Annotated in this window: 34 protein-coding genes, 3 riboswitches and 1 other annotated feature; of the genes, 10 read left to right on the top strand and 24 right to left on the bottom strand. The window is 30.3% G+C overall.

Annotation, left to right across the window (positions count from 1 at the left end; all coding sequences use genetic code 11):
- Positions 1–76: 76 nt before the first annotated feature.
- The 7 genes from FYJ83_RS19695 to yaaA form a co-directional block, all read right to left on the bottom strand.
- Complete coding sequence (locus tag FYJ83_RS19695; protein WP_195838003.1) at positions 77–1,642, bottom strand: antirestriction protein ArdA; 1,566 nt, start codon at positions 1,640–1,642, stop codon at positions 77–79.
- A 17-nt stretch (positions 1,643–1,659) separates the two neighbouring features.
- Positions 1,660–2,349: a hypothetical protein gene (locus tag FYJ83_RS13270; protein WP_154441226.1), complete on the bottom strand. Its 690-nt coding sequence runs from the start codon at positions 2,347–2,349 to the stop codon at positions 1,660–1,662.
- Between the two features lie 273 nt (positions 2,350–2,622).
- Positions 2,623–3,918: a B12-binding domain-containing radical SAM protein gene (locus FYJ83_RS13265; RefSeq protein WP_216585330.1), complete on the bottom strand. Its 1,296-nt coding sequence runs from the start codon at positions 3,916–3,918 to the stop codon at positions 2,623–2,625.
- 43 nt (positions 3,919–3,961) lie between these two features.
- Positions 3,962–4,219 carry a hypothetical protein gene (locus tag FYJ83_RS20000; protein ID WP_216585331.1) on the bottom strand — a complete coding sequence of 86 codons (258 nt, stop codon included), beginning with the start codon at positions 4,217–4,219 and terminating at the stop codon, positions 3,962–3,964.
- 553 nt (positions 4,220–4,772) lie between these two features.
- Complete coding sequence (rlmD, locus tag FYJ83_RS13255) at positions 4,773–6,143, bottom strand: 23S rRNA (uracil(1939)-C(5))-methyltransferase RlmD (protein WP_154441222.1); 1,371 nt, start codon at positions 6,141–6,143, stop codon at positions 4,773–4,775.
- 43 nt (positions 6,144–6,186) lie between these two features.
- The gene (locus FYJ83_RS13250) at positions 6,187–7,953 is read right to left on the bottom strand and encodes a WG repeat-containing protein (protein ID WP_154441220.1); all 1,767 of its coding nucleotides are present in this window, start codon (positions 7,951–7,953) and stop codon (positions 6,187–6,189) included.
- 143 nt (positions 7,954–8,096) lie between these two features.
- Positions 8,097–8,852, bottom strand: a complete 756-nt coding sequence (gene yaaA, locus FYJ83_RS13245) for a peroxide stress protein YaaA (protein ID WP_154441218.1) — start codon at positions 8,850–8,852, stop codon at positions 8,097–8,099.
- A gap of 148 nt (positions 8,853–9,000) precedes the next feature.
- On the opposite strand from yaaA, the gene FYJ83_RS13240 reads away from it, so the two are divergent.
- From FYJ83_RS13240 to FYJ83_RS13220, 5 genes are all read left to right on the top strand, one after another.
- Positions 9,001–10,386, top strand: coding sequence for an IS1182 family transposase (locus tag FYJ83_RS13240; RefSeq protein ID WP_154441216.1), 1,386 nt, complete (start codon positions 9,001–9,003; stop codon positions 10,384–10,386).
- Between the two features lie 306 nt (positions 10,387–10,692).
- Positions 10,693–11,379 carry a response regulator transcription factor gene (locus tag FYJ83_RS13235; RefSeq protein ID WP_154441214.1) on the top strand — a complete coding sequence of 229 codons (687 nt, stop codon included), beginning with the start codon at positions 10,693–10,695 and terminating at the stop codon, positions 11,377–11,379.
- Positions 11,369–12,385: a sensor histidine kinase gene (locus FYJ83_RS13230; RefSeq protein WP_154441212.1), complete on the top strand. Its 1,017-nt coding sequence runs from the start codon at positions 11,369–11,371 to the stop codon at positions 12,383–12,385. The genes FYJ83_RS13235 and FYJ83_RS13230 overlap by 11 nt, the downstream gene beginning before the upstream one ends.
- A gap of 129 nt (positions 12,386–12,514) precedes the next feature.
- Positions 12,515–13,183 carry an ABC transporter ATP-binding protein gene (locus tag FYJ83_RS13225; protein ID WP_154441210.1) on the top strand — a complete coding sequence of 223 codons (669 nt, stop codon included), beginning with the start codon at positions 12,515–12,517 and terminating at the stop codon, positions 13,181–13,183.
- A gap of 11 nt (positions 13,184–13,194) precedes the next feature.
- A complete protein-coding gene (locus FYJ83_RS13220) occupies positions 13,195–15,591 on the top strand; it encodes an ABC transporter permease (RefSeq protein ID WP_154441208.1) in 2,397 nt (798 codons plus the stop codon).
- 42 nt (positions 15,592–15,633) lie between these two features.
- Here FYJ83_RS13220 and FYJ83_RS13215 read toward each other — a convergent pair whose 3' ends face one another.
- From FYJ83_RS13215 to metG, 4 genes are all read right to left on the bottom strand, one after another.
- On the bottom strand, positions 15,634–17,961 hold the full coding sequence (locus tag FYJ83_RS13215; protein WP_154441206.1) for an ATP-dependent DNA helicase: 2,328 nt from the start codon (positions 17,959–17,961) through the stop codon (positions 15,634–15,636).
- A gap of 77 nt (positions 17,962–18,038) precedes the next feature.
- Complete coding sequence (locus FYJ83_RS13210; RefSeq protein ID WP_216585332.1) at positions 18,039–20,516, bottom strand: ABC transporter substrate-binding protein; 2,478 nt, start codon at positions 20,514–20,516, stop codon at positions 18,039–18,041.
- A 130-nt stretch (positions 20,517–20,646) separates the two neighbouring features.
- Positions 20,647–20,874 carry a hypothetical protein gene (locus FYJ83_RS13205; protein ID WP_154441204.1) on the bottom strand — a complete coding sequence of 76 codons (228 nt, stop codon included), beginning with the start codon at positions 20,872–20,874 and terminating at the stop codon, positions 20,647–20,649.
- Between the two features lie 144 nt (positions 20,875–21,018).
- Positions 21,019–22,638: a methionine--tRNA ligase gene (gene metG / locus FYJ83_RS13200; RefSeq protein ID WP_154441202.1), complete on the bottom strand. Its 1,620-nt coding sequence runs from the start codon at positions 22,636–22,638 to the stop codon at positions 21,019–21,021.
- 58 nt (positions 22,639–22,696) lie between these two features.
- Positions 22,697–22,953, bottom strand: a binding site (T-box leader).
- Between the two features lie 131 nt (positions 22,954–23,084).
- A riboswitch (THF riboswitch) is annotated at positions 23,085–23,177 on the top strand.
- Positions 23,178–23,226: 49 nt separating this feature from the next.
- Here metG and FYJ83_RS13195 point away from each other — a divergent pair.
- Positions 23,227–23,748, top strand: a complete 522-nt coding sequence (locus FYJ83_RS13195; protein WP_154441200.1) for a folate family ECF transporter S component — start codon at positions 23,227–23,229, stop codon at positions 23,746–23,748.
- 314 nt (positions 23,749–24,062) lie between these two features.
- Here FYJ83_RS13195 and tnpC read toward each other — a convergent pair whose 3' ends face one another.
- The 11 genes from tnpC to thiD all read right to left on the bottom strand — a co-directional run bounded on the left by tnpC (position 24,063) and on the right by thiD (position 35,048).
- On the bottom strand, positions 24,063–25,649 hold the full coding sequence (gene tnpC / locus FYJ83_RS13190; protein ID WP_154441198.1) for an IS66 family transposase: 1,587 nt from the start codon (positions 25,647–25,649) through the stop codon (positions 24,063–24,065).
- Positions 25,650–25,714: 65 nt separating this feature from the next.
- The gene (gene tnpB / locus FYJ83_RS13185) at positions 25,715–26,071 is read right to left on the bottom strand and encodes an IS66 family insertion sequence element accessory protein TnpB (protein ID WP_154441196.1); all 357 of its coding nucleotides are present in this window, start codon (positions 26,069–26,071) and stop codon (positions 25,715–25,717) included.
- Positions 26,068–26,388 (bottom strand): IS66 family insertion sequence element accessory protein TnpA, encoded by a 321-nt coding sequence (gene tnpA / locus FYJ83_RS13180; RefSeq protein WP_154441194.1) that lies wholly within the window; start codon positions 26,386–26,388, stop codon positions 26,068–26,070. The genes tnpB and tnpA overlap by 4 nt, the downstream gene beginning before the upstream one ends.
- Positions 26,389–26,472: 84 nt before the next feature.
- Positions 26,473–28,470: a hypothetical protein gene (locus FYJ83_RS13175; protein ID WP_154441192.1), complete on the bottom strand. Its 1,998-nt coding sequence runs from the start codon at positions 28,468–28,470 to the stop codon at positions 26,473–26,475.
- A 476-nt stretch (positions 28,471–28,946) separates the two neighbouring features.
- Complete coding sequence (locus FYJ83_RS13170) at positions 28,947–29,969, bottom strand: phage tail family protein (RefSeq protein WP_154441190.1); 1,023 nt, start codon at positions 29,967–29,969, stop codon at positions 28,947–28,949.
- 21 nt (positions 29,970–29,990) lie between these two features.
- Complete coding sequence (locus FYJ83_RS13165; RefSeq protein ID WP_154441188.1) at positions 29,991–30,674, bottom strand: early set domain-containing protein; 684 nt, start codon at positions 30,672–30,674, stop codon at positions 29,991–29,993.
- Positions 30,675–30,892: 218 nt separating this feature from the next.
- Positions 30,893–31,489, bottom strand: coding sequence for a HutD family protein (locus FYJ83_RS13160; protein WP_195838002.1), 597 nt, complete (start codon positions 31,487–31,489; stop codon positions 30,893–30,895).
- A gap of 232 nt (positions 31,490–31,721) precedes the next feature.
- Positions 31,722–32,540, bottom strand: coding sequence for a MerR family transcriptional regulator (locus FYJ83_RS13155; RefSeq protein ID WP_154441184.1), 819 nt, complete (start codon positions 32,538–32,540; stop codon positions 31,722–31,724).
- Between the two features lie 147 nt (positions 32,541–32,687).
- The gene (thiE, locus tag FYJ83_RS13150) at positions 32,688–33,323 is read right to left on the bottom strand and encodes a thiamine phosphate synthase (RefSeq protein ID WP_154441182.1); all 636 of its coding nucleotides are present in this window, start codon (positions 33,321–33,323) and stop codon (positions 32,688–32,690) included.
- Complete coding sequence (gene thiM, locus FYJ83_RS13145) at positions 33,307–34,131, bottom strand: hydroxyethylthiazole kinase (RefSeq protein WP_154441180.1); 825 nt, start codon at positions 34,129–34,131, stop codon at positions 33,307–33,309. The genes thiE and thiM overlap by 17 nt, the downstream gene beginning before the upstream one ends.
- 95 nt (positions 34,132–34,226) lie before the next feature.
- On the bottom strand, positions 34,227–35,048 hold the full coding sequence (gene thiD, locus FYJ83_RS13140; RefSeq protein WP_154441178.1) for a bifunctional hydroxymethylpyrimidine kinase/phosphomethylpyrimidine kinase: 822 nt from the start codon (positions 35,046–35,048) through the stop codon (positions 34,227–34,229).
- A 79-nt stretch (positions 35,049–35,127) separates the two neighbouring features.
- A riboswitch (TPP riboswitch) is annotated at positions 35,128–35,226 on the bottom strand.
- An 86-nt stretch (positions 35,227–35,312) separates the two neighbouring features.
- Positions 35,313–35,411, bottom strand: a riboswitch (TPP riboswitch).
- A gap of 231 nt (positions 35,412–35,642) precedes the next feature.
- Between thiD and FYJ83_RS13135 the strand changes: the two genes are divergently transcribed.
- Positions 35,643–36,221, top strand: a complete 579-nt coding sequence (locus FYJ83_RS13135; protein WP_229768588.1) for a sigma-70 family RNA polymerase sigma factor — start codon at positions 35,643–35,645, stop codon at positions 36,219–36,221.
- Positions 36,214–37,140, top strand: a complete 927-nt coding sequence (locus FYJ83_RS13130; RefSeq protein WP_154441174.1) for a DUF4179 domain-containing protein — start codon at positions 36,214–36,216, stop codon at positions 37,138–37,140. The genes FYJ83_RS13135 and FYJ83_RS13130 overlap by 8 nt, the downstream gene beginning before the upstream one ends.
- A gap of 85 nt (positions 37,141–37,225) precedes the next feature.
- Here FYJ83_RS13130 and FYJ83_RS13125 read toward each other — a convergent pair whose 3' ends face one another.
- Positions 37,226–38,578, bottom strand: a complete 1,353-nt coding sequence (locus FYJ83_RS13125) for an aminotransferase-like domain-containing protein (RefSeq protein WP_154441172.1) — start codon at positions 38,576–38,578, stop codon at positions 37,226–37,228.
- A 117-nt stretch (positions 38,579–38,695) separates the two neighbouring features.
- Between FYJ83_RS13125 and FYJ83_RS13120 the strand changes: the two genes are divergently transcribed.
- On the top strand, positions 38,696–39,922 hold the full coding sequence (locus tag FYJ83_RS13120; RefSeq protein ID WP_216585334.1) for an aminotransferase class III-fold pyridoxal phosphate-dependent enzyme: 1,227 nt from the start codon (positions 38,696–38,698) through the stop codon (positions 39,920–39,922).
- Positions 39,923–39,971: 49 nt separating this feature from the next.
- The gene (locus FYJ83_RS13115; RefSeq protein WP_154441170.1) at positions 39,972–40,229 is read left to right on the top strand and encodes a GNAT family N-acetyltransferase; all 258 of its coding nucleotides are present in this window, start codon (positions 39,972–39,974) and stop codon (positions 40,227–40,229) included.
- An 85-nt stretch (positions 40,230–40,314) separates the two neighbouring features.
- Here FYJ83_RS13115 and FYJ83_RS20465 read toward each other — a convergent pair whose 3' ends face one another.
- Positions 40,315–41,079, bottom strand: a complete 765-nt coding sequence (locus FYJ83_RS20465; protein ID WP_216585335.1) for a M15 family metallopeptidase — start codon at positions 41,077–41,079, stop codon at positions 40,315–40,317.
- Positions 41,080–41,350: the final 271 nt, after the last annotated feature.

The raw sequence follows: 41,350 nt of genomic DNA, 5'->3' as shown, positions 1-41,350 counted from the left end.
GCCCTAATTATATTTTAAAGGAAATGGATAGATTTATAAAAATAATATGTACCTATATTTTATGGAATGTACGTATTTACACCATTTCTATATAACTTCGTCCCATATTATTTTTGGGCACATAGCCGTCTGCAGCCTGTCCAATCACATTTTCTTTTATTTTCCCAAGCTCTTTATAGGTTAAATCATCATTTAATGTTAGTATTGCTACACCCATTAGTTCATCATCTACCATTTCAACAGAAAATTCATATTTAGCTACCTTCCCATTTACACTGTCATGTTCATCATAGTAACGCATAAGGCCTCTTTCTTTTTCTTCTGGAAGAGTATCTCTTTCTATGGCTTCAAGGATTTCATCAATATAATCAACTATTTCATAGTTTCCTAATTCCATTGGTTCATTTAAGGTTTCTCTATCGCCATAATCATTTTTAATATCATAGGTTGTAACAGTTAAAGGCATATATAACTTCAATGTCTTTAATTCTTTATCTTCAGGAATCATTATGCCTAGATTTTCGAATAATAAATTGGCAAGCTTTTGATTATATCCATGATAAATAATGTATCCCTTATTTGAAAATGCGCCATCTTCCTGTGCCATTTTTTCTCTGCCATATCTTTTAAAATCAATGTATTCTTCAAGATTTGGATCATATTCAAAACGTCCTGATTCACATATCATATATCTCCCATAGCTTTCTATATCTTTAATGCCATCAAAGAGTTCAAATTCATACATGGATTCTGCAAGTGCAAAGACTTCATCAATAGTTCGAGGCTTAATATGATCCATAAGTTTTTCAAAATATCTTGTATCTTGACTTCCCATCTCACTATAATGCTTTGATAGTTTATTTAAGGCATCTACCTTAATTACTGATGTTGTACTTGAAGAAACAATATTTAATATGTTGTCGGGAAAACTATGGCTATCAACTGCCACCTCACAATCATGGAGATAAGGTGTTTCTAATCTCATCAGTGCCTTTTCAACTTCAACATCTGAACAAGGAAGATAGATATATTCATTCTCTCCCTTTGCAGTCATCTGTACTGCTACTATTGTTTCTTTCCATATATATGGAGGGAACTGCTTTCCGTTATATACTTGTTCAGGTACATTGTTATTTTTATATAGGACTCCATATGGTGTGATTATAGGATTGGGGTTGTTTTTTATTACATCCATTGCATATGATTCACCATCAAGTTCATCTAATTCTTTTGTCGATACTGCCTGCCTCTCAGTTAGATATAGATCTTTTCCCACCTTTTCCAGATTATTAAAGTCAGATACAAGACTATAGCAATGCATATTAAAACTTAGATTTATTAACTCTGCCATTGTCTTAGGATTTTCTGCAAAGGATGCAGCATAAAATCTTTCTATCTCCTTTTTACTAAACCCATCTAGTCTTTTCATCAAATAGTTTAGTTCATCTATATTACAGTTTTTATCATGCAGTATGTTTAGAAAGTTTCTATCCATGCTACTTTCAATATAACAATTTGATTCTGTAGTCATTTCTATTCCTAGTTCACTGCATATCTTATCTAAGTTTTCTTCTTCAATGGGAAACCATATGGATCTAGTCTTTTCATTTTCTCCGTTAGATTTTTTAATTGTTATGTTCAAGTCTTATCCCCTCCATTCTACTTTGTAATTAAAAACATATCTGTACCATATCTTGTAATTAGTGATGCATTAATAATAGTCTTAAAGGTCTTATCATCAATTAAATCTACATCAGCTATTTCATTAATCTCAATACTTTCTTTTCCTGTCCATATGGTCTTAGCCATTTGATATATGGCATAGCCTTCTGTACTTATTTGCTTAAGGCTACACTTATTAAAATCAAATCCATTTGGTTTTACTGTATGCTCTAATAGATTCCATAGAGTCTCATCAGAAGTAAAAAGAAATATGACGGCAATATATCTTGGAGATATATCATAGATATCAAGATCTTGTTCGTAAATCACACGATAGAATCTTTCTTTATGATTGGAATTTAAAAATACTTCTCCTTTAAAGCTATCAGTAAGATGTTTCAGCCTATTTTTAAATGAAAAATTTCTTATCTTTTTAAAGCATTCATTTATTAAACCTTTGTACCTGACCTTGTCCACATCGGATAAGAAACTAGAATGAATATTTTTACAGTCATTGCATCTATTACTTACATTAATCAAGCTGGAATTACAATCCTTAACACCTCCTTCACAATTGAAATAATTATTAATTACTATGCCACCTCTCCTTGGCTGAAAATTTGGCACCATAACCATCAGCTGTTCTATCCCCTCTAATGAAGTGCCATACATAAATAATTTTGACATTGTTCTCAATCCTCTCTGTTTTGTTTTTAGGCATAAAAAAAGGCGAAGTTTATTTAGTCTTTACTTGACTAAAACTTCGCCCTTTACCCTTTATTTAGTTTTTATTTAAAATAAATGCATTAAATTTTATATGAATTTCAATGCATTTATGGTTTAATTAATTATATTTTTTCTTACTTGTTAGATGAACTATATATATAATGTGTCTTAACGGCAGATTCCAATACGTTGACTTAAATCCCCACTTTTCTCATTGTTCTATTTCATTAAACTTTATATAGATAGTTTATATCCTAGATTCATTGCAAGGTTATATAATATATTTGCTTTAGATACCCTCAACCGTCTCCAAATAGATTTTATAGAATAGAATTGCTTTCTAAACCAAATATATCCTTCATAAAGTTCATCCTCTGTCATATTCTTAGGCTTAAATGCTACCCTTGTCTTTCCATTATAATATGTCCAGTCTGTGGTATTCAATCTCCCCTCATTTTTCATCTGCTCATATATGGGAGTTCTAGGCAATGGAGTTAATATACTAACTGTAGCTCCATCTATCCCTAATTCATTACATGCAATTAGGGTTTCTTTAAATATATCTTTTGTATCTGTATCAAGACCAAATATTATACCTGCTTGTATTGATATTCCATTATGATGTATTAGATTTATAATTTTCTTATATTTATCTACATTATTAATTCCCTTGTTTACACTATTAAGACCTTCTTGTGAAAAAGACTCTAATCCAACAAAAAAATATATGCATCCTGCCTCTTTAGCAATTTTTAAGAGTTCCTCGTCTTGACAGCGTTCCAATGTAACCTGTGCTGCCCATTTCTTTTTTAACTTTCTAAGTTCAATCATTAATTTCTTTGCATATTCTATATCTCCAAAAAAATTATCATCCCAAAAGACAAAATATTTACTTCTGATATTTTTAATATCTTCTATAACTTCTTCTATGGGGCGAGTCCTAAATGAGTCACAATATATCTGCTTTAGATTACAATAACTACACTTATACGGACAACCTCTTGTAGCAATAACTGCTCCTTTTGTTAAAAATCTTTTTTTAACAAGATTTCTTTTCGGAATAGGTAAGCCACGTAATGATGGTATATCATCACACATGTATTTCTCCTTAGCACAGTCATTATAGAAATCTTCAAGGAACTTAGGCCACGTCTCCTCTGCTTCTCCAACTATAATATAATCACAATAACTCATTGCCTCCTCAGGCAATAGGGTTACATGAGGTCCTCCCATTACCACTTTTGAGCCTTGTTGTTTAAAGTTTTCAGCAATTTTATAGCAGTGAACTGCATTGGGAGTATTAACAGTTATTGCAACTAAATCAAAGTGATTGTCATAGGGAATCCTTTGATTGTATTCATCAATTAAAACAATATCATATTTTGATTCATCAATAAAACCTGCTAAGTATGGCATTGTAATTTGAATAAAGTTGTTGAATTGTTTTTTTCTAAAAGAATTAATTTCCTTGTTTTCTGCTGTAATCATTAAAATCTTTTTTCTTTTTTTGACTCTATCTTGTTTTATCAACTTCTCATTCCTCCCTCTCCTAAGGAGTCTTTGCAATATTATACTATTTTCCATCACGACCAAAATCTCTGCTTAGACATGATTTTTTTAATCTTTTTGTTCTTAATAAATACTTGACATCAGAAAGATTATCATAAGAAAGTTGAAGATGGAAATAGTTAATATATTCAAGTACTGCAAATATATAAATAAATCCAGCAATCCCTAGACTAACTAAAGGTAATGATGGATACCATATGAAAAAATCAAAAGCAAAAGCAAAAATTGAAATAATTATCAGTATAATATTTAATTTTTTCAAGCTTTTATACCTCTTAATAGTTTCTATAGAAGTTTTTATTGTATTCTCTACTTTTAATCTCTTCCATTTTGTATACCAATATATACTTCCCTGCACTAGTAGAAATTCCAAAAGAAAAAAAGAAAGCCAAAAAAAGCTTAGCGAATACAATCGTAATTGGGGATAGACTTTATTAAGGAAAAAAAATACGACAATAAACATTACTACTGACATCAATTCGCCAGTATATAAATATGAAAATCGCTTTAATAATCTTTTTCTCAAATATCCATCTCCTCTCATTAAATTAAGTTAGTGAGAAAGTACCATTCATAAAATAGTTTAAGATATAGATTTTCGTTTACGTTACAATAATCTACTTATGTTCATCTATAGTATATAAATCATCCATCCATTTATCAACCTAAAATTCCCATTTTCTATCTTCATCACTCATATTACCCTATGTCATCTATAAAACACCCTATTTTAAAGGGTCGAAAATCGGTGTTTTTTAACCGATTTTTGACCCAATTTTCGTCCTCGAACCACTATATGTTGTGGTCAACCTCTGTTATTTCCCCTCCGAACCACAATGCGTCATCAGAATTATACTCTCAACGTGAGGAGTCCTTGGAAACTGGTCCATACATTTTGCTTTCTCTACCTTGTATCCCCTCTCAATAAACACCTTTAAATCCCTTACTAAAGTAACCGGATTGCAGCTTACATATACAAATACCTCTGGGTTAAAATCTATGATTTTATTTATAGCCTTCGGATGAATTCCGTCTCTTGGTGGATCTATGACTATTAGATCTGGTTTTTCCTTTAGTTCATCTACAGCCTTTAATACATCACCAGCTATAAACTCTACATTATCTAAATTATTTAGTTTAGCATTTTCACGAGCCTTTTCTACTGCTTCTTCTACTATTTCAATACCTATTACTTTTTTAGCAACAGGTGCCATTATTTGAGCAATAGTTCCTGTACCTGAATACAGGTCAAAAACCACCTTATCATCTATATCTCCTGCAAATTCTCTTACCATAGAATACAGCCTCTCAGCACCAAATGTATTGGTTTGAAAGAAGGAAAATGGAGATATTTGAAATCTCAATCCTAAGATTTCTTCTATAATATAATCTCTACCATATAATACTTCCAGTTTATCTGCCTTCACTACATCTGACAATCCATCATTTATAGTATGAATTATTCCAGTTATTTTTCCTATGGTGGAAATCTCATTTAATTTATTTATAAAGTCTTCTTTATTTAGCTCCTCTTGACTAGATGTTACTAGATTTACAAGTATTTCACCAGTTGATAAAGCTTTTCTAACTACCAAATGTCTTAGAAATCCTGAATGTAATCTTTTGTTATAGTAGCTTGTATTTAATTCTCCAAAATAATTAAGAACAGTAGTAAGTATATTAGTAAAATCTTTATCTACTATATTGCAATTTTCAACATTTACCACTTCATAAAATCTACCTTTACGATGAAGACCCAACGCCAATGGTCCATCCTTTTCTTCATCTCCAAAGGTATACTCCATTTTATTTCTATATCCATTAACTTCTGGACTTTTTTCTATGCCTAGAAAGTTTATATCTAGTTCTTCCTGTTCAAATAAGGCTTTTATTTGCTTTTCCTTTAGCTCTAATTCATTTTCATATGATAAGGATTGATAAGTGCATCCTCCACAAATTCCAAAATGTGGACATCCTTCTTCTGTTTCTATGGGAGACTTTTCCACTATATTAACTATTTTTGCCTCTATATAGCCTTTTCTTTTTCTACTTACTCTAGCCTCTACTTTCTGCCCCTCTATTCCACCTTTAAACTTAATATTATGACCTTCAAATTCTCCTCTTCCCTTATTAGGAAAGCCTACTTCTTTTATTTCAAATTCAATTAATTCTTTTTTCTTTACCATTTTTCAACCTCCAAAAATAAAACAGGAGAAAATCCCCTGTTTTCTAAAATCCTTTACTTACCATTAAAGCCCACCAAAACTCTTTACCCATGTCCAATACATCCTCTATATCTTTTTGAGGTATACTAATGGTTTCAATATCAGTCAATGGATTAGCAGATTTAAACACAATATTCAATTGATCCATAGTTGGGATAAAACTTTGTTCTTCATCTACTCCAGTAAAGTTTTCAATACCATAAATAGTACTCCCATCCATAATGCTATTTACCAATTTACCTGCTATATTTTCAGATACAATCTTCTTATAATCAGAATCATCTTTAAATAAATCTCCTAAATTAAAGAACTTTCCATTTTGTAAACTAATATTATATACTTCTCCATTTCCAACAACTTCAGTTTCACCATTATCGGAATACTGATAATATTTACTGATAGTCAATAAATCATTTATTCTATTTACATCATAAGTTACTTCATAAAACGCATGTCCTTCATTGTTCATAAATCTATTATATAGTTCTTTGTTTATTTTTTCTTCTACTTCTTTATTTTTCATCCCTTCAACATATGGATAACGTATATTTATGCCTTCTTCCACATATGTCTTTTCTTTTAAATTTACATCTTCACTAAGGACATAATCACTGTTTTCTTCCCAAATGATTTCTCCCTTTGAATTATAGTAGCTTAATTTATTAAGGGACACTTTTCTAAGAACATTACCATCAAAACTTAATTCACCTTTTCCCTTTAATACTGGTAATTCTACTTTATCACCATTAAAATTTAATATATATGTTTCTTTGCCATCAAATACTGAAATGAAATTATTTTTTATATTAATATTATTTAAATTAGAATATGTGAAGTCTGTAAGTAATTCACCCTTATTATTTGAAATTGCATATTTAATCTCTTTACCATCCATTTCCTTTTCAACACCATAATATCCATTTCCAAAACCCACTATATTCCTGTATTCAGGTTCTAATAAATATTTACCTTCTCTATCTATTAACCCATACAAGTAATTATCATCTTCTCCTACTGCTACTACTGCATTTCCATTTTCAAATATATTTCCTTTATTAAACTTTGGTTCTATTAAAGTATTGTCTTCATTATCTATATAACCAAATAAACCATTTTCATCTTTTACAAGATAAATATTGTCATCTACAGATGGAACTACTAAAGGATATTCTAATTCTTTAATTATATTTCCCTTTTTATCTATAATCTTATATTTATCTTTTCCCTCTAATACTAAAGCTTTTCCATTGTGGAAATCATAAACTCTACTATAAGCAGGTTCTATTATTTCCATTCCAGACTTATTTACATATCCCATCAACACTTCGCCACCATCTGTGATTTTACCTACTCCAAATAAGTCATCACTATAACTGCCTACATAAATATATTCTCCTGAAAAATATTCCTTACCTTTGGAATCAAAAATATAAATTAATTCTCCATCATATCCTAGAAAATATCCTCCATCTAAATCTATTATTTGCTGATATTGAGGCGCTATTATTTCTTCACCTTTAGAGTTAATCAGTCCTACTCCACCATTTTTATAAACTTCTGCAACTCCATTTTTAGAGAAATCTAATACTCTTTGATATTGAGGTTCTATAATAAATTTACCAGATTTATTGATATATCCCCAAGTTTTAGTATTTTTCTCTGTTTTAAATGCGGGATAGAGCTTTACTACTTCCTCATTCCCTTTGTTTACACAACCAACTAAATTAAATAAAATCAATAAACTTAAAGCTATTATTCCTACTTTTTTCATGGCACACCTCTCTTATGTTAATAAAACAATTATACAGAAATCATGGAATATTTACAAGAGCCATGGGCTGATGTTATTACTTCTAAATCTAATAAAATCCAAAATTCCTAATTCAATATATATTTTATACTATATATTATGGTTTATCTTTCACTGTTATTTTTAATAAAAACATATGTATTCTCATTAGATAGTTTATGGTTAAAAATATAGCCTAGTCTATCAAATCTTTTTATGTCCTTCATATCCTTAATTCGTTTTTCTGTCATGAATCGTACCATCTCCCCCCTTGCCATTTTTGCAAAAGTTCCCTTTTCAACTACCTTTCCATTAATTAATTCTCCAAATACGCAGGTAATAAATTTTACATTTTCATCTAAGTAGTTGGAAATACATTTACTGTACTCCTTTGATGCTAAATTTACAATATATTGACTTTCTGAAAAAAGATTTTTAGCCAGCTTATGACCCCAAAATTCATATAGTGAATTAAAATGCCAGTCTATAGGCTTAGCCTGCATTTCTAGTCTATATGGTACAACACCATCAAAGGGACGTAATATTCCATAAAATCCTGATAAAATTCGTAAATGCTCATCAATATATTCTAACTCCTCTTCTTCAAATACTCCAGGAGCCATATACTGGTACTGAATTCCTTCATATGATAGAATTGCAGGTGTGAGATTTCTATATAAATCCATGTTTCTAATACGATTGTAATTAAGCTCTGCAATTTTATCACTGCATTTCCATATGGATTTCACTTCTTTATAGTCTAATTCTCGTAAATATGTAAGCAGGATTTCTGCATCCTTTATAAATTCTGGTATATGGCGATGACCTAAGTCATCGGAATCTACTTTCATCTTTTTTGCAGGTGAAATAATAATTCTCATAGTTTCTTCCTTTCCATGCTATTTTTACTTTTTTATTAGATGCTTTGCATCTGAGTTCATCGAAAAAGTAAAATATTTTTAAGAAAATCCTAAATTCAAAAAGGATTTTCTTTTTTTATGTCGTATATAGTATATGAGGTGATATATTATGATGACAAGAGGCAAAAGAAAGAATCAACAATTTGAATTGGAATTAGTAATGTTAGAACAGTTAGTAAAACCAGATCATGACTTAAGAAAAATAGATAAACACATTAACTTTGACTTTATCTATGACTTAGTTGAGCCATATTATGCAGAAGATAGAGGTAGACCATCAATTGACCCTGTAGTATTGTTTAAAATGTCACTTATTCAAGCACTTGATGGCATCCGTTCCGAAGAAAAACTAGTAGATGCAATACATCATAATATGGCTTACCGTTGGTTCTTAGGATATGGATTAACTGAATCCATACCAGACCATTCAACCATAAGCCATAATAGAGCAGTAAGATTCAAAGATTCAACAATATACGAAGATATATTTAACGAAATAGTACTAATGGCTATAGACCACGGATTTGTAGAGGGAAAAATTGTATATACCGATTCGACACATGTAAAGGCTAATGCTAGTAACTCAAAGTTTGAAAATGTAACAGAAGAACGTGTAATAGAAGAAGATGAGTCGTTACTAATGTTAATAAACGATAAGCGAATTAGTAAAGATCAGAAAGCCTTAAAGCCAGCAGATTCTAAAATAGAAGTTCATTCAAGAAAAGTAAGTAAGACCGATCCTGATAGTGGATATATGCATCGAGACAGAAAACCAATAGGATTTTATCATTTGGTTCATGGCACAGTTGATAGCTCAAATAATATACTACTAAGTGCACACGTAACACCAGGCAATGTTCATGATAGCACAGTATATATAGATAACCTAGAGGACATGTTTAAAAAACTAAATTTAGCTCCAAAGTATGCAGGTGCAGATGCAGGATATTTTAATCTAGATATAATAGAAGAACTAAGTACTAAAGGAATAACACCAGTAATTGGACCAAGAAAATATGCAGGAAAAAAAGGTAAAAAATCAAAGTATTGGTTTGAATACTACCCAGAAGAAGATATATATCGTTGCTTTGAAGGAGAAGAATTAAAATATAAAACTACAACACGACAAGGTTATGTGGAGTATGAAAGTGATAAAAACATTTGTAATAAATGTCCTAAACGCGATAAATGTTTATACGAAAGTAATACCACAGGAGAAATTTCCTCAGAGCAAACAAGGATAATTAGACGACATATCAAAGAACATTATGCCGATGAAGTTCGCTCTTTCATGAAGACAGAAAAGGGCAAAAGTCTTTATCAACGAAGGAAAGAAACCGTTGAAAGGGCATTTGCAGATTTAAAAGAATTGATGGGTATGAGATATGCACATTATCGTGGCTCACATGCAGTAAAAGCTCAAGTCCTAGTGACAGGGGCTGCTTATAATGTCAAAAAGATTGCAAGACTGCTGGACAAGCAGGAAAAGGAATAGTGATAATACCAGAAAAGCCATTAAATATAGGGTAACTTCAATTAAAATTTAATAAATTTAATTATATAAGGAGAAAAAAGCCTAATTTCTTACTTTTCTTAAGAAATTAAGGCTTTTTTCGATAGTCTCAGATGCTTTGCATCTATATTTATTATACCTCTATTTCAATAATAAAATCTACAACTAAACCTCTCCCTCAATTTCAAAAATCATTACTGTATAACCCTAGTTTTTATTTCAGTTATTTAATGTATAATATATAATATACTTAAAATAGCTCTACATTAAATAGGAGTGAAAATAATAATGAAAAGAATATTATTAGTAGAAGATGATAAGCTGCTAAATCAAACTTTAGCCTACCATTTAACAGTAGAGGGATATGAGGTTACTTCTTCTTATGATATAAAATCTGCAGAAAACCATATTTCAAAAGCTGATTTCCACTTAATTATATTAGATGTAAACCTTCCTGATGGTAGCGGTTTTGAACTAAGCAGAATGTGTATAAGTAAGACAACTACACCTGTTATATTTCTAACGGCCAATGATATGGAAAGTGATATGCTAAAGGGATATGAGCTAGGAGCAAAGGATTATATTACAAAACCCTTTCATGTTAGTGTTTTTCTAAAGAAAATAAGAGTTTTATTAAATATCAATTGTAAAAAGAATACAGAGTGTATTTATGATGATGGAAATTTATTGTTAAGCTTCACAAAGCGAACTGCTAAACTTAGGGAGAAAAATATTGAGTTGACCGCAGCAGAATTTAATCTTCTATATTTGTTTGTTGTCAATTATAAAATGGTTCTTAAAAGAAGCCTTATATTAGAAAAACTTTGGGATAGTAATGAAAAATATGTTGATGAAAATGCCTTAACTATGATGATAAGTCGAATTCGAACAAAGATTGAAACTAAAGATAAAAAATACATTAAAACAATATATGGCATTGGCTACCAATGGATTGGGGATTCCTATGAAGAGTAGAAGCCTTCCAACCATAATTAGTATTATCATAGGAGTTATATATCATATTTTTTTAACTTACTATTTCCCTAATATGGCATTTATATTATTTTCTTTAGTCTCTTATTTAGCAGTTATAGTAATCCTTAATTATAGCAAAGCAAAAGCTATTGAGAAATATCTGGCTTCCCTCAATAATATAAACGATTCATTGACTAATCTAATCAGCAGAGATTATGAAAAGCTAAATAAACTGCAAACCTTAAGAGAGACTTTCAATTCAAAAATCAATAAAAAGATAATACAATTATCAGAAATCTGGCAGGAGGAATCCCTGCGAGGATTAAAAGAAAGGAAAAACTTACAAGGCTTAATTTCTGATGTGTCTCATCAGGTAAAAACTCCCATGACCAATCTAAAAATGCTGCAAGTAACTTTGGAAAATGAAAGAATATCAAAAGAGGAAAAGGAGCAAATATTAAAATCTATGACAGGACAAATTGAAAAAATAGATTTCTTATTAGAATCTATGATTAAATCCTCAAGGCTAGAAATAGGATTAGTTCAATTAAATAAAACCTCCTACTTTTTATTTGATACTATTGCAGAGGCCATTTCCAGTATTACAGTAAAGGCTTCAAAAAAGAATATAGAAATCTTTGTAGATTGTCTAGAGAATTATCAACTAGCACATGATAAAAAATGGACAACAGAATCTCTATTTAACATATTGGAAAATGCAGTCAAATATTCTCCTGAAAACACTAAAATAGAAATTAAGGTTCAATCATGGGAGATATATACCAAAATTGATATTATAGACCAAGGTATAGGTATCTCAGAAGAGTTGTTCGGAAAAATATTTCAAAGGTTTTTTAGAGGAGATAATAATTATATTGAAGAAGGGGTTGGAATTGGACTATATTTATCACGGGAAATTATTGAGAGGCAAGGTGGTTATATAAAAGTAGCTTCCTCTGTTGGAGAGGGCTCTACTTTTTCTATTTTCTTACCAAATGAACTATAGAAATTATATTCAATATCAATTCTAACAAAAATGTTAGCATTGATATTGTTTTTTTAGATAAAAATATTTCCTGTTAGATTTCTGTTAGATTTCTTTGATAAAATCAGCTTAAGAAAAGGAGGCATAAATATGAGTATATTAGAAGCTATAGACTTAAAAAAATACTATGGGGAAGAATCCAGTCTTGTAAAAGCCCTGGATGGAGTAAGTCTGAAAGTAGAAAAGGGAGAATTTCTATCTATTATCGGAACATCAGGGTCAGGAAAATCTACTTTGCTAAATATGTTGGGAGGCTTAGATACTCCTACATCGGGGAAAGTTATTGTGGCTCAAAATGATATTTCTACTCTTTCAGATGAAGAATTAACTATTTTTAGAAGAAGAAATGTGGGATTTGTTTTTCAAAATTATAATCTAGTACCTATGTTAAATCTCTATGAGAATATTGTTCTTCCATTGGAATTAGATGGGGAAACAATTGATAAAGATTATATAGAGGAAATCATTGAGCTATTACATTTAGGAGAAAAAAAGCGAAGACTTCCTAATTATTTATCAGGTGGAGAACAACAGAGAGGAGCAATAGCAAGAGCCTTAGCAACAAAACCCTCTATTATTTTGGCAGATGAGCCTACTGGCAATTTGGATAGTAAAACAAGTTCCGAAGTTTTAGGACTATTAAAAAAGACAGGTGAACTATTCAACCAAACTATTGTAATAATTACCCATAATAATGAAATTGCTCAATTAGCTGATCGTATTATTAGAATTGAAGACGGAAAAATCTTTAATAGATAGGAGGTAAAATAATGATAGCAAATAATAATCGGGCAGTCATAGGAAAATTGGCTAATAGAAATATCAAATTTAATGGAACAAGAAATGTTTTTATTCTGATAACTATTATTCTATCTGTTTCATTATTAGGAGTTATGTCTCTTACTCAATCGGCAAGAGAACAAAATATCAGAAAACAACTAAATATGGTACAGCATGTTATGTATGAATATGTTAATGAGGAACAGATTGAAAAATTAAAAGCCTTTGATGAAATAGATTTTTTGACTCCAGCAAAATTTGGTAAGAGCTTTAAAATACAAGATAAAATGATTCATCCAATTTATTTTGAAAAAGATACAAAGAGTATAAAAACACCAGCAATAATACATGGAAATTATCCTAAAAAACTAAATGAAATCGCAGTGTATAAACCTATGTTAAATTTATTTCACAATGCAAAAAATATTGGAGATACTATACGAATAAAATTTTTAGATGGACGAGAAGAAGAATTTAACATCAGTGGATTTGTGGAAGGAAATGAGAACTCCAATGTCTTTCAAGTATTATTTTCTAAGGAGTATTCTGAAAGTGGAGAACAGTTGAAAGATTTCCCTTACACAGTTCTTTGTAAAATAAAAAATGCAGATAGAATGTCAAAAAATGAGTTTTTAGACACAGTAAGAAGAATTGGACGATATGCAGGGATTGAAAGAAAAAACATCAATCCACATAATGCTTTCGCCAATTCATTATCCCTTTCAAAACAAAATATTTTATTTATTATAGGACTATCTATAGGAATTCTATTCGTTAGTATATTGGTGGTCTATAATGTATTTTATATTTCAGTTTTAGAAAATATTCAAAGATTTGGTCAGCTTAGAACCATAGGAACTTCTAAAAAACAGATTAGAGCAATCGTAAGAAGAGAAGGGAAAATTTTGTTTTCTAAAGGTACTCCAATAGGATTGTTAATATCTTGGATTATTTCATATTTGATTAATCCAGATGGTTGGAGTTGGAGATATACGATTATTCTTAGTTTAATTGTGACAATTGCTGAATATATCACTATTATTATATCTATTAGAAAACCAGCGAAAATAGCTTCTTCTATCTCTCCTGTGGAAGCCTCCAGATTTTCTGGGAATAAACATAATGAAGTAAAAGAAACAAATAATTTACACAGAAAGCTATCTCCATATTCTATGGCGCAAATAAGTCTAAAAAGAAATAAGAATAAATCTTTTCTGACGTTGGTTTCTCTTGGAGTAGGTGGAATATTATTTATTATGAGTTCAACACTAATAGTATCAACTTCCCTAGAAAAATATTCAAGACAAGGATTATATGAATTTGGAGAATATATTATTTCCTTTGATTATAATACAGTACAAACCATAGATAAGGGAGTAACAGGAATTCAATTAGATAATCCGATAAATAAAGAGTTGATACAAAAAATAAATGAACTACCAGAGGTCAATAAAGTCATAGAATTTCATCGAACCTCCGTAAAATTTGACTATAAAGATGTAATTAATGTAGGAGATTACTTCTCAGCATTTTCTAAAGATGATACAGACACAATCAACAAAACATTATCGGAAGGAATATTTGACTACAATGAAATGATAAAAAATGATGAAATCCTTATTGTATTTAATAAAGTTGCACAAGAGATCTATGGTTGGAAATTTGAAATTGGAGATAAAGTTGATTTTAGATATTCTGATGGTAAAAAAGAAGTTGAAAAATCATTTAAGATTGTGGGTTCTATAGAGAAACCTAGTAATATCACATATCACTCTGGTTGGTTTTTGTTGCCAGTGGAAAAACTAGAAGTATTATTCCCAGGTCTCAATACAATTGATACTTTAGTAGTATCTATTAATGATTTTGAAAATGAAGGAGATATAGCGGAAAGCAAAATTTATAATTTAATAGATAGAAATCCTTTACTAGAAATTCATACATTAAAACAAAATCTAATAGAAGATAAGGAAGCCTTTAATTTATTATATAAATCAATCATAGGATTAAGTGGATTTATCATTTTATTTAGTTTAATCAATTTAGTAAATACCATAATCACCAATATAATTTCAAGAAAAAAGGAGTTTGCTATGCTTCAATCTATTGGATTAACAAATAAACAGTTAATAAAAATGATTCAATTTGAAGGGTTAGGTTTATCTTTTGGGAATTCAATAATTACTTTGATATTTGGCAGTTCCCTAGGCTACGGATTGATAAAGGTATTACAGCATGTTGGTGCTACCTATGTTCATTATCATTTTCCCATGTATTACTTTATAGTTTACATTATGATTATTGTTATGGTACCTTTAATTGTTTCCAATATTTTAGTAAAATCATTTCAAAAAGAAAGTCTTGTTTCTAGACTTCGACATGTTGATTAGCAAATATTAATTATATATAAAAGAATTCTAGGAGATTTTCAATTACCAAAATCTCTCTAGAATCCTTTTCATCTCCATATCAGTTCTTATATTTTTAGCTCCTAACCATTCATTGGGAAACAATGCCCTATATTCTCTAGTTCCATATCTATCATCTATAAGTAAAACAGCCCCTCTATCCTCTGGAGATCTGATTACCCTTCCTGCTGATTGTAAGACTTTGTTCATACCAGGGTATACATAGGCATATTCAAATCCTTCATCTAAATTATAAGTGAAATAATCCTTGATTATATTCCTTTCAAAACAAATTTGTGGTAGACCCACACCTACTATTATAGCTCCAATAAGCTTTTCTCCTGTTAAATCTATTCCTTCTGAGAAAATTCCACCCATTACTGCAAAGGCAATAAGCTCATTTCCTTCTTCAAATCTTAATAAGAATTCCTCTCTTTCTATTTCTGACATATTACCATCTTGAATAATTATATTTAAATTTTCATTTCTCTCCATCAAAATCTCATATACATTAGTCATATAAACATATGAAGGAAAGAATACAAAATAATTTCCTTTTTTAGCATAAATGAATGTTTCTATATGCCTTACAATATCTATATAGGTCCTTTCCCTATCTTTATATCTTGTGGAAATACTATTTGCCACCATTAAACATAGATTTTCCCTTGAAAAAGGTGAACTAAGTTTTATATGATAATCGTCTTTCTTTCCGCCTAATAATTCCATATGATAGTCTAATGGAGTTAAAGTCGCTGAAAAGAATATACTGCTTCTTCCCCTCTCTAAAGCTTCTCTTAATAAATAAGAGGAATCAACACAATATAATTTAAATATAATATCTTTATTATATTCTTTTATATAAGTTACATAATGACTATCATATAATTCACTGATTTTCACAAAAGTAGTTAAGTTAAAATAAAGCTCCAATACCTTTTCATATTCACTATGTTTTTTCTCTTCCATAAGCCAAGGTTCAAGAACTGTAATTACTCTTTTTATAGGATAGTATAAGTCAGATATTTCCTCTCTTTGGTAGTATTCTTTATCTATATCTAAATCATCTTTTACTTTGTTTAATATACTATTTATTTTACCTAGAGCTTTATATATAGGTGGATAATTTTCCTTAAAAATATCTCTTATTCCCAGTATACTAGATTTATTTATTTCAGTTGAAAACATTTCTCTTGACCTATCAACTAGATTGTGAGACTCATCTATTAAAAATATATAGTCTTCATTAGGATTTTCAAAAAATCTTTTTAAATATACTTGTGGATTAAAAACATAATTATAATCACATATAATTATATCTGCCCAAAGACTAATATCTAAAGAAAATTCAAAGGGACAAACATTATGCTTCAATCCATAGGAAACTATAGTATCCCTAGTGATTAAATCCTCATTTTCAAATATATCCATTATGGCTTCATTTACCCTATCATAATGTCCCTTTGCAAAACTACAGTCTCTAGGGTTACATTTTACTTCTTCATTTGCACAAATTTTTTCCTTAGCTGTAATTACAATCACTTTTACCCTAAGACCTTTTCTTATGAGAATTTCTGTAGAGGCAATTGGTACTTCTCTAGTTATGGTCTTGGCTGTAAGATAAAAAATTTTAGTTCCAGTACCTTCTCCAATGGCTTTAATGGAAGGAAATAATGTTGACATGGTTTTTCCTATGCCTGTAGGTGCTTGGGCAAATAGTTTTTTCCCTTCTTTTATGGTTTTATATGTGGCAACAGCTAGTTCTCTTTGACCTTTTCTATAGTTTTTAAAGGGAAATGATATTTCTTCTATGGATTTATCTCTAATTCCTCCCCAATAAAATGTAATACTAGCCCACTCTATATATTTATCTGTTAAATATAGAAAAAACTTTTCTAAATCTTCTTTAGTATATTCTCTTTTAAATATTTTCCTTTCCTCTGATTCTATATGAAAATATGTAAGTTGGATGTAAATATTATCTAGATTGTTTTGCAGACAGTATATATATCCATAGCATTTTGCTTGAGCCCAATGAAGTTCATTATAATCTTCTTTTATATCCTCCAAATCCTTAGTTGTACTTTTTATTTCATCTACTATTATTTCGTCTCCTAAGGTTAAAATGCCATCGGCCCTACCTTCTAATTGAATAGTAAAATCATCGTAATAGACATTGTGTTTTAATGTTACTTCCTTTTGGTATTCATAACCATAGGAATTCTGTACCTTTTGATGAGCCTTAGTTCCTTCTACTGCTCTAGACATGGACATAAAGCTAGTGTCTATGTCTCCAGTTCTTAATACAAACTCCACTAAATTTCTAACAGATATTTTAATTAAATTGCTCATACTATTTTCCTCTTATCTTTTTAAAATCATATAATATTTATTATACCAAAAGACACCCATAATAGGGTGCCTTTATATTAATTATTTGATTCCATTAAAATATCTTCATAATTTATTATACCTAAAGGGCTCATTCTAGCTCCAACTATGTCTTTTTTTGAAACTAGAGCTATTTTAGGATGAAAAATAGGTACCCATGGTGAGTCTTCTATAATAGTTTTCTGAATCTCTTTATATACTTCCATTTTCTTATTAGGATTTATTATTTCCTTTGCTTTATCCATTAACTCCATAACTTTAGAGTTATTATATCTTGTGAAGTTTGTCAGATTATTATAGTTAAATGAAGGCTGTAAATAATTGTCTGGATCTCCTGTATCTGCTATCCATCTACCAACAAATATATCACAATTTGAAATGACTTCTCTTGTATAATAGTTCTTAACATCTATTTTCTTCACTTCATAATTAATTCCCAATTCCTCTAAGTCCTTCAAAATATATTGACTCATTCTATAAAATATGGCATCTTCGGGTTCATCTCTTATAATTATTTTTAAAGCTCTACCTAAACTATATAGACCTTCTTTTTTTAATATATCCTTTGCTTTAGAAGAATTATAAGAGATATTAGTTAAACAACTATTATCAACTATTCTTGATGGAATAATCCCCTTTGCCTCTTGTCCTAACTCTCCTAATATATCATCTACTATTTTCTTTTTATTTATTGCCATATTTAATGCTTGTCTAGCTTCTTTACTCTTTGCGAAAGTTGAAGTACTTTCCATATTAAATCCTAAATAGTAAGTTCCTAAAACATCTGCCAAATAAATATTTGCATTTTCCATATTTTTAACTTTATTAAATTCATCCTTGCTATTGGCTGTAATAATATCATATTTTCCATCAACAAATCCTTCTAAATCATTATCATTTCTGTAGTTTATGACTATCTTTTCTTGATAAGGTATACCACCATAGTAATCTTTAAATGCTAGGAGACTACAATATTCATCTGTTACTTCCTCTAGAATATACGGTCCACAGCCTGTTATCTTACCTTGCTCCACATCTTCTTTTGCCAATATACAAGTACTAAACTGACCTAAGTTTAATAAAAATCCACTATATGGATTAATTAACTTAATTGATAGTCTATATCTATCTATTACTTTAACACCTATTACTTCACTGGCCTTACCAGTTGTATATTCTTTTGCACCTTCTATATGTTCTAAAAACCAAGTATTAGGAGAATTAAACCTTGGATTTAACATTCTTTCATAGGAATACTTCACATCATTGGCAGTTATTTCTCTTCCATTATGAAACTTTGTACCTTTCCTTAAAGAGAATGTCCAAGTAACTCCATCATCTTCCACATACCAAGACTTAGCCACTCCTGGAGAGATTTCTCCTGTTGAACCTATATATAGAAGTGCACCATAAATATTAAATAGAACTTGAGCACTTTCTTGGTCATGAGCTAGTTGAGGGTCAAATTCTATTGGTTTAGAATTGATACTAATATTTAACACATTTTCAGCAAGAACATCTGTATCAATTTCTTCCAACAGCTTATTTGATATACTATGCAAATCCTTCGATACTTCGGCTAATATTTTTAAGGAAGTCTTAGTATATTGAGTATTTAAAGATGCAATATCTACTAGAGATGTAACTCTTTTTGAAGTATCAGTCATATCTACAGTACAATCTATTACACTTTCTAAACTGGCAGTTTGTTTCGCTATTGCCTCGTTGATTTCTTCTGTTACCTTTGATGTAGTATTTATGGCATCGATTATCTCGTTAAAAACAATCATTGTATTATTAGCAATCTCTGCTCCTTCTTGAATCCTCAACATACTATCATCCATTGCCTTCATAGTATTTGTGATTTCTCCATTTATCTCTTGTATTGTTTTTGCTATTTGATCAGCAGAATGGGCACTGTTATCTGCAAGTTTTTTTACTTCGTTAGCTACAACAGCAAATCCACGGCCTGCATCTCCTGCTCGTGCAGCCTCTATAGAGGCATTAAGAGCCAATAAATTCGTATTATATGATATATTATTTATTACCTTTAACATTTCATCTATATGTTCTGATTTTTTATTTAAATTATTTACTACTTCTTTAGCATAAATAACGGATTTTTGAATTTCATTCATTGCATTAATAGAATTAGTCACTGCCTCATTTCCAGAGTTAGCAATATCCAATGTAGTTGCAGCAATTTGTCTTGAATTCTCTGTATTAGCAAAAACCTCTTCTGCCAATGCTGAATAAGTTCCCATTTCATTTACAACATTATTTATAGAATCCATTTGGACTTCCACATGGTCTGCTAAATCATATGTAATCTTAATTAAGTTATCTGTAGCAAAGGCTGTTTCATCTATTTTCATTGCTAATCTTTCAACAATATGCTGCTGATTCTTTTTTAAGATTCCTGCATCTTTAGAAAATTCTAATCTTGCCCCTTTATTTTCTTTTTCTACAGGCTCAATATTCCCTTGTTTTTTACCTTTTTTGATGAACTTTAACACTTGTATCCCCCCTGTGGAAAATTTGGATCATTATATATTATATACCAATTATATACCAAAACCCCCTGCTTGTCCTTATTAGTTTTGAAATATTTGAAAAAACCCTTTACCTTAATGCAGATAAAGGGTTTTATAACCATTTTTTATTTATCTTTTTTACATTGTAATCTCTATCACTTACCTTACAATAAGGACATTTTCTCACACCTAATTCCTTATCTTTTATAAATATTACTGGTTTAGAACAATATGGACACCATAATTCCTTAGGTCTTAGTTTTACATCCTTTGGAATATCTGAATCTGGGTTTTTATTGTTTATATTTATAATAGAAAACATATCTCTTTGTTCATTCACTTTATCACCAACTATATAAATTAATAAAAGAACCTATGTTCATTATTGTACTATATATAAATATTATTTACAAGTATATTTATAATTTCCATTCCTACTTTTGTGATATAACAAGCTGTAGATTTATAAAACTATCTTTATTCCCTAAAGTAATTTGCTTAATTCCTCATCTATTATACTTTTATCTAATCTTTCAAATAGAATACCAAATTCTTTTATTCTATTTCCTATTTCTATCTCTATATATTCCCAAGTATTAGAAGTACAATTTAACCAATCCTTAACCTTAACTGATGAAAATGGTAAAAAAGGCTGAAGTAGATTAGCTATATTTACTATGGCTACTAGACAATTGTAAATGGTATCAGTACATTTGATTTTATTTGTATTGATTGTAATCCAAGGAGCTGTATCATCAAAATATTTATTTATACTTCTAGTAAAATCAAATATTTTTTCTACTGATATTTTTAGGTTTCCACCTTCTATAAGAATTCCAATTTCTTTATACAAAGTATCAATATCTTCTTTTATTTTAGAATTTAACTGTCCTTTTGGCACTTCGCTATTAAAGTATTTTTTCAGAAATACCAAAGTTCTATTTACTAAATTTCCATATACTCCTAATAACTCTCCATTATTTTTATTAACAAATTCTCTCCAAGAGAAATCCGTATCCCTTTTTTCTGGACCATTGATTATGAAAAAATACCTCAGTGAATCAATATTATATTTTTCAATAATATCTGGAACCCATACTGCCCAATTATTACTAGTTGATATTTTCTTTCCTTCCAGGGTAACATATTCACTTGAAACTATATTATTAGGAAATTTATCAATATCCACACCTTTTAATAGTGATGGTAAAATTATTGTATGAAATGGTATATTATCTTTTCCGTGAATATAATATGATATAGCTTCATCATCCCAAAACCTTTTCCAGTCTTTAGGATTCTCCAGCCCCCATTTTTTGCTTAAAGTAAAATATCCTAATACTGCATCTACCCATACATAAACTTTTTTGTCCTCATATCCTTTTATTGGTATATCTATACCCCATGATAACTCTCTTGATATGGCTCTGTCTTGCAATCCTTCATTTAAATATCTTTCCGTATTATTTACTGCATTTATTCTCCAATCTTTTCTATTTTTATTTAGAGCATCTCTTATTTCCTTTTCAAAGTTTGATAGTCTAAAAAATAATTGTTTTACATTTTTAACCACTGGTTCACTGCCACAAAGTTTACATTTCCTTTCTTTAAGTTCCAGAGGTTCTAAAATAGTAGAACAAGCATCACATTGATCTCCCCTTGCAAGGTTTTTACATACTGGACATACACCTTCAATAAATCTATCAGCTAAAAACTGATTACACTCCTTACAAAATAGCTGTTCTACTTCTTTTTCATATATTAAATCATTGTCATATAATATTTTGATGATGTTTTGAACCTCTTTCTTATGATATTCATCATCAGTCCTAGAATATATATCATAAGAAAATCCTAATTTCTCAAAACAATATTTGAATTCATTATGATATTTATCTGTGATTTCTCTAGGGGATATATTTTCTCTTTTAGCCCTTATGGATATAGGTGTACCATGACAATCACTTCCCGATACATATAATACCTCCTCACCCTTTGCTCTAAAATATCTTGCTATAACATCTCCTGGCAGCAATGCTGCTATATGTCCTATATGCAGTGAGCCATTAGCATATGGCCATGCTCCTCCGATAAAAATATTCATAAATTTCCCTCCTATTATTTAAAAATAAATAAAAAAACTCTCAAACCTAAGAATCAATCCTAGGAACGAGAGTTTAATTTCGTGTTACCATCCTAATTTACCTATATCTCACGATATAGACCTCATCAAGTACGTCACAAATAATGTGATTATACTTTATCACTATAACGGGTGAACCCGTTGCAGCCTAAATCCTATGATTTCGGTGCACTACTCCAAGGCCATTTTCACTTTAATATTCTTTGCTCCTTCTCACCTAGTAGGAACTCTCTGTAAAAGTATTCTTAAAGCTACTTTCCTTTTCTTTGCATTTCAATTATTATGTGTATTATATTCTATATTATAACTAAAGTAAATAGAATCTATTTATTTTCTAGATTAGTTTCTTTTATATGTATGGAAAATAACTCCAACATATGCTATAATGGAATACGAAAATAATATATGACAGAGTAGATAACAAGCGTTAAGTGTTTGAGAATGGAACGTTGTCTCAAGACGAAAAGCCATGCTTGCGGTTTGTTATTGCGTTCACTGCCATAGGACTTCTTTCTTATGTGCAGGTCATAAAAGAAAGGAGTTTTTTTAATGGTTAAAAAAAGTATATTCACAACAAAGAAAATCGCTTACGCAGCTATTTTTATAGCAATATCTGTAGCGATTAACACCATGAGAATTGGAAGTATCAGCTTCGGAGGATTTCCAATAATATTTTCAGGATATGCTATGGGACCTTTAATGGGTTTTATAGTTGGGGGATTAGCAGATGTAGTAGGATTTTTAATTAGACCATCTGCAACAGCAGGATTTAATCCGCTGTTTACTTTGACATCTGCTTTAACTGGTGCTATCCCAGTAATTATAACAAAATTGCTAGGAGATAAATATCCAAACTACAAATTATGGAAAATTTTTATTGGTATTCTTATTGGACAAACTATAACCTCTGTAGTTATGGTACCTATATTTATCTCATTACTTACTGGTAAAAACACTGTATGGTACTATATTTACAGAGCAGCTGCAAAGCAAATAGTTTCAATCCCTATATATGCCATACTTTTAAAAGCAATAAATGATACAGTAACAAAGCATTTTGATTTTATATAATAATTGAAAATTTGAGATTTCGATTATTATATGTCAGCATATTTAAAAGAGCCCACCTCAACAGTGATGAAACAAATCACTTTTGGGTGGCTCTTTTTTTAGAGAGATTTTTTAATTAACTGCTACTTAACTTTAGCTGATAAAAAAGGTAAAAATGGATTAAGTAAATTACCTATATTTACTATGGCTACTAAGCAATTATAAATGGTAGTAGATCAATCTATTTAATTTCTATCCGTATCCGTCAAATATAGCACACCTATAAATAAAGTCCTATCTATGAGATAATTAGATCATCATAAATAGGACTTGTTCTATTTCTTGGTATTAAATAGTCTCCTACATTCCTCAGGCAATGTTTCTGACCAAGGAAGAAGGTGATCTAGGGCCTCCGGAGCAGTAAGTTTTGTATTCGGAATCTGCTCAAATAAATATTTCAGATAGTAGAATGGATTCAGATTGTTCATTTTAGCTGTTTCTACTATACTATATATCATTGCACTAGCCTTTGCACCATGGGGTGATTTGCAGAAGAGATAGTTTTTTCGGCCTATCACAAATGGCTTTATAGCTCGTTCTGCGCCGTTATTACTTAGTTCACATTGTCCATCTTTTAGTATATTATTGAATAGTTCCCAGTTTGATAAACTATAGTTGATTGCTTGTCCAAGCTTGCTTTTCTTTACAATCTTAGGCTGAACTTCTTGAAGCCATGACAAATAGGCCTCTAATACAGGCTTTAATTCAATATTTCTAATCTTTTGCCGTTCATCAAGGGATAAATCCTTCCACTTTGATTCTAGGTGAAACATTTGTCTGAAATATTTTAATGCTTTATGGGCATTAGTGGATTCAATTTCCGCTTCCTTTGGAAGTATCTTAAGGGCATCCGTATAGTAGCGTCTTGCGTGAGCTAGGCAGCCTACTCTAGTTATGTCCTCCACAGAATTATATCCTGCATAATCATCCGATTGCAAAAAACCATGAAATCCCTCAAGAAATTTCCTTGCATGTTTACCGCTTCTGGAGGGCTGATATTCATACAATGAGATCTTTCTCCCAAAGTTACCACTTTTGTAAAGCCACATGTATGACTTGCTGTCAGTAGGTTTGCCATCTTTGGTTAGAACTCTAAGGGGACTCTCATCAGCCTGTATAAAGGTTTCTTTTAGTAACTCTTTTCTCAATCTTTCAAAGAGTGATTCAAGCCAAAGTTCAGAAGCCTTTATTATCCAGTTGGACATATTCTGTTTTGAGATTTCTATTCCAAAGTCTCTAAATATCTTCTCCTGTCTATCTAAAGGAAGTGCTGCAAAGTATTTTTGGTACATTAAATATGCGATTAAACTTGGCGAAGCAAAACTACCTGATATTACAGGAGCTGGCATAGGCGCTGTAATGATAGGAGTCTTATCAGCTGTTTTCTCACATTGTCTACAGGAATATACTTTTCTAACGTGCTCAACGATACATACCTGAGCAGGTATAACTTTAAGCTCTTTTCTTATTTCAACTGACATTTCATGAATCTTAGAATTACATTCTCCACAAACCTGTTCTTCCTCCGGAATTTGGTATTCTATTCTCTCTATCGGAAGATCTTCAAAGGATGGTTTATTGGTCCCTCTCTTTTTACTTCTTTCATAAGTAATTTTTTCAAGAACCAGTTCTTCTTTCTCAGGTCTCTGAGTAATCTCAGCTTCATTAAAAAATGAGATTTGCTCTTCATCAAAACTATCGCTGGATTTACCATATTTCTTAGCTGAATTCAGCTTAAATTGCTCCTCATACCATTTAATCTTGGCATTTGCTATTTCCAGTTCATGTTGAAGCTTTGCATTCTCATTTTTAAGGTCATCATTATTAAGTTGTAATTCTTTGACTTCAGTTATATTCTTCATACTAGTATTATACTATATCTCGAAGTACAAAAAAAGCTTTATTTGCATGGGAATTGAAGATTTTTCTAGATTAAAATACGTTCATATGAAGGTTTATGAGCATTTTCTTGGTCAATGCTTAACCCATCCAGAAGCCAACGGAATTGCCTTTCACTAATTGAGACAGACCCACCACTTCCTTTTTGTGGCCATTTAAAATTTCCACTTTCAAGTCTTTTGTAATGTATCCAAAAACCATTGTTATCCCAAACTAAGATTTTGATGAGGTTCTGTCTTTTATTGCAAAATCCAAATAAATGAGTTGAGAAAGGATCCATTTGTAGGACATGTTCTACGATGAGAGCAAGTCCATCAATAGATTTCCTAAGATCAGTGGAGCCTAGGGCAAGATGGACTTTCTCAATTGATATCTGTTTTATCATAACTTTTTAAGGGTCTTAATCAGCTTAAGAAGTAGTACCTCATCATAATCATTTGTTATGGCTAACCTTACATCTTTAATCTCAAGTGTCACAGCTGGGGAAGCTTGATCTTCTGCAATTGAAACACAGGCAAATTCAAATGCATCAGATGAATTAACAGGCTTAGTGAATGAGTTATTATCAAGCTTTCTAAGCCAATATCTAAGTGAGCTGACCTTGATATTATTTTTTTCACACCATGTAGTTTGATTAAGGTTGCTGGACTTAAACTCTTCCACACGCTGAGTCCATAGTTCTTTGTTTTCATTTAGCTTCATAAAGAAAAATACACCTCCAGTTAATATCTTGGGTGTATTATCTCATGATCTTAAATTCTATTCTATGTGGGTTATATTTGACGCTTACGATAGAATATTGGAAATAATAGCTGTACCTTTTACAACATTTTCCTTCACTCTAGGAGCCTTTGAAGGATTAGATGGATATTTTTTTCCATCAAATTTCATTCTGGCATAAGAAAATTCTGTCCCTCCACCTGCTACCTGCATTATAATATCATTCCACCCATTTGTTTTATCTTCACTTACTATAATTGGATTTCTTGCTAATGTGAATTTAGATATTATTTCATAGCCTTTTTCCTCAATTATTAAAGCTGTAGAACCACCTGAACCTGATACAGATTGTCCTAATAAGTAAACGAAGATTTCTTTTTTGCCATCTCCATTAATATCAATATAGTTATAAGAATATGCAACCTTTCCATCTTGATTTTTATCATACTTTAAATAATCTATAATAGCTTTTTCTAATTTTTCATTTCTTTGAGTTTCAGAAGATTTATATTTAATAATTGAAAAATCTATTGTATTTGATTTGAATTCTATTATCTCATCTTCATTTATTATTTGATTCATCTTATCTATTAAATCCTCTGTAATTTTATTACCATTTTTAGCTATTTCCTCTGTATAAGTCTTCAATATATCATGTAATACTAAATGCTCATAATTTTCCATTGCCTTATTATAACTTTTAAGGATATCAGAATTCATCTTATGATTTACAAGATCATGGGTGGAGAAAATATATCCTCTTAGATACCATTCATGCATTTGATTTACTTCTGGTAGATATTTAGAATAAGGATACATTAACATAAACTCTTCCATAGCTGCAATTCTTGAAGCCATTTCATCTAATGGTATTTGAACATATTCTTCAGAAAATCCTGGCTTATTCGATTCTGCTGTAAATATCTTTAAATAATCATTTATCTCACTACTTACGGAATCACTAAAATTTAAAAGTTTCTCATAATCTATAATGAAATAGTAACTTCCTTCCGCTGTAGCCACTTTTAATCCCATACTGTTGGCATTTAGAAGTAATTTTTTCAAATCTTTTTCCTTTGGAAAAATAGAAGTATTTTTAATAATATTTACATCATTTAAATCAGTAGCTTTCAATTTATATGTTTTCATGATTCCTTGATTTTCAAACATTTTATATTTTTCCTGATATTTATTGAAGGTAGTATTCATTAAACTAAGTTCTTCATTTAAAGCTGACAAATATGTCCTAACTCCTTCACTATTATCTCTTATAGAAAGTTTATCTTTATTTTCATTTAAATAATCAAATGCTTTTGATAAATTCCCTTTATTTATAAATTCATTATAATTAGATATTATTTTTTTATCTGTTTTTTCTTCTTTATATTCTCCTACTTTCTCACATTTCACAAAATTAACTCCATCTTTTCCATCCCATTTATACCATATATTAATCTTTTCTGAGTTGACAGAACTACTGTCGGCAGATTCAGGATCAATTTCTTGTATGGAAAATTCAAGTATTCCATCTTTATCAATATCTTTTATCTCTCCATTTGGATATACTGATAAAAGATTTGCCTTTTTAGGGCTTATTCTATTAACTAATTTATCATTCTCAAGAGTAAAAAGATAAAATTGTCCTGAATGGGCTCCTACATTGGAATTTATAAAAATCGCATTTTTTCCTGTTTTCCCTTCTCCTATAATTATATTTTCAACTCCATTGTCATAATTCATAGAAACTCTATCTATTTCCTTATACTCACCATCTTTATATTTATATAATACTAATGTACCTTCATCATCCATCTTGCTGAAATCTCTTTGTTCATACACTATAATTTCAGGAATGTTATCTCCATCTAAATTACCGATATTAAAATGTTTACCTATTTTTCTACTATCGTCTTTACTATATTTTGTCAATAAGCTGGTTCCTAACTTATTTGCCAATTCAATATACTTGGAATCTTTCATATAGTCATGATTATTATCATTTTTATTAATAATTGCAGATATTGAGTTTTGTAATCTGTCACTTGCTTTAGTCTGTTCTGCCATAGCTGTAATTCCATTCAAATGTCCCAGTGATACTTGTGGTAGTGGTGCAATAGCTATAGTAAAACCTAATGTAACTGAAGCAATTCTTCTTATTTTCTGTCTCGTTTTTTATTCTCCTTTTTTTATTGAATTAACTTTATTATATAACTAAGGAATTTGGAAGTATTTACAAAAAAATTACATAATAATTACATAATAGAATCAATTTAAACTAATGCTCTTTTTATCTCGCATTTCACTCTTAGAATGATAAATCCTTAACTTCTTGAATACAAAGATTGAGATTTCCAAACTGCTATAATATTTTCTAAAATCGTTTATTTCCTTTTGTATATGATCATGCTCCTCCGACAAAAATATTTATAAACTTCCCTTCTATTATTTAAAAATAAATAAAAACTCTCGAACTAAGAGTTATTCCTAGATCAAGAGTTTGATTTAATTTTACCTTTTATTATTAATATTATAAAAAACTTCTAAATCAACACAGGATTACTAACTAAATCATTATTATCAATTTTAGACTCTCTGTATATTTGTGCAACTTCATCATAGCCCTTGTTAATTATATTTTTTACATTAGATGCAGAACTTTGTACAGTATTTGCTATTTCGCTACTTGCTGATTTTACTTCAGATGCTATAGTTTTTACGGAATCTACAACTTCCTTTGCTACTGATACAATAGCACTCTTAACTATTCTAATTTTAGATTCTGAATTTTTAACAGTCTCTACTATATTACTATAATGCTCTTTTATATTATTGCTGCCTGTTGAAAATGTATTTGGTATTCTCTTTATAGGTTCCTTTATAGAGTTTATACCTGCTTTTATAAGTCCTATGGTTTCTATTCCTTTTTTCAGAATTCCATTATTCGGATTATTTATTGTTCCTTTAATATTGTTTACTGTAATTCCAATATTCCCTACTATACTTGCAACATCCTCACCTATAGAAACCGATGTTTTCAATGATTCCCCAACTATAGAAGTAGCTGAACTTAAGATTTCCTTAGAGGCTTGTTGCAACTCTGAAACTGTCGTTGATACTTCTTTATAAGTATTAGATATCTTTGAGATAGTTTCAGTTTTTTTATCCTCAATTGTTTGTACAACATTCTGTATGCTTTTACCCACTGAATTAAAAGTATCTTTTATAACATTTGAAGCTAAAAACACAGTATTCTTTACACCTTCACCTATGGATACTGCTGTCTTTGTAACATTTTTCACAGTATCCAATGTCATAGAAATAGACTCCGATATTGAATTTAAAAAAGAACCTATGGAACTTTTAGTTGTATTCTTTACATTAGTATCAACCTCTTTAATATTAACAGTATTTTTCATAATTAATTCTCTATATTCATTTTCAACGGTTTTAACACTGCTAGTCATATTTGTTTTGCAATTTTCATTATCATTTTTCTTAGGTTTATATATATTACTGTTATTTACATAGTTTAGGTCATTAATACTATTAATAGATTTTATCATCCTTTTCAACCCCTTTTCTAATCAATATTTTATTTCTCCCTGTGATGAATATGAACTTGATTCTGTAATAGTAAATTGATCCTCTAAAATAAATTCTCCATCTATAAATAATTTCATTGTCCAAACTCCACAAGGATACTGTCGTCCTTTATCCTCTAAATCCATCCAAAACCACATCTTTATTGGCTTGTCCTCTCCCTGTGGTGTAAATAAATTGTTTTCTGTAATTTGAAACAAATCCATTTTAGGGGTATACCATACTGTTGTCACTGTATGTAACCCTGTTACTTTGGTAAATTCAAATCTTGTTATTACTTTCTTATCCAAGAAGATATTGAATCTTTTCTTATTAGCAACAACTTCTTCCTTTGCAACTGAACTTATATTATATTTATCCAAATGCACCGTATATTGAGTATTATTATAAAGTCTTTCTTCTTGATCATTAATAATAATTACTGACCAAAGTTCTTCGTTATCATCAGGCAAATATATATTAGCTGTCGGATCATTAAGCTTCAACTCTCCATTTATAAGAAATTTATATCTATGTTCTCCTGGGGGAAGGTTATGTCCAAAAATCCAAGTATTGCCCTCTTTTATCATTTGTCCTTTTTTAGAATCATAGCCATTAAATTCACCTATAACAGATATAGTATGTATATTTAAGTACTCATTTTCTTCATATTTAAAATTTATTTTCATACTATTCCTCCTTCCACATATCTTATTGAATTCCATAATAAAATAAATTAAGTTATAAAGATTATCGGCAAATATTGGAATTTGTTGAGTTTATTGGTATAAAAATTGTTTAATTTATGTCATACGTTAACTTATCTAATTAAAACTAATACCCTTAACACTTGCCAGCTACGATACTCATTTGCAATGGAATATTAATACTAAATATCAAAAAACTCCTATATATATATCTTTGCTATTAAAATATTAACTGGTTTTTCAGATCTTAGTTTTAGATTTAGAATATTGTTATTAGATCTAACTAGAAGAGTCTGAAATGGGCTAATAGGCTTTGTATCTTCCTTGATATCAACATACACCTCATTATCACAAGCATATATAAAATAAAAGACTTCCTTAAAATCAGATGGAACTTCTTCTACTATTAAACACTCTTTATCTATATAAATACTCTCAAGTTGTCCTTCAACTCCGTCTCTAAGCATCAAATTAAAATCCCTTGCCATACCATAGCTAGTAGTATCTATTCCCCCATCAAATTCGTATACTTCAAAGGGTTTTAGATTGATATATTTTTTGTGATTATGTGTTAATTTAAGCCCATTATCAAGTGATGTAATAAATCTATTTACTCCTTCTAATTTAGTAAACTCTGATTTTTCTAATTCTACTGTTGCAGAGCTTAATCTGAATTTAAAATTAAGCTCTTTATAATTTGAACCTTCTGGATAGATAAATATTTGAGTAGTCTTACCTCCTGACCATTCTGTCATTATATAATCATCTTCTTTAATTAATCTTGTCTTAATCTCCATTCTATTCTCCTTATTATTTTCATAGTCTTGCACATGATACATAACTGTCTAATATGCTGAAAAACTTATAATATGTATATATTTTATAACAGATAATTTGAAATCGCCACTATAAGTTTGATTTTCAACTGATATGCCTTCAATCCCTTCTTACAATATGCCACTACACTTTTTAGCAGTGGAAAAAATCGTCTATATGTTATAACATACAGACGATTTTTATCATTTCATTTTATTTCTTTTTAACAGGGTAGCATACTTCCGTTACTAATTCTTCTGGATTCTGTGTTTCATAAGGACTAACATGGTAAATGCAGAAGGACAAACCATTAAATTCATATCCATTATCTCGAATCCAATTGGCTACAGCTTCATTCACTTCTATAACTTGGTCATAACTTCCTTTGTAAGTAGCTGAAGCAATTTGAATTGGCGCAACGGTCTTAAATTTAACATTTTCAGTGTCCTTATAGTTTCCACGGACTGATTTCTGAACTTCTATATCCACGTTGCTTTCCTTATACTCTCCATCATGAAAGATAGCTAAAGTATAACATGGGTCACCATCTTGCATATGAAGAGACGCTGTTTCTTCCATGAGAATATTCCAAAGCATTCCTTCTTGCTCATAGTTAGGAATTATCTTACGTACACTTGCCACATATCTTTCAGGAAGCTCTTTTAACGTTACATTATAATTCATTGTCTTATCATCCTTTCCAAGTCTCTGAATAGTAGTCTCAATGAGCAGTAAACGTCGATGGATTTCCTCCGCTTGTTCTTGAATTTCTGTCTGTTTTAATAATAAATATTCCTTTAGAGCTTGTGGATTTTCATAACTTTTCAGTATTTTAGAAACAGATGCCAAGCTAAATCCCATATCTTTTAGTGCATTAATACGACCTGCAAGAGGCAATTGTGCTTCGCTGTAATATCTATAACCTGTAAAATCATCTATACTCTCTGGAATAAGTAAACCAATCTCATCATAATGACGTAGCATTCTTATACTGATCATTGATAGTTTTGAAAAATCACCTATTTTTAACATTTATCTTACCTCACATATATGTGTTTTTTGAGCTCAATTATAGTATAAAGCATACCATAGTGTAAGAGTCAACAGATAATTTAAAAATTATCTGCTGACTCTTACACCATACTATCTAAATTAAATATGCAGATCTAAAAACAGTCATCAATTTTTTCCTTTCTTAAACATACTTTTTAACTCCTTAGCTGCTTCTTTTATATCTGGCTGGGAAATAATAGCTGAGACCACTGCAAGCCCATGGATATCTATACCTTCAAACTCTGGTATTGTAGTCTTATTAATTCCTCCAATTACCACAATAGGCAGTTCAATATGTTCTCGTATTCGTGCAAGTTCATCTATGGATGTAAGCTTTGCATCTGTTTTCGTATCAGTTGCAAACATTGCTCCGATACCAAAATAGTCTGCATCATCTGACTGGGCCTTTATTGCTTCTTCAAGGGTAGATACAGATACACCAAGAATTTTATTGTCGCCGATCAATTTTCTTGCAATGGTTGCAGGTATATCACTTTGACCAATGTGTATACCATCAGCATCAACTGCTAATGCAATATCAATTCGATCATTAATGATTAATGGAATCTGATATCTATCTGTAATTTTCTTTATTTTCATTGCTATTTCAAAAAATTCTAAAGATGAGCAATTTTTTTCTCTCAATTGTATTACAGTACAACCACCTAAAATAGCTTGTTCTACAGCAGTCTCCAGTTTTTCTGTACTCATAAGCTCTCTATCTGTTATAAGATAGAGTGTATAATCAATATTTGGTTTCATCTATCTTCACCCTTTCTACAAAATATGTGCTATTCATATTTGATAAAGCATCAATAATACCAATATGAAAACTACCTGTTCCCATTTCTCTAGTTTTTACAAAGGAAAGCTCACCAGCAATTCCCATTACAACAATTCCTGTAACTGTTGCTGTATAGTAATCTTTTGTTATACCACAGAAACTACCTACAAGTGCAGATGTCATACAGCCTGTACCAGTTACTTTAGAAAGTAGTTTATGGCCGTTGGTTATTTTAACAATACGAATGCCATCTGAAATAACATCTACTTCTCCTGTAATTCCTACAACACAAGAATATTTATTCGCCACTGACTTTGCAATAGCTTCTGCATCATTTTTTTCATCTGCTTTTGAAGTATCAACTCCTTTTGTAGACACACTTAGTCCAGCTATAAAGGAAATTTCTGATAAATTTCCACGAATTACATCTATTTTTATTTCTGAGAGAATTTTTTGTGTTGTTTCGTTTCGCAGTGTGGACGCTCCTGCTCCAACAGGATCTAAAACTACGGGAATATGAAGTTTATTGGCTTTTTTTCCAGCTCTAATCATGGAATCAACAGTTCGTTGATTTAAAGTTCCTATATTAATTACAAGAGCGGAAGATATTGAAACCACTTCTTCCACTTCTCCAACATCATCAGCCATAATAGGTGATGCTCCAATTGCCAAGATGGCATTTGCACAATCATTTACTGTAACATAATTAGTGATATTATGAATGAGTGGACTTTTTATCCTAATTTCATGAAGTAAATCTGCACAATTATTAGTTAAGTAATTCATTAGTACTCCCAACCTTTCTTTTATTTATAATAAAGCATATAGAACCAATAGCTACCATTACAGATAAGGTAGACACCTGTTGATTTTCATTTTCATTACAAATCTCCTTTACTTTCCTTGATGTTCAAACCATTTTTATATAGGTCATAGAAATGGTGTGTTGGTCCATTACCCTTACCAATATTTAAGGAATGTTCTATTGCTGTTGTAATATATTTTTTAGCCTGTTCTACGGCAATAGACATAGGCATACCATGTGCAAGATTGGAAGCAATAGCCGAAGAAAAGGTGCAACCTGTCCCATGGGTATTTTTCGTATTTATACGCTGGGTTTTAAAATAATAAAACTCTTTACCGTCATATAAAATATCCAGTGCATCTCCAATAGCATGACCACCTTTAACAAGAACATTTTTACATCCCATGTCATAAATAAGTTTTGCTGCTATTTTCATATCTTCTGTGTTTCTTATTTTGATATTTGATATCTTCTCAGCTTCTGGAATATTAGGTGTAAGTAAATCAGCATAAGGTAGTACAACTTTAATCAACGTATCTATGGAATCGGGGTCCATAAGCGGACACCCATTTTTCGCATACATTACAGGATCAATTACAACATTACATGGCTTATATTGCTCAAGTTTTCTTGCTACTGCCTCCATGCAAAATTGTGTAGACAGCATGCCAATTTTCACAGCATCAACTTCAATATCTTCAAATACTGCATCAATCTGACTTTCAATCATATCTGGAGTAATATCCTGTATATCCATAACACGGCTGGTATTTTCTGCTACTACTGAAACAATGACACTCATTCCAAATACTCCATGTGCTGAAAATGTTTTTAAATCTGCCTGTATACCAGCACCTCCACTACAATCTGATCCAGCAATACTAAGTACCTTTTTCATTTAAACTCCTCCTTTTCTTCTTTATATATAATAAACTAGGGTACTTCCCTATATGGAGAAGCACCCTAATCAAATACAATAATGTAAGTGATTTGCTTCCCTACGTTGGTATTAACCAACAGGTTCAAAGGGTCAGGTTTTACCTTCTCAACTATTTCTAGTCCCCCCGCAAATATTAACTATATTCATTTTTTACTTAATAATCCTATCTTAAATAATAATAGGGTACTTCTCTACACGGAGAAGCACCCTAATCAAATACAATAATGTAAGTGATTTGCTTCCCTACGTTGGTATTAACCAACAGGTTCAAAGGGTCAGGTTTTACCTTCTCAACTACTTCTAGTCCCCCCGCAAATATTAACTATATTGAGTATATCTTATAATAATAACATAATCAAGGTACAAAATATAATTTATTCTCTAACTTTATTTATATAATGATTGCTGTCTTCAACAATTATAGTCATACTATCATCAGATATTAGATTTAAAAAATTATCTAAAAAAGTATAATTACTCTTTAAGATATAATTCAATAATCACATATATAAAAATAATATATAATTTAATAAAACTTTTTCAGCTATATAATTGTCTAATAGACAGATAATAAAAATGAGCTCATATTTTATTCTCAAGGAGGTGGTTATACTGGAAAAATTAGTTCTTAAAGCAATAAAGGGAGATGGTGAGAGTTTTGGCCTTCTTATAAATAGCAAAAAAGAAGATTTATATAGAATTGCATATAGCTATGTACACAATGAACAGGATGCACTTGATATTATAGGGGAAGCAGTCTATAAATCATATATATCAATAAGTAAGTTAAAACATCCAGAATATTTTAATACATGGATCGTTCGTATAGTCATCAATTGTGCTATTAATTTTATAAACAAATCTAAAAGAATTTTATATCTAGATAATAAGACTATAGAAAGTTTAAATAATGAAAAAAATGATATTGTGGAATCCATTGACTTAAAAGAAGCCTTAGAAAAGTTAGACCATAATTATAAAATTGTCATAATATTAAGATACTCTCAGAACTTAAAGTTGAAAGAAATAGCTGAAATTCTAGAACTTCCTTTAAGTACAGTAAAAACTAGGCTTTATAAGGCAATAGAACTTTTGAAAATAGAACTTAAGGAGGGCGAAGATTTTGAATAATAATATTGATGATTTGAAAAAAATTTATTCAGATATAAAAATACCTGATGCCTTAAACGATACAATTAACAATTCAATAATAAAGGGAGAGAATTATATGAAAAAAAATAATAAAAGCAAGAAAAAAATAATTAATAGCTTTATATCAGTAGCTGCGGCAGTTGGAATATTTACTCTTAGTATAAACATTTCCCCATCCTTTGCAAATAGTCTTGAAGGTGTTCCCGTTTTAGGCACACTAGTTAATATACTTCAATTTAATAATGGAAGTTCTCAAGGAGGTAAAATAACTGACGGCATTGATGTAAATTTTATATCTCTAGACCAAAAAAAAGATTCTGATATTATCACAATAAACTTTGATGGCTTTAATAAAGAAAACCAAGAAATTGCACCATTTTTTAATGTGGATTATAAGGAAGCACCTTTTACAATGACATTTTCTATATCTGGTGCAAGAGGTCTTTCTGCCAATAAGTACTTTGAAGAGTTAAAAAAGAGTGAATATATCCAAGATATCTATGAATTAATGACTTTAGATGACTCTGCACAAAGATTCAACATAGTATTTAATCAACCAATTGATTTCAAAGTAGAGGAATATAAAAATCCTGCTTATATAAAAATACAAATTTCAAAAAATACAGAAAAAACTTCAGAACAAAAAATATATTCCATAAGAACTAGTTCTTATGAAAAAGGAGAAGAATTTGCTTTTCTTGAAGAAATGTTATTTGAAATAGAAGACCTTAGAATTTTAAAAGATAGCAATGAAACATACTTATATGAACTGGGTCAATATAATTCAGATAAAGAAGCACAAGAAAAATTGAAAGAGTATAAAGATACTTTTAATAATAGTATAGATATATACGTTGAAGAAAGGACTATGGACAAAGTCCCTCAAAGTATAAAATAGTAAAGAAGTAATATTTAAAAACATATACCATATTTAGGGATGAGGCTTAATTAAACTTCATCCCTTGATTTACTTGTACACATAGTTATTCAGCTTCCATAACTGAAATTATAGTAGCCAAAGCATCTATATTTTCTTCTGGAACACCAGATATACAAAGCCTTATGTAGTTGCAATCCTTCCGATTTTTCTTTTCAAACCATTCTTCGGGGAAGAATTCTAATGCTGTTTTTACCAAAATCCCATGATCTTTAAGTTTCTTTTCAAGTTCTACAGCCTCTATATCTTCAGGAAGATGAAGCCATATGAATATTCCATGCTCTGGAACATACCAACTGGAATCTAGTGAGCTTAATGATTTAACAATTTCAGATGCCTTCTTAAGTTTGGTTTCATAAGATTTTTTCACCTTTTTAATATGTTTTTCATACATTCCTGATTTTATGAAAATATCCAGTGCTGCTTGTGGAATTTTTGATGTATTCAAATCACTAATATGCTTAATATTAATCACTTCTTCAATCATGGACTCTGGAAGTACTGCTGCCCCCATTCTTATTCCAGGCATGAAAGCTTTTGAAAAGCTTCGTATATAAATAGTACTTTTCCTTATATCATAATAATGTATTGGCATGGAACCTTTTTTTGAGCCTATATCTGCTAAATAGTCATCTTCTATAATAAACACATTATATTTAAAAGAGAGTTCGGCAATTTTCTGTTTGTCTTTTTCAGAAAGAGTATAACCTGTGGGATTATGATGTCTTGGTATAATATAAAAGGCAGTAATTTCACCTGACTTAAATATCATTTCCATTTCGTTATAGTCAAAACCATCAACCCTCCTTTCAATTCCCATAATATCAATCCCTAAATGATCTGCCAATTTTAAAGCAAGATTGTATGTAGGAGATTCAACAAGTAATTTACCTTTACTTTTCCTAAATAGATATTGGAACACTAGCCCTATGGCTTGTTGGGCTCCATGGGTAACTATTATCCTTTCAGCAGTAGTATATATTCCATCCTTCTGGAATTCATACTTCAATGTATCCCTTAAAGAAGATAGTCCTCCACTAGATTCATATCCAAACAATGTATTTTTATACATATCAACTGCCTTATTCATTACATGAGTAAATTCCCTATATGGAATAAGTTTTTCATCTGGCTTAACTGTCCTGAAATCAACCTCTTTCTGTACTACTTTTAAACTTTCTTCAGAATCAACCAAGTAAAAACCTCCACGGGGAATACTATATACTTTATGCTCTCTTTCAAGTTCGTTATATGCTTTATTTACAGTTATTTTATTGATAGAAAGATATGAAGATACTTCTCTGCAACTGGGAAGCCGCTGACCATTTTTTATTCGCCCATCCTTAATTTCTCTAAATATAAAATCCTTTACTATCTCAACTTTGCTTTTTTTCATCATTTCTCACCTCCATCCCATATTCTGTAATAGTACAGAATAGATTTTGCATAATTGAACTACTATATTTTTCATTATATACTTAATTTACAATAATTCAATATATTGGAGGTAATAAAGGTGGATGAACTATACAAAGATAAGTGCATGAAAATGTTTGTAAGTCCAAATGTTTCTCTAACAGTCATGGGAACTTTAGGTACCCGAATCAAAACTAAGGAATATGGAGAATTGATTGACTTTGAATCAGGATGTTGGGCTGCTGTCCTAGGTCATAGCAAGAAAGAAGTGGTAGATACTATAGTTGAAAATGCAGGACATTTATTTCATACTCATCAATATTTTGATACAGAACACCCAGGTGCCTTAGTAAAAGAACTTACTGCAGCATCTAAACTTAAAGGAAATTATAAAGGTACCTTTATGTCATCAGGAAGTGAAGCTGTTTCTCTAGCTGTCTTACTAGCTGAACTTGTTACTGGTAGACTAAAGAAGCTCTCCTTATCAATTTCTTATCTTGGTACATCAACAGAACTAAGGATGCCTAGAAATCCTAATCAATGGATGGATCTAGATGTATATGAGTGCCTTAACTGTACAAAAGATTCTAACTGTGGAGAATGTGGCAAACATAATCATATAGATTTCTCACATATGGCAGCATTTGTTTTCGAACCTGGAAATTCAGGAGGTCTTGTTCTGTGTCCACCCGATAAGCTAATTACATTTTTAGTTGAAAATATTAGAGATGCAGGAGGTTTTGTTATAGCCAATGAAGTTACAACAGGCTTCGGCAGAACTGGTAAATGGTTTGGATTCCAACACTATAGGGTCTTTGACAGTGAATCAAGCTCCCCTGATTTTATTGCACTAGGTAAAGGTCTTGGAAACGGCTATCCCATAAGCGGCGTGCTAGTTCGTTCAGAATTGGCAAAGATAGTAGAGTCAATGGATTTTAGATACGTCCAATCCCATACAGACGATCCTCTAGGTTGTATTGTAGCAAGAAAAGTAGTTGAAGTCATGTTAAATGAAAACCTCATTGAATATGGAAATAAAATAGGCGAATATTTTCGTTACAAACTAGCTGAAATAGGAGAACGTACAGGTGGAATAACAGAAGTACGCGGAAGAGGAATGATGAACGTTGCAGTTCTTAATAGAAAACATAAGGCATTAGAAGTATTTAAGCATCTCCTTAAAAGAGGTTTTTTCATTGGATATTCAGAGGCTCATAATTATCTGCATTTCTATGCTCCTTTAATAATTAAAAGTGAAGAAATCGATAGCCTATGTAATTCTCTTGAAATCATTCTAGAATCTAATTCAGTTATAATATCTAAATAACTTATATGGGATTGTATAAATTATTATTTAAAGTTATGGAGGTAGTAAAATGAACAACCTTGAGTATTATATCTCTACTGATAAATCAAAATTAAATATTGAAGCAGTAAATTCATTACTCAGACAATCTTATTGGGCTAATGAAAGAGCTGAAAAAACAATATTCAAATCAGTTGAAAACTCCATCTGTTATGGGGTATACCAGAATGAAAAATTAGTTGGATTTGGTAGAGTCGTTACAGATTTCTCTACAGTTTATTGGATTTGTGACATAATCATTGATATAAATCATCGTAACAATGGTTAGAGATATAAAAATAATCCATAGATTTTGCAAAATCTATGGATTATTTTTATCTTATTGCCAACCAAATAAAAGGTATACTAAATCCCTAATTATTAGGTATTTTAAATTCAAAATGTTGATAATCCTTTAATGACTTCCATTCTCCACCCCATTCCCATCCTCTACTTATAAAGGCATTATAGCAGTTGTCTCCTTTAACTATCATACCTTTTCTAATATTTTCTCTGTCTAGATATTCTCTACTACTTTCAGGTGATACTATGTTGTTTTTAACATAAGGATTCTGTACTGGGTTAATATCTATGGCCACTCCATAACCATGGTTGGATATTTTTTTACTGCCTACAATTTCTCTATAGCAAAATGCTGAAGTATTATTGTCTAACATGGATAATTCATCATTTGCATTATAATCATCAATTAATCTTATTTTTTCAATAGGAAATTTAGCCTCATATAATTCTTTAAAAATCTCAATAACATCCTCTGATACTACTTTATTTACAATAAGTTCTCCTACATGTTCTTTATCATCAAATCCCCAATAAGTTACTTGAATATAAGCTAAATCTTCTATTTTTATATTGTTATTTTCTTTAAATGATATTCCTAAAATCTTATCCTTTATTTCTTCTGACAACGGATTAAAAGTAAATATAGTTTCTGGTTCCTCTATATCATCAGTTTTGCCTTTTTCTATACTTAGATTGTTTTCATCGTCTTTGATGAAGGTTGTTACTGAATAATCATATCCCTTATGTATTACATTGTTTGTTTTTAAAGCATATATCTTATATCCTATAAAAATCATAAATACGATTATAACTGCCATGCACTTTTTAAATTTCACAATCATTCCCCCGTTCATAAAATAAAATACTATATTAATAAATTTAATAAAGTAAGAAGCTAGTTCTACTAACAAATCTATGAATATATCCAAATGTTATGACTTTTATTTCCATTTGTCACAACTGTTAATATAAAAACCTATTTTTGATATGAGACAATACATTTGTGACAAGTAAATATGAAAAAAGGAAAGACCTCTGATATAATGTTGTTTACCATAACAAACAAAAATCGGAGGGATCTTTCCTTATGAAAACAATTATAACAGA

This window comes from Tissierella pigra (assembly GCF_009695605.1).
Classification (GTDB): domain Bacteria; phylum Bacillota; class Clostridia; order Tissierellales; family Tissierellaceae; genus Tissierella; species Tissierella pigra.
This window is presented reverse-complemented; position numbering and strand designations above follow the sequence as displayed.

Coding starts and splice junctions, on each gene's coding strand:
- tnpB (WP_154441196.1), bottom strand. CDS start 26,071: ATGATAAAACAGATATCAATTGAGAAAGTCCATCTTGCCCTAGGCTCC.
- FYJ83_RS13170 (WP_154441190.1), bottom strand. CDS start 29,969: ATGATAAAATCTATTAATAGTATTAATGACCTAAACTATGTAAATAAC.
- tnpC (WP_154441198.1), bottom strand. CDS start 25,649: ATGAAGAATATAACTGAAGTCAAAGAATTACAACTTAATAATGATGAC.
- FYJ83_RS13250 (WP_154441220.1), bottom strand. CDS start 7,953: ATGAAAAAAGTAGGAATAATAGCTTTAAGTTTATTGATTTTATTTAAT.
- thiE (WP_154441182.1), bottom strand. CDS start 33,323: ATGAAACCAAATATTGATTATACACTCTATCTTATAACAGATAGAGAG.
- FYJ83_RS13115 (WP_154441170.1), top strand. CDS start 39,972: ATGAACAACCTTGAGTATTATATCTCTACTGATAAATCAAAATTAAAT.
- thiM (WP_154441180.1), bottom strand. CDS start 34,131: ATGAATTACTTAACTAATAATTGTGCAGATTTACTTCATGAAATTAGG.
- FYJ83_RS13240 (WP_154441216.1), top strand. CDS start 9,001: ATGATGACAAGAGGCAAAAGAAAGAATCAACAATTTGAATTGGAATTA.
- FYJ83_RS13165 (WP_154441188.1), bottom strand. CDS start 30,674: ATGAAAATAAATTTTAAATATGAAGAAAATGAGTACTTAAATATACAT.
- FYJ83_RS13125 (WP_154441172.1), bottom strand. CDS start 38,578: ATGATGAAAAAAAGCAAAGTTGAGATAGTAAAGGATTTTATATTTAGA.
- thiD (WP_154441178.1), bottom strand. CDS start 35,048: ATGAAAAAGGTACTTAGTATTGCTGGATCAGATTGTAGTGGAGGTGCT.
- metG (WP_154441202.1), bottom strand. CDS start 22,638: ATGAATATTTTTATCGGAGGAGCATGGCCATATGCTAATGGCTCACTG.
- FYJ83_RS13270 (WP_154441226.1), bottom strand. CDS start 2,349: ATGTCAAAATTATTTATGTATGGCACTTCATTAGAGGGGATAGAACAG.
- FYJ83_RS13230 (WP_154441212.1), top strand. CDS start 11,369: ATGAAGAGTAGAAGCCTTCCAACCATAATTAGTATTATCATAGGAGTT.
- FYJ83_RS13220 (WP_154441208.1), top strand. CDS start 13,195: ATGATAGCAAATAATAATCGGGCAGTCATAGGAAAATTGGCTAATAGA.
- yaaA (WP_154441218.1), bottom strand. CDS start 8,852: ATGAGAATTATTATTTCACCTGCAAAAAAGATGAAAGTAGATTCCGAT.
- FYJ83_RS13195 (WP_154441200.1), top strand. CDS start 23,227: ATGGTTAAAAAAAGTATATTCACAACAAAGAAAATCGCTTACGCAGCT.
- FYJ83_RS13215 (WP_154441206.1), bottom strand. CDS start 17,961: ATGAGCAATTTAATTAAAATATCTGTTAGAAATTTAGTGGAGTTTGTA.
- rlmD (WP_154441222.1), bottom strand. CDS start 6,143: ATGGTAAAGAAAAAAGAATTAATTGAATTTGAAATAAAAGAAGTAGGC.
- FYJ83_RS13175 (WP_154441192.1), bottom strand. CDS start 28,470: ATGGCAGAACAGACTAAAGCAAGTGACAGATTACAAAACTCAATATCT.
- FYJ83_RS13155 (WP_154441184.1), bottom strand. CDS start 32,540: ATGTTAAAAATAGGTGATTTTTCAAAACTATCAATGATCAGTATAAGA.
- FYJ83_RS13235 (WP_154441214.1), top strand. CDS start 10,693: ATGAAAAGAATATTATTAGTAGAAGATGATAAGCTGCTAAATCAAACT.
- tnpA (WP_154441194.1), bottom strand. CDS start 26,388: ATGAAGCTAAATGAAAACAAAGAACTATGGACTCAGCGTGTGGAAGAG.
- FYJ83_RS13160 (WP_195838002.1), bottom strand. CDS start 31,489: ATGGAGATTAAGACAAGATTAATTAAAGAAGATGATTATATAATGACA.
- FYJ83_RS13225 (WP_154441210.1), top strand. CDS start 12,515: ATGAGTATATTAGAAGCTATAGACTTAAAAAAATACTATGGGGAAGAA.